The sequence below is a fragment of the Moraxella sp. CTOTU47618 genome, from assembly GCF_032017425.1.
Classification (GTDB): Bacteria; Pseudomonadota; Gammaproteobacteria; order Pseudomonadales; family Moraxellaceae; genus Faucicola; species Faucicola tetraodonis.
Window position 1 is genome coordinate 230686 of the sequence record NZ_DALZPW010000002.1, and the last position, 57671, is coordinate 288356.

The window sequence follows — 57671 nt, forward strand, 5'->3', positions numbered from 1 at the left end:
ACCAAGCCGCCAATAAAGTCTTGGACAAGCAGCGCCAGCACACGGCCATGCCCAAGTTTGCCGAGCAGTTTATTAAAGATATTTGGCTCATGCAGCCAAGACTTGCCCAGCCGCGCAAAAAAAATTTGCAAAAGCTGTTTGAAAATCCGCGTTTTCGGGCTGCCTATGACTTTTTGATGATGCGTGAGCAAGTGGAAGCCAAAAACCAAGCGCTTGCCAAACAACATGGCGCAGCGATTACGTTGGATGATGAAAGCACCAACGGCATGGGGCATTGGTGGGCGTGGTTTCAAACCCTAGGTGCCAAACAGCAGCAACAAGCGATTGATGAGTTCGACCTTGAATCGGTACGTTTGCGCTTTGCCAATATTGTCAATCAGACCAGTTTTGAGGATGACAACGTTGCTTATCAAACTAGCGATACGGTGCGTGATAATGAAGCAGGCATGGGTAGTGATTTGAGTCATGCACAGCGCCGCCGCGAACGACGTCGTTTGCCGTTTGCAGCAAATAGCCAAATCGAGCATGAACTGCTGCAAGATACCGTGCTATCTACCAAAGCGCACAAACTAACACAGCAGCAGCAACTTGAAAAAGCCCAACTGCAGCAGTTATCGCTTGCCAGTCACACCAACTCAGCACCCGCTAAGTCACTTATCGTAGCGCCAATCACAGCGCAAAAAGACGATGACCACCCTTATCAGCCGACAGTTTCTGCTTCAGTATCAGCTTCTACTGAGACAAGTGCACGCCCAAATGATTCGCACCCAAATAATTCACAACTAAGTCGCTCACGCAAACGCGACAAAGCCTATTTATCGGCAGCCAGTGTACCTGCCAAACGTGCGCGACGTACCCCCAGCTCAAACTGGTCGATTTTGGAGCAACGTCAGCAAGCGGATATCGCAACATCCGCTAGTGATTTGCGTGGCGAACCTGTCAGCCCAACGCCCGTCAGACAAAGCACCGACAATCAGGCGGTGACTCGTACCGATACTGATATTGTCTCTAGCACTGACATTCGCACTGGCACGGTCAAGCATTCGGCACCCAATGAATCAATGATTGACAATGGCGTGGTACAGCCAAAGCCAAAGCGTGCGCCACGGACGCGTAAAAAAGCGGTTACTGATAGCAAAGTCTCAGCAGAAGCGGTGACTAAGGACGAGGCACCGGCACCGGCAAAACGCACTCGCAAACGCGCGGTCAAAATCGACGGTCATCAGCCATGATTACGTGCTATATCGGCTTGGGTGGCAATATCGCAAACGCACTTGGTACGCCAAGGCAGCATATTGCCAATGCTATTGCGGCGTTTTACGCATCGCCGCACTTTGCCAATGTTACAGCATCATCACTGTATCAATCCAAAGCCTTTGGGGTCACCGACCAGCCCGATTTTTTTAATGCAGTCGTAAAAGTTGATACCGATTTGGCGCCCTTAGCCCTACTGGATTTTTGCCAAAGTTTGGAGAGCGCTGCCAAGCGCACGCGTTTGCGCCACTGGGGTGAGCGTAGTTTGGATGTCGATGTACTGTTGTATGGTAATGACACAATCAACAATGCGCGTTTAACCGTGCCACATGAGGGCTTATTTGCGCGTAATTTTGTGCTAATTCCGATGCTAGAGCTTGACCCGACCCTTATGGTAAATGGGCAAAAATTGGCAGATTTACCGACCAGTCAACAGTGGCAGGGCTTGGAAAAATTAACCCATATCAGTTAACATTGATTTTTGTAAAAATTAACAAATTATTGGCGCTATGGATTTGAAATCGCAAAAAATTAAACCATTGTTAAAGTAACGTTTTTTGTTTTCCCTATTTCTTGTTTTTGCCTGTTTCTTTTGCCCTTGCTTCTTTTAGCTTTACTTCTTTTACCATTGATTCTTTTAACCTTGCTTTTTAAAGGAAACCGCATGAGCTACGTTAGCAACCTAGAATCTAACCCTGATTCAACAACTGAGTCAACATCTGCCGCAGCGACGACCAAGCCTAAATTACCTGTGACTTTGTCCACCTTAAACAAACTCAAAGCCAATGGCGAGACGTTCTCGTGCTTGACCTGTTATGACGCAAGTTTTGCAGCAGCCATGCAAGTTGCCGCGATTGATGCGATTTTGATTGGCGATAGCCTTGGAATGGTAGTGCAAGGACAAACCTCAACCTTGCCGGTGACAATCGCAGACATGGTATATCATACCCAAAACGTGGCTCGTGCCAACAGTCATGCACTGATTTTATGTGATTTACCTTTTATGAGTGTCGCCACGCTTGAGCGCGCACTCGATGCCAGCCAAGCGGTGATGCAAGCAGGCGCGCATGTGGTCAAAATCGAAGGCGGTGCCGAGCTTGCCAAAATCGTGTCAGTGCTTGCCAACAACGGCGTGCCGACCTGCGTGCATTTAGGTTTGACGCCGCAATCAGTGAATGTGTTTGGTGGCTACAAAGTACAAGGCAAAACCGATGCCCAAGCGGAAAAACTCATATCTGACTGTCAAGCCGTGGTAGAAGCGGGCGCAGCCATTTTACTGCTCGAATGTGTCCCCGCTGAGCTTGCCAAAAAAGTGCGTGACACTTTCCCCGTGCCAGTGATTGGCATTGGTGCGGGCGTGGAGTGTGATGGTCAAGTGCTGGTCATGCACGATATGCTTGGGGTATATACCCGTAAACCTGCCAAGTTTGTCAAAGACTTTTTGACCGACGAGCATAACGAAACCAAGGATATCACCGGGGCGTTTAAAGCCTATCATAAAGCGGTCAAAGACCGTACGTTCCCAACGCCAGCCCATAGTTTTTAGTAATCATAAAGGCAAAACAATGCAAGTATTTCATACCATCAGCGCATTACGTGACACCTTAAAACCTTTACGCCATCAAGCGGCTGCGCCAAAGATAGCGCTGGTCCCCACGATGGGTAATTTGCACAGCGGTCACGTGACCCTCGTCAAAAAAGCCAAAGAACTGGCCGATATCGTGGTGGTCAGTGTGTTTGTTAACCCAACCCAATTTGGCGTGGGGGAAGACTTTGATACCTACCCACGCACGCTAGAGGCTGATGTGGCAAAACTTACCGAAGCAGGGGCAAATTTTGTATTTGCCCCAAGCGTGGAAGAAATGTACCCAACCTACCCTAACAACGTGCAAGTGCTGTCAGGCGATATTAGCAAAATCTTGTGTGCCAACACTCGCCCCACCCACTTTGATGGTGTCGGCTTGGTGGTGAGTAAACTGTTTAATATCGTCCAACCTGACATCGCTGTTTTTGGCAAAAAAGACTATCAACAACTTGCGATTATCCGCCAGTTGGTCGCTGAGCTAAATTTCCCGATTGAGATTGTCGGGGTGGATATCGTGCGGGCTTGTGACGGGTTGGCATTATCGTCTCGCAATCAATACCTAAGCGAAGCAGAACGTCAACTTGCCCCCACCTTGCAAAAAAGCTTGCAACAGCTTGCCCATGAGCTAAAAACTGCCAATTTTGCCGATTTTGACAAGATTATTGCCGGCGCAATCGATAAGTTAAATCGCGTGACGGTGGCTGATTCAGGCTTTAAAGTGGATTATTTGGAAGTTAAAAATCGCTTATTACAACCGCCGAAACCCACTGATAAAGACTTGGTAATTTTGACCGCTGCTTTTTTGGGCAAGAAAACACGGCTTTTAGATAACCTAGAGTTTAGTCGGGAAATGAATCAGGAACTGAATCAAGAATTGGGTAGCGATTTTAATCAACAACTTACCACCGCATCTGTAAAGGATTAACTATGTCAACGCTACAAGTTATCATTGTTTCAGGACGTTCAGGCTCGGGTAAGACATCGGTTCTCAATATTATGGAAGACTTTGGCTATTATCCCATTGATAATTTGCCACTCTCGCTAGTCCCTAGTGCCATTGATAAACTTGTACATGACAGCCAAATTTACAAAATCGCCATTGGTATCGATGTACGCTCGCCACAAGCGGACTTATCGCGGTTTGCCGAGGTCTATCATAAGCTTATAGAAACTTATAGCAAACCGGCGATTAAAATACTGTATGTGACTGCCCAAGAAAGCGTCCTGGTGGCACGGTTTGACGCCACGCGCCGTGTCCATCCGTTAATGGCGGTGTCGGGTAATCTACCCAATGCCATCAAAAAAGAAATCGATATCTTAGAGCCGATTGCCATCCGCGCTGATATCAAAATAGACACCAGCCTTCTTAATATCCACCAACTCAAAGAAGTCATCCGCGATCATTTGGGTGTGGATAATGCAGTAACCGTCAATATTTTATCCTTTGGGTTTAAATATGGGGCACCGATTGATGCTGATTTTATTTTTGATGTGCGCACCCTGCCAAACCCGCATTGGAAGATTGAACTGCGCAACCAGACAGGGCTAGATGATGGGGTCAAAGCATTTTTTGCTGACTACAGCGAAGTAGATGACATGGCGAATGATATTATCGCTTTTTTTAAAAAATGGTTACCGCCTTTTTTGCACAACAATCGCCATACCGTGACCATCGCTATCGGTTGTACTGGGGGCAAACACCGCTCTGTGTATATCGCAGAAAAGTTGGGTGAGTCACTGACCCAATCGCTACCCAAAGAGATGGTGGTACGTCTCAAGCACCGTGAAAAAAACCGCTGGTAGCACGTTCTGAATCAACTTTATACTTATGATTGATAACTTTGAGATTGATAAATGATTAATTTTGACCAAATGGATATGGCGGTTAGCCGTACCGAACTAAAAAAAGCCCATGAACGCCTACAGCGACTGGCTGAGCCGCTTGCCAATTTGTCAAAAAAACAAATGAAGGCACTGCCTGCCAGTGAGTTTTTTTTGGATGACTTGCTGCAGCTTGCCGATATCACCAGCCATGAAGCACGTAAACGTCACATCAAGCGTTTAGGTAAATTGCTGGCTGAAGAAGAACCGCATGCGATTGTCGAATTTTTATTTCGCCATACCTTTAGCCCTGAGCAACAAGCCAAAATTGAAAGTTGGCAAACGCGGCTAAATTTGCAAGATGACAATACCTTAAAACAATTTACCAAAACTTTTTTTGACAGTGAATTCAACACCATCAAGCAGCTACTGATTTGGATTGCCTACGCCGAATACACCCAAGATGATGAATTGATGAATGAGAGTGTGGCTGATTTACACACTTATATTCGCCAAGTGGCGATTTTGTCCAAAGGTAAATAGTCGGACTGACTGCCAGTTTTCTGACCCCTTATCCCTATGTGGCTTGGCTAGTGAGTATTGCTTTTTTGGTGGGTTGGGGTTGGCGCGCTAGCCTATGAGTCGCTTTTTTACTACCAAAGCTATTTTCATCATAAAATAACGTAAAATTGCTTTTATTTTATAGAGTGAGCCGCTAAGGTATGCCGTCAGCCTTAGCCATCCTGTCCGCAATGAGTCATTTTCACCAGTTACGTCAACACACCCAGTCCAATCCCAATTATCCCAACCAAATTCGCCAATGGCGCGTGATTGTCATGGCGATTTCGGCATTTATTTTTAATACCACCGAATTTGTGCCGATTGCGCTGCTCTCTGACATTGGTTATAGCTTTGCCATGCCGGTAGAAACGGTGGGGCATATGATTACTATCTATGCTTGGATTGTGGCTATTTTGTCGCTCCCTGCCATGCTTGTCACTGCCCGTATCGAACGACGTAAGCTATTGATAGCATTATTTGTTATCTTTATCGGGGGGCATGCGGTGTCGGTGATGGCGCAAAGTTTTGCCATGCTGTTAATTGGGCGGGCATTGATTGCGCTAGCACATGCGGTGTTTTGGTCAATTACCGCAAGCCTTGTGGTGCGTGTGGCGCCCAAAGATCGTCAAACCAAGGCCTTGGGGCTACTATCAATGGGTAGCGCGCTGGCGACGGTGCTTGGGCTGCCGTTAGGTCGGATGGTTGGGCAGTGGCTTGGGTGGCGGATGACGTTTGGTACGATTGGCGCGGCTGCGCTGTTGGCAATGATTATGGTGTGGTGGATTTTACCAAAACTGCCGAGCAAAGATGTCGGCTCAGCGGCAAGTTTACCCAGTATTTTTAATAATATCCCCTTGCTCACTGTCTATACACTCACTGTGCTATGTGTGACGGCACACTTTACGGCATATAGTTATATTGAGCCTTATATGCTGACGATTAGTCAGTTTAGTCAGCAATTTGCCACGGTGATTTTGCTGAGTTTTGGGGTGGCAGGGTTGCTAGCGAGCTGGCTATTTGGGCACTTTTATGACCGTTTTCCACGGGCGTTTTTGATTAGCGCGATGGCAACGCTGCTGTTTTCGTTGTTGGCATCCGCTTGGCTGCCCCATGTGCCAATCTTATGGCTTGTCCTAGCGATGCTATGGGGCTTGGCAATTACGGCGATTAGCCTTGCTTTTCAGCTACGCGTATTGCAGCTTGCGCCCAATGCCACTGATGTAGCAATGTCAATTTTTTCAGGAATTTATAACATCGGTATCGGCGGCGGCGCGTTCGTCGGTGGACTGGTGATTGCAAGCCTAGGACTGGCGATGGTGGGTTATGTAGGGGCAGGTATCGCGCTCATTGCCATGGTTTGCCTAATGGTGTATTTGGCGCGCACCCAAAAGTAATCAGACCCTGTAGCTTACTTGTAATTGCCCTTAGACTTACGATTGGGCTTGCTTGCCACCGAATTTTTCCACTGACAAGTTAACTGACATTCAGCGTTTCTACCAATGCCTGTTTGAGTTTTTCTAGGCGCTCATCCGATAGCGGTTTGTCTTCATGGTCAGTGATAAAGAACATATCTTCGGCGCGCTCACCCAATGTGGTAATGCGGGCAAAATGCACTTCAATATCATGCGCCAAAAAAACCTGCCCCACACGCGCGAGCAAGGCTGGCTGGTCAAGGGTTTCTAAAATCATCATATGCTGATTGGATTGCGGGTTAAAACTAAAAGACACTTTGGTGGGCACATGAAAATGCTTGAGCTGTCTAGGCATGCGTCGCTGCGCCACCTCAGGTAACGTTGGACTAGTAAAGGCTTGTTTTAGATGCTCAACGAGCTCAGTTTGGCGCTCGGTATCGGTGAGTAGCGTGCCATGTCGGTCAAGCAGTACGTAAGAATCTAGGGCAAAATCTCGCGAGGCGGTGATGACGCGCGCATCGAGTACGTCCAAATCCATTTGGTCAAACACCGTCATGGTCACCGCAAATAAATTGGATTGGTCATGGGTGTAGATAAACACTTGCACGGCATCGAGTGCCAACTCGCGATGTTCACGCAAAATAATCAGCGGCTCAGGTTGCTGGCTCTCTGTGCGTTTTTTTTGTGCCTCATCATGCGCCATGATGGCTTTGGAATGCCAAACAATATCGCTTGGGACTTCACGCAAAAAATACTCTTCCCCTAGCCCATCCCACAGGCTTTCAATGTCAGCCAAGCCATTATCACCTGCTAGCAAGTCACGGGCACTTTGCTTATTACTGGCAATCATGTCTTGGCGGTTCATCGGCGCATCGATATCGGCTCGCAGGATACGGCGGGTTTGGGTATATAGTTGACGCATCAAGGTTGCGCGCCAACTGTTCCAAAGCTGTGGGTTGGTGGCATTCATATCGGCAACGGTGAGCACATACAAATAATTCAAATAAGTCACATTCCCGACTTTATCAGCAAATTCTGCCACAACTTCGGGGTCAGAGATGTCTTTTTTCTGCGCGGTCATCGACATTAATAAATGCTGAGACACCAACCAGCCGACAAGCTCAGCATCGGCTTGGCTTAAACCATGTGACAAGCAAAACTTGATGGCATCTTGCTCGCCAAGTTCACTGTGGTCACCACCCCGACCTTTGGCAATATCATGGAAAATCGCCGCTAATACCAGCATCTCTTTACGGTCAATACGGCGGTAGATACCACTGACAAGCGGATAAGTATCAACATAAGTGTCATCGGTAAAGCGGTGCAACATACGTATTAACATCAAAATATGGGCATCCACCGTATAACGGTGGAACAAGTCATATTGCATCAACCCAGTAATTTGCCCAAAAGCAGGCAGATAGCTACCTAGCACGCCATAACGCTTCATGACTCGCAGTCGCCAAAATAGCAGATTTTGCTCTTTGATATTGTCCATAAACATGGCTTTATTGACGGGATCATTGCGAAAATGCTCATCAATGCCGCGCGCGGCGATTTTCAAAATCCGTAGCGTGCGGGTACGAATATGGCGAATATTTTGCTGACCCATCAACAAAAACATTTCTAAAATCGCGGTCGGATGCTGGGCAAACACCCGCGTATGCGTCACCGCGATGCGATCACCCACCAGTTTGAAGCGCTCATTAATCACCTTTCGCACCGGGCGCTGTTCATCGGGTAGACGCGCCTCAATCAACGTTTCATAGTAGTGCTGGGTGAGCATTTCAGACAATGTTGAGTTTGACATGGCATAACGGTAATAATCGCGCATAAAATGCTCAACTGCGGCATTGGGATGCGAATTGTCACGGTAACCGATGCGCTCAGCAATCAGGCGCTGATAGTCAAATAAAACACGGTTTTCATTGCGTTTGGCAATTTTGTGTAGATGATGGCGAATCAACCACAAAAAATCTTCCGCTTCTTGCAGCTCATCAAATTCTTTTTCAGTAATAAATTCTTGCTGCACCAGTCCATACAAGTTTGTCACGCGAAAATAGCGCTTACTAATCCAGCCGACAGTATGAATATCTCGCAAGCCCCCAGGCGCGTTTTTCAGGTCAGGCTCTAGGTTATACTCCGTCGAATTATGTTTAACATAGCGCTCTTTAGCTTCTGCCATTTTGGCCTCATAAAACTTGGTTTGTGACCAGTTTTTATTGAGTAACTGCATCGGCAACCCAGCTTGGGCAACATTGCCTGCCAAAATTCGTGCTTCTAACAGACTTGTTGCGACCGTGATATCATCGTGACAAGCCTTATCACATTCTTCAACGGAGCGCACCACCAAAGCAGGATCAATCCCAATATCCCAGAGCTTAGCGACGAACGGGGAAATTTTTTGGTTCAAGGCCTCATCAATCGGGTTTGGACTTAACAGCAATAAATCCACATCCGAAAACGGGTGCAACTCCCCACGCCCATACCCTCCTGTGGCAAACAGCGTCAAATCAGTTTGATCGAGCTCATACAACTCAAATAAGGCTGCCATCATGCTATCAATCGCACAGCAGCGCCCCATGACGACTTGGCGAATCGGTATGCCAGATGCCAGCGCCTTATCCAAGTCCGCTTCCACTGCGGCTAACCAAGCGGGTATGCCAAGATTGGCTTCGCCTTGCAGGCTAAGCGCAGGCAGTGGGGTAAAATACGGTAGTATCGGTGGGCAAGTAAACATAGCAAATCCTAATCGACGCCATTGTTATCAGAGTTAGCAGAGCAATTTTAAGTATTACAAATTTGATGCAAAAAAGCTAGCCGCCGCTTGTAGCGAAAACTTAGGCTTAAAAACTTGGGCTTAAAAGCTCAGCGATAGGAAAATTATTGATTGTCAAAAGACGGTGACGCTGGCTCGTCATCAAGCAAGGTGTTGTTATGGGTAAGATAGGGGCATTTATCTTTGCGAAAGGCATGGGTCAGCTGTTGTGCCACAAAATTGACAGTTTCTACAGGCTGTTCGCTAGCCGTTTCCCGCAATAGTTTGGACGGTGCATGGGTTAACGTTTGGGTGAGTTTACGGGTCAGTTCGGTCAACACGGCTTCGGCTGCATGACCATCGGCAAGCTGCTGTAAAGATTGGCTTAAAATCATATCCGCATGGTGTTTGGCTTGCTCACGGTACTGCTGAATATCCTGACCCACTTGGCGCACCAAGTATTTGCGCTCAATCGCCACCACGATTTGGCTCACCAATAATTCTGCTTCTACGGCAGCTTGGCGACGCTGTTCAAGGTTGCCTGCAATCACATGTTGTAAGTCATCGATTGAGTATAAATACACGTCATCTAGCTCACTGACGGTAGGGTCAATATCGCGAGGCACTGCTAAATCAATCATTAACATGGGCTGATGACGGCGCTGTTTTAACGCCTGTTTCACCATGGGTTTATCAATCAAAGTATATAAGCTACCGCTACAGCTGGTTACAATATCCGCTTGCGGCAACACGTTGGCTAATTGATCAAGCGGGGTAATCTCAATCTGTGGCACAATCGTTTCAAGCTCAGAGGCAAGCAGCGCGGCACGCTCAGGACTACGATTACAGATGATGACTTTGCCGACACCTAAACCTGCGATATTGGTCGCAACCAACCGATTCATCTCACCTGCCGCGACCACCAGCAAAGTGTTGTTGCTAGGTTTTTGAAAAATTTGGGTCACCAATTTGGCGGCAGCAAAGCCTAACGACACCGCTTGTGAGCCTACCCGCGTTTCGTTACGCACTTGTTTGGCGGCGGCAAATACTTGCTGAATCACCCAGCTAAGCTTACTCGAGATAGCTTCTTTGGCACGCGATTGGCGCACCGCCTGTTTAATTTGTCCCAAAATCTGCGGCTCGCCCAAAATCATCGAGTCTAGCCCAGACGCTACCCGCACCCAATGTAGCAGTGCATGGTTATTTTGATATTGATACAGATGTGGCGCGATTTTTTGCATGGGCGTGTTTTTAAAAGCCGCTAGCCATTCAATCACTTGTGACATCGTGCTAGTGAGGGTCTGTCCTTCGGGGGCTAGGGCATAGATTTCAGTGCGGTTGCAGGTCGATAAAATCACCGCGCCTTGGGTGATCGCTTTGAGCGAATCTAAGGCAATCGGCAAATCTTCAGCAGCAAATGCCAATTGCTCACGCATGGCAACTGGCGCTGTTTTATGATTTAACCCAATAACCAGAAGCTGCATATAACGTAATGACCTTAAAAATGACCGCTTTTATCAAAGCTGATTTTTGTGAACCCAAGTTTGCTAGCTAAGTGTGCTAGCTAAGCGACATCCAGCCCATATCAGCCTATCGACATTTGTCATGCTTGATAACACAGGGGGAAAAGTGGCAATATAAACAAACCTAAAGCAACTTAATAATAACCACTTAATAAAAGTAAAGTAGAAAAGTGGATTATTATACCATTGCTGATAACAAATGAAAAACATCCTGCTTTTTTGATTCAGGGAGATTCTTTAGCCACACTTTAAGCATTACAATTTAAAGCATTAACATATCTAGCCTTTTGAACAGTGATTCGAGCTATCATGGTATTTTTTTAGTTAACTCTGCCCCATTCGCTCGTTTGGTTGCTATTTACCCATACGATTTAACCATAATTCTACATAGTTGAGCCCGTCGTAGCCGTATAATTCGATTTTATTTATGAACATTTTGTTACATCTTACTTGTCACTGATTGCAATACTGACTGTGATTTTTAGGTACGTTACTGTCCAAGCGGGCTAAATGCGAAAGTTGTCTCTAGCGGTTATTTCATCGGCTTGTTGCGCTGTGCGTGGTTGTCCCCTCAATCCACGCTTTTTTGCGTCGAAATATGTCAAGCCTTATTGTTTATCGATTTATTTACCGATGCATTTGTCAATACCGCAGCAATTTTTTGTCAATCTAAAGCCCAATCTGAAATCTAACTTAAAGCCGCTTGATGTATTTAAACCCTTTACCGCTTTAGGCAAAAATGTAGTCGCGACTACGCTCACGTTGGCAAGTTTATTGTTTAGCCCAGCGGTTTTTAGTGCCGGGGCAAATTTTGCATCCGCTAGTCAGTCTGTTAATCAGTCTCTTAGCCAGCCAAGCCTGTATGCGATTTTAATGGCAGAGTTTGCCGCAGATCGCGGTCGTATCGACCAGGCGTTAGCGACCTATAAGCAGCAGTCTTTTTTGGCGGATGCTGCCCCCGTCTTTGAACGCGCACTGGGTTTATCTTTACAAAATGAACCACCACAGTTGTCGCTCGCTTTTGCCAATGCGTGGCAACAGCAAAACCCTGACCATGTGCCGGCGATTTTTTATGTGACCCATTTGGCACTCAAAGCGCACGAGTATGAATTAGCCGGCGAAAAGCTCAATCAAATTTTGCAGTACGATCCTGACGCTGATTTAAGTCAGATTTTGCTTGGGATTTATCCCACCGAAACCCGTGACCAAGCTGAACTGCTTGCTACGCTCAATCGATTAGATATCAAAAATAACCCTTCACTACTGGTGATGAAAGCAGGCCTGCTGCTACAGTTTCAACAACCCAAAGCCGCGTTAGTGGCGATTAATCGGGCGCTTAAAACCAACCCAAAAAGCCCGGCTTTTTTGACGTTAAAAGCAGATATCCTGCAAGCGTTATCGCCCGGTAATCAAGTGATTGCGTTTATTGCGCAGGCGCGTAAAACCGTGCCTGACAATAAAGCGCTATTTGTCTATCAAATTCGCTATATGCTAAAGCAAGGCAAAAGCGCGCAGGTCTGGCAACAGCTCAATGCCACGGCTAATCGGCAGTTTTTAGCAGATGAAGAAATCAAACTACTGGCGGCTTTGGTGGGTATTGATTTGAAAAAATACGCCGCAGCAGATCGCTTGCTCAAAGCATTGATTGCCAGCCCCAACTTTAAGGACCAAGCCAATTATTATTTGGCTGTCAGTGCCGAACGCCAGAACCTACTCAATGATGCGATTGGCTACTATGGCAAAGTGATGCAACCTGATTTGGTGCTCAAAGCCAGACAGCAACAGATTGATTTATTAATCTCGCAAAGTCGTTTTGAGGAAGCAATTGCCAGTAGCGTCAAATTACGGGAACAATTTGACAGTTTTGCGCCGCAAAGCTACATCATGCAAGCCAACATTTTGCAAAAAAATAACCAAACCGCGCAAGCGTTAGCCTTGCTTAATAGCGCACAAACCAGTTTACCCAATAATACCGATATTTTATTTGCCAAGGTATTGTTACTGCCCGATGATGATTACACCAGTAAACTGCAACTTTTAAAAGAGTTGATTCGACTTGCACCGGCAAACGTGGATTATCAACTCGAATATGCGCAAACCTTGGTCAATTTAAAACAAAATAATGAAGAAGTGACCGCCCTACTGACGGCATTAATCAATGACAAAGAAGTCGGTTTAAAGGCGCGGCAAATACTGTCGCAACAAGCGCTGCATCAGGCTAATAACGCCACCGTCATTAGTCTGTTATCAGATAATTTTGATATCGTACCCGATGTGATTAGCGGTCTGCTGCTACAACAAGCCTACTTAAATTTGGGCAACCAAAAAGAAGCGGCTCGCATCAACCAAATCTTAGTTAATGAACTCGGTTATCAACCCGAAAATCTACAATAGCATTGCCTAACATCGTCTCTGAGCATGACGACTAGCGAGCAATGACGGTTTGTAAAGCAGATAAGTGGTAGGTAAATGGCAGGAAAACGAGAGATAAATAACAACCGCTTTTTCACCAATTTGAGCAGTTAAGCAAAACAGGCTTAACAATGGCTATTTATAGTTTACCCATCAGTTTTTTAAACCATCATACTTGAGCAAAACCAGTTAACATTTGATGAAAACTTGATTAACAAATTTGATTAACATTTGAGGATATTATGCATTTATTACCAGCGGTCACCAGCCAAATCACCGGCAAAGTCACGGGATTAAGTATTGCCTGTTTGGGCATCAGTAGCATGCTGCTAACAGGCTGTCAGTCAGTACAGGCAACAACTAAGCCCATCACAGCCAAACCTGTCGCCACAGGGATGACAACCCCTGTGGTCAATACCCAAACAGCCACGGTGCCATCAACTACCACTACTGAGCAAGTGGCTGCAAGTACGCTACCAAGCGCGCAATTTACCATCAATGGTAAAATTGGCATGACCACGCCGCAGCAGGCAGGCAGCGCGTTTTACATTTGGACACAGCAAGGTCAAAACTTTGCCATTGAGATTGCAGGTGCGATGAATGCGGGTCAAACCAAAATCAGCTACAATGGTCAATCTGCGACGTTAACCAACGAAAAAGGCACCATCAATGCCGCTACCCCTGAAGAATTGCTATTACGTGCAACCGGTTGGCAAGCGCCCATCTCCCAGCTGCCTTACTGGATTCAAGGGCAGCCAGCACCCAGTGATGCCAATGATAAAAAAGACAGCACTAATCGTCTAGTCAGTGCCCAAAATGGCGATTGGACAGCCACCTTTAGCTATAGCAACAGTAACGATAAACTGCCTTCTCGCTTAACTGCCAGTCATCCGGGTGGCTATAAAGTGGTGATGACCATCAATCGGTTAAGCTAGCCATGCAACCGAAAAAAAGCGTGGGGTGTTCCTCAACGCTTTTTTATACCATCAACTATTAGCGCTTTGAATTTTTTGCGGACGCAGCTTTGGCATAAAACCGACACCACGCCCATGCCACCGCCGCGCAAATCCCCCATGCCAAGCTCATAGATACTAGGGTATGACTGAAAAAATGGTCACCTATCAACATTTTATACCCACCCATTAGCCAAGCTATCACCGTCACCATCGCTGTGATTTGCCAGCGCTTGTGCCAAAGACTTGGGATAAACGCCCAAGCATACAGCGCAAACCCAGCACTAGCATGCGCCGCAGGGAAGCATTTTGAGCGGGTTCCGGCTTGGATGTCTTCTAGTATCGTTAGATAGGGATACTCACCGCCAAAAATTTGCAAGTGATTGGGACACACCACATGAGTCACCCCTTTAAGCGATGCGATAATCAAAGGTACCAACACCATCACGATGAATAGATAGCCTATTTCAGTCAGTGATAGCCGCTTAAAAGGTTTAAACCATGCCTGTTGCTTGGCAAGCCAGTGACTTGATGGATGGCGTTGTAATAAATAGCGTTGTAGCCATGCGATTGCCATATAGACTTCAAACGCAATTAATAATCTTTTGGGAATAGTATAAAAAATTAAGTTAGGGAGTAGTGATTCTTTGGCAAGCAGCCAGCCATCTGTGGGGGAATAAAAATACTGGCTGATGGCTACATCAATGGCGCTGTGCTCAAGCGTTAGCGTAAAGATAATCGCCAGCACCAGTCCGAGCACGGTCTGCCTACTGGCAAAATTTTTTAATTTAGCGATCTGTATACTCATCTATTTTGAACCATATATCTTGCCGTCACTGTCGCTGGAGTTAGACGCAATTTTTATGTCGCTAACATTACTTAAATGGCTCTAATTACCCAAATAGCTTTACTGGATAACTTTACTTGATAAATAATGGTTTGCCTTGTACGGTTTGCGCACGCACATCAAACAGTTTTAACAAAGTTGGGGTAATAGCATCATGGGTGAGCTCAGTATTAGATGGCACTGCTTGAATGCCTGAGTGCTTACCTGCCCAAAACATCGATGCGACGTGTTTTTGCGCTTTAGGCGCGATTTTATAAGGCATACCATGTAAATAGATGCCGTTTTCGCCCAAACTTTCACCGTGGTCACTGACATACAGCATCGCCACTTGGTGGGTACTGTCATATTTGTCTAACCAGTTCACCGTTTTTGCCAAAAAGTCATCGGTGGCAAGTAGCGCATTGTCAAAGGCATTAATCACGCTTTGTGGGTCGCATTTGGCAAGTTCATTGCTTTGGCAGACTGGGGTGAATTTTTCAAATTGCTTATCATATCGTTTAAAATACGCAGGTCCGTGATTACCCATTTGGTGCAGCACAATTAGGGTGTCCTGGTTAAGCGTATTCTGGTTAGCTAGTTGTTTGACGTAGTCATCTAAGCCTACTAGCATACCCACATCGCGGCACTCGCCATAGGGGTTGGTATTACACATCGTATTGTTGCGCGCGGTTTTATAATCGACAAAATTCTCCGCGGGCAAACGATTAGTGACGCCTTTTGAGCTTGAGTTGTTATCACGCCACAAGATATTGACCTTTAGGCGATTTAAAGTATCAAGTACGTTTTCTTGGTAGTTGGCGGTATCCACATCGTAGTCTTTCATACCGACATAACTAAACATACAAGGCACCGAATAAGCGGTTGAGGTACCGCAGGCGATGACTTGGTTAAAATTAGTTACCCCAGCCGTCGCTGCCATCTGCGGGAAGGTAGTTCGGTTATACCCATTTAGCTGCACATGGTCGGCGCGCGCGGTTTCCCCAACCACCAATACCACCAGTTTTGGCTTACGGGTGGTGGGATTGCTCACCTGCACCGCATCGGTGGCATGCATGATTTGGGTTTTGGGTGCCTGTGCTTGTTTCAGCTGTATACTGGCAAGTTTACCCAGTGCATATACAGGGGTGGCAGGATTGGTATAGCTTCGTAGCTGTTTATGTTCACGGAAAAAACTGGCGTAATTTTTACTCATCGCCAAAATCGGTAACACCACCAAGCCAAGGCTGACCAAATACGTCAAGCCGCGCTGCAATATGCTGCGCTTGATGGGGGGAAATGTGACCTTTTGCCACGCCACCCACACACTAGGCAATACCCCAAGCAATAAAATGCGTAAGATAAAATTGACGTTAAACAAATCAGCGCTTTCTGCTTTATCGGTTTGTAGCGCGTTTTGTAGCATATTGACATCATAGACAGTGCCATAAGTATCAGTAAAATATGCCGTGACTGCCGCGGTCAATAGCAAAAAAATCAATACCGCTTTAAGGGTGTAACGATAGCTGAGCAGCACAATAACCAGTAGCATGACACCGAATAGCACCAATGGCAATGAGCCTATAAACCCAATATGCTGGGCAAACGGATAGACTTCAGTGGCTTTATCAAAGAAAGTAACATTGGCGGTCAAGGTCAAAAATAGCGCGACAATACCCATCATCACATAAGCATTGATACCTTGAGTACTAATACCTTGAGCACTAATACCTTGAGCATTGCCACCTTGCTGACGCCATGCTACCCATCGAGCGTTATTCACTGACATACGATTACTTACCTTATCCAAATGCACCAAAAAATAGCCATTATATAACAACCAAACTTAGGATGAGGCTATCATACAGATTTAGCTTAACTGAACCTTAAGACACCTATCTATCAAGCAATTATGCTAAAAAAACCACCGCCATCGCTACAAACATGAGGTAGTGACAGCGACACAGAGAGTTGATAACGCTAAGCGGTGGCAGGCTGTAAACTGGCAAACGGAATAAAGGCGAGTAATGGCTCATAATCCTGTTTGAGCTCACGTTTTCGATAATAATCTTCCACCATATGTGCTTGCTGCTCTATGCCATAACGACCAAATGGCTTATTGGCTTGCAGCTCGTAGCTATAGCGCCGATTGAGCAGGGCGCGGCGAAACACCTTAATGCCTTGTTGGATTTGCCAAACATGGGTCAATTCATGCACAAGCCACGCGCGCAGATAGACATTTTGCTGACTAAAATCATCACAAAAATCTGCTGGATGAAAATACACATGACCATTGGGACTGACCGCATAGCCTTTGAGCACCCACCATGCAGTTTTTAGGCGTATACTATCAAGCTGTAACGTATCACCAAATACGCTACCCGCGATGACTTTTTCGCCCGCCGTTAGTGGACGGCATCGAGCAGGTTGTTTTGAAAAACACATCATCATTTCACAGAGTCTATCCAAGATTTGGTTAAGCTAAAAAAGCCATCACGGCTTGCCAACGCCTTGCCAGCTTTTATTTTTAGCAAAAAATACTGGATAACAAATACAAGTTTGTTGGTATCCTAGTTACTATTTTATACTAAATCAACATGCGCTAATTAAAACGTAAGCTAATTAACAAGGAGGGCTTTATGCCATTAGAATCCGTCACTATCAATAACTTTGAAAACAACAGCATTGACGATCCCGAACTCAAATTGCGGGTGGAAAAATTGTACGACAGCTCACCTGAGTTTGCGACAGGTCGTGATGCTGTGGCGTTTTTTGAAAAGGCCTTTGCCAAGGGTGATATCCTGTATTTGGGGATGTTCAATGAAAAACCGATTGCCGCGATGGGCTGCTTTAATGAAGGCATCGAGTCTAGCCGATTGTTACAGTATATTGTGCTGCATCCCGCCAATCGCGGGCGCGGTCTTGCCCCAAAATTCGTCAAACAAGTCACCGACATTGAGCGCAAAAAAGGCAATACCAAGTTTGTACCCGGCTGCGGCGCCATTCATCGTATTTTAGCCATGTACGAATTGATATGAATGGGTATTTTGCCAGTTACTAGCAACTTTTTGCAAAAAGTTTAAAATAGTGCTTGACACCTTTGGCGATTTTTAGTTTAATAGCCGCTCAAATACTGATGCTGACAAACATGGCGCGGTAGCTCAGTCGGTAGAGCAACGGATTGAAAATCCGTGTGTCGGCAGTTCGATCCTGCCCCACGCCACCATCATTTGTCTTAGGTATACATCGATTAACCCCAAGCTTATTAGTTTGGGGTTTTTTGTTGTCGGTTATTTTTATATCATTGACCCCTATCAATTACCGCCAAACTTAACTGTCTAGCGGTTTTATCAGCTTAAATCTTGGCACAGCTTCGCCATTGACTTCCACCGTTTCGGCAAACATCGCAAGCGGCCGCACCCAAACCCCATACGCTTGGTAGAGCGCACGGTAGACGACCAATTCCTCTTCAGTCTCGCTATGTTTGGCGATGTGCAGCACTTGATACAGATTGCCTTTGTAGTGCTGATAAATACCCAATTTAATCTCAATCACGAGTTTTCACATCCAATAATTCAATTTCAAAGGTTAAGTCTGAATTTGGCGGGACTTTACCGACTTGGCGCTCACCATACGCCAAGTGACTTGGCACGATGAGTTTACGCTTACCACCGACTTGCATGGCTATGAGATTGGCAGGGTCTTCAACTTGGGCTTGATAGCCGATTTTTTGGGCATATTCGCCACCCAAAACGCCTATGTCCCAACCTTTAATCACCCGCCCTGTGCCAATCACGGCTTCAAAGGGTTGCCCGCGGTGATGCGATGAGTCAAACACCGTGCCCTCTGGTAGATAGCCCGTGTAATGCGCGGTAATCAGTGCCCCACGCTCGGCAGTTTTACCTGTGCCGATAATTAGGTCTTGGAATTGCAGTTTACTTGTCATAGTTATTGTCCGTTATTTTCGTTATTTCTCTTATGGGATAGTTGGATAAACTCTTGTACTTGCTGACACAGTATGTCCCATAGGTTAAGCTGGGCATTGACGCTGCCCCACGCATTATGCGGAGTGAAAATCACTCTTGGGTGGTCTTTAAGTGTGAGTAATGGGTCGTTGTCTTTAATCGGCTCATCTTCAAACACATCTGCCCCATAGCCCAATAATTTACCTTGTGTAACGGCTTCAGCCACCGCCTGACTATCGACCACGCCACCGCGCGCGACATTGATAATCAACGGTTTTTTTGTCATCTTGGCAATGCTATCGGCATTCACTAAATGCTGCGTTTGCTCCGTCAATGGACAATGTAGGGTAATGACATCGGACTGAGCAAGCACATCATCAAACGCCCTATAATCACTATTTCTTGGCGGTTTGTTTTGGTGTTCGGCTATCAATACTGTCATACCAAAGACTTTGGCAATTTCCCCAACCCGTTTGCCAATCGTACCATAGCCAATAATGCCCAGCGTTTTGCCTTCAAGGTCAATGAGTGGCGTGTCGAGCAGACAAAAGCGACCATCTTTTTGCCAGTCACCCTTGACCACTTCATGATGATAGTGGCGAGCCGCTCGCATGGCTGAGAGTATCAGCATAAAGGTATGTTCGGGGACGCTTTTGACCGCATAGCCTGCGACGTTTTTAACAGTAATGCCGTGTTTGTCACAAGCGTCTTTATCGACGTTGTTCATGCCTGTGGCGGTCAGTTGGATGAGTTTAAGTTTTGGGAGCTGCGCGATAATTTCGGCGGTAAGTTCAACTTTATTGGTGATGATAATATCGGCGTCTTGGCAACGCTCAATGATGATTTTGGGGTCATTGGGCGTTTGCGCGTAGACTTGATAGTCGCTAAGTCCATGTGGGGGTGTTAATGCCAAATCAGCGGAAAAGGTGGCTCGGTCGAGGAAGATGGCTTTCATTTTTAAATCCCTTTTTATTCAAATAGTTCGCTATGTGTTCCTACACGAGTAAAATAAACTGTCTCAAATTTTGTGATGGTTTGAATTTTGTAGATTAATAAAAAATCACCACCCACATGTAACTCTCGAAATCCTGCCCAATTTCCTTTTAGTTCATGGTCTTTCCACTCTGCTCCTAACGGCTCATTATTGGCAATTAATAACAGCATGACTTCTTTGAGCCTAATCATGTCATAACGCCCTGTTTTCACTAGCCTTTGCCAATCATTCAAAAAATCTTTGGTAAAATCTGAGGCTCTTGGTAAATTCGTGCGTTTTGAATTAATCGGCTTTTTCGAGGGCATCAAACAATTCCTTGTTACTGCTAAATCGGGCTTGCTTGTCTGCAATCATGGCGTCAACATCTTGCATCGCTCGTTGCGTGGTGGCGTTAGGAATTGCGACGTCAAACGGAATAGACTTTGTTGCGGTAACTTGACGTAAAAATAGACGAATCGCTTGCGCAGGCTTAATACCCAGTTCTTCAAACACTTCAAAGGCTTGGCGCTTTTCATTGGCATCAAGTCGAAATTGATACATAGTTGATTGTGTCATAGCTACTGACCTCTATAAAAAGCAAAAATGTAGTGATATTGTCACTACATTTTAAAATAAAACCATTGGTTAAGCAATAGACTTTAGGAAATCGTCACTTTGGCATACGCTTTTTTGCCTGCTTGAATCACCACCGTTTGTCCTGCAGTGAGGGCAAATCCTGCATCCACGACCTGACCATCCACTTTCACCGATTGGTTTTTCAAAAAGTCTTTGGCTTGCGCTGAGTTTTTTACCAAATTGGCTTGGTTTAACACTTGGGTGATAAAAAGTTGTGCTTGCCCATCAAGGCTAATCGTCACTTCTGGCAAATCCACTGGCAACTCACCATCTACCAAGCGATTGCCCGCTGATTTGTGAGCGTTTTCGGCGGCTTCTTTGTCATGGAAACGCTCAATCAGCTCTAGTGCTAAAATACGTTTGACTTCTTGCGGATTGCGCCCGTTTTCGATGTCCTTTAGCAAGGCTTCGACTTCATCCATGGGTTTAAAGCTAAGTAGCTCAAAATAACGCGCAATCAAAGTGTCTGGCATAGACAAGATTTTTTGGTACATTGAGCCTGCGCTGTCGTAAATACCGATGTAATTGCCAAGCGATTTACTCATTTTTTGTACGCCATCTAAGCCTTCCAAAATCGGCACGGTGATACACACTTGTGGCACTTGACCGTAGCGAGATTGCAGGGTACGACCCATGAGTAGATTAAAGGTTTGGTCAGTACCACCTAGCTCAACATCGGCTTGCATGGCGACTGAGTCATAACCTTGCACCAGTGGGTACAAAAATTCATGAATCGAAATCGGCGTTTGACTGTGATAGCGTTTTGAGAAGTCATCGCGCTCGAGCATACGAGACACGGTTTGCTGGCTTGCCAAACCAATCATGTCGCCTGCCGACATTTTGCTAAACCAGTCGGAGTTAAACATCACTTGGGTTTTGGCGGGGTCAAGGATTTTAAATACTTGCTCTTTATAAGTTTGGGCATTCTCCAGAATTTTTTCTTCAGACAACGGCGGACGAGTGGTATTTTTACCCGTTGGGTCGCCAATGCGAGCGGTGTAATCCCCAATCAAAAACAACACTTGGTGTCCCAAATCCTGAAAATGCTTGAGTTTATTGATTAAAACCGTATGACCCAAGTGTAAATCGGGTGCAGTCGGGTCAAACCCTGCTTTGACTCGCAGTGGGCGGTTTTCTTTAAGTTTTTTAATTAAATCGTCTTGCGAAATAATTTCGTGCGTACCACGTTGGATGAGTTTGAGTTGTTCTTCTGCTGCTAAAAATCTATGAGTAGAATCGGTCATGCTTACCTCGAAAAAAGCGCGGGTTAAAACGGCTGAAAAAAAAGTGAAGTTTAGCCATTATAGCAAATTTGCAGATAAAATAAGGCAGGCTTTTAGTATGCTATAATCAAGGCACTCTCTACTTTGACAGCACTAACGAGAATAATTATGAGCCAAACGTTGCCGACTGGACTACCTGCCAACCTGTCTTTTGATGAAGGATTTTTTAGCCATTTTACCGACATCATGGATGATATGATGACCACCAAAGAAAACCCGCTTGCCGACTCGCCGTATGTGATTGGCATGATGGGTGGCACCAGCCTTGATGGACTCGATGCGGTGCTGTGCCAGTTTTATGAGATTGACGAAGATAATGATGAGCCTGTCGAGATTTTGGCGACGGTAAGCGAGCCGTTTCCCGCTGATTTACGCGCCGTGTTGTTAGCGCTCACCCAACCAAACGGAGTGGCACAACTCATCGCTGATGAGAATTTGGCGTTCCAGAGCGAACTTGATGTATTTGGTTGGGCGAGCGTGTTTTATGCTGAGTTTGCCGCAAATTTGGTCAATCAATTGCTCGAGAAAGCGCAGGTCACCCCTGATGAAGTAACCGCGATTGGCTGTCATGGGCAAACCGTACGTCATCGCCCACAGTGGTCATTTAGCTTGCAACTGCTTGACCCGAATGTACTCGCTGAGCGCACTGCTATTGCGGTGGTGAGTGATTTTCGGCGCCGTGATATGGCAGTGGGTGGGCAAGGCGCGCCACTCGTGCCTGCGTTTCACCAAGCCATGTTTGCCACACCGCCTTATCATGCCGATAAAGTTATGCCAAAAGTGATTTTAAATTTAGGCGGTATCGCCAATATCACCGTACTTGATGGCAGCGATGAGGTGATTGGATTTGATACAGGGGTGGCAAATTTGCTCATTGATGGTTGGTGCCAGCGTCATACCCAACAAGCTTATGATCACAATGGCGATTGGGGGAAATCGGGGCAAGTGCTTGAACCGTTATTAAATTTGCTTTTGACCCACCCATTTTTTGCCAAGCCGTTTCCAAAAAGCACTGGGCGAGAGGAGTTTAATTTGGCTTGGCTTGACGCTATGCTAGAACAATTGGGTCAGCAATTCCCTAATTTGGCGTATTCACCTGCCGATGTGCAAGCGACGTTGGTGGCGCTTACCGCTAAATCCGTCAGCGATGCCATTGTGTCCGTCACTGATGGTGCGCAAGGCGAGTTGTTTGTCTGTGGTGGTGGGGCGTTAAATGCCTATTTAATGAGCCGTTTACAAGATAATTTAGCCACTTGGAACATACAAACTACCGACAAAATTGGGCTATCGCCGTTGTGGGTCGAAGCCGTGGCGTTTGCATGGCTGGCTCAGCAGACGATTTTGAACGTACCGAGTAACTTGCCGAGTGTCACCGGGGCAAGTAAAAAAGTGGTGCTTGGGCAGGTGTGTTTCTAGAACAATTGGTTTTAATTTGAAAGTTAAATCAATTGTTTTAAAGCGATAATTATGTTATAGTTTTAGCTATAAATGGATTGGGGGTGCCCAGTCGGCGTTATAGTCTCGGTGGATTCATCGGGACTTTTCGCTTTTTAGGAGTATGGGTTTTTAGTTTACTATCTCTCTACTTATGGAAAATGCTTTAACCCCACTTGGTCAAATTCTCTGCCAACTTGGTTTCGCCCACCTTTACAATAAAATTTTGCTTTCAAAATTTCAAATGCACGATTAGCTTGATCTGGTTGATACACATAACGACCAATCGGGCGAGCTACCAAATCCACCAATTGTAAACCCACAGAGTTAGTCATTTTTGAAACGACTTTGACCTTGAAAGGCAAAGGGATTTTAAAACGATTTTCACCATTGCAAATTCGCAAAAATTCCAACTCTAATTCGTTATCTTCTTTTGCACCACGACTCTCTACTGCCACAAACGTGATTTTATCCTGTTGAGATTTTTCAATCATCAATTCATAAAGTGTTTCGATACAATGCTTTAGGGAATAGTGATAAGCGTGTAATTCTTTGATTTGCTCAGCTTTAATTTTATGCTTTTCAATTACATGAGCGATTAAAATAAAGTTACTTTCACTCATGATTTGATTCAACTTTTCTAAAAATTGACGCTTTTCTTCAGCTGATTTAAAAATATTGAAATCGCCTTTTTCTTTTCGAATTTCATGCTCATGTAAAACCACGAAATCATGTCCAAAAGTATCAAACTTTAAACGTTGGACTTTGGGTACAACTTTATTTAAGTAATGCGATTTATAAAACACACAGAAAGCGAGAGCGAAAATTGGATAACTCTTATCAATAGACGTTAAGCTATGGTCGCCACTTTCGTCCACATACACCATAAAATCGCTAAATTGTGGCATTTATAACCCTTAAAAACATTGTTTAATTTATCAGATATTATATACAATCAACCTAAAGACGTTAAAGTTATTGTGTTTACACTCGTACACTATTTTTGCTAAACTTTCATAAAATGTTATTCAAAAAATATTATTCAAAAATTCGAGCATAAAATGACCACAAAAATTAGCCCAAAAAAGCCCCGCTACGACGAACGCCCCGACCATGAGCGTATTGTCATCACAGGCATGGGAGCCATTACCCCGCTAGGACTGGATGTAGAGAGCACTTGGCAACGGCTCATTAATGGCGAAAGCGGTATCAAAGCGATTAGCCATTTTGACGCCACTGACTACCGCGCGCAAATCGCCGGCACAGTGGATGGGTTTGATATCGGCTTGTACATGAATGCCAAAGACGCACGTCGGTATGACACCTTTGTACAATATGGTGTTGCCGCAGCAGCACAAGCATTGAAGCAAGCAGGCTTTATCAGTGAGTTGCAAGCCGCGCCTGTACAGCAGGTTGACCCCGACCGTATCGGAGTGATTATCGGCTCAGGGATTGGCGGTATCACCACCATTGAAGATACAGCGGTAAAACTTCATAGCGAAGGTCCGCGTAAAATCTCGCCGTTTTTTGTGCCCTCAGCCATTGTGAATATGGCAGCTGGACAAGTGGCGATTCGTCATGGGATTAAAGGGTTAAATCTTGCTACTTCTACCGCTTGTACCACAGCGACCCATGCGATTGGCTTGGCGGCACGATTGATTGCGTATGGCGATGCCGATGTGATTGTAGCGGGTGGCTGTGAAAAAGCCTCAAGCCAGCTGGGTATCGGTGGCTTCTCAGCAATGCAAGCATTATCAACGCGCAACGATGCACCCACCAAAGCCAGTCGTCCATTTGACAAAGACCGTGATGGTTTTGTGCTGGGTGATGGTGCAGGCGTGCTAGTAATGGAAAGCCTTGCCCACGCCAAAGCGCGCGGTGCGACGATTCTGGCAGAGTTTGTCGGCTTTGGCATGAGTGATGATGCCAGTCATATCACCGCGCCACCGGAAAATGGTGAAGGTGCCGCTATGGCAATGCGCCACGCCTTGAGTGATGCTGGCATTGCCCCCAGTGACGTTGGCTACATCAATACCCATGGCACCAGTACCCCAGCGGGTGATGTGGCAGAGAGCCGTGCGATTGCGGGTATCTTTGGTGAGAACATGGTAGTAAGTTCCACCAAATCGATGACCGGTCATCTATTGGGTGCTGCAGGCGGTATCGAAGCGATTTTCACCGTTAAGGCGCTGCAACAACAAATATTGCCACCGACCATCAATTTGGATCATCAAGACCCTGAGTGCAAGCTTGACTATGTACCGCATACTGCCCGTAAAGTCGACCACTTAACCCATGCGATTTCTAACAGTTTTGGGTTTGGTGGTACCAATGGCTCGCTGCTGTTTGCCAAATGGCAGTCACGATAAATAGCAATCACTGCGATGATAACATTAATCTTTTAACGGTGTGAATTTTGAAAACGGCTATTGAAATTGTAGCCGTTTTTTCGTTAAATGAAGCTATCCTATTTCATCCTTAACGCTGGACACCATTCATGTCAGGATTTGCCTTCTCCCACCAATTTTCAAAGCGCTGGCTTGCCACCCCTACCCCTGTCAAACACGCCATTATTCAAGAACTTGATGATATCGTTACCTTGCTTTATCCCGATACCGACCTTGATGAGTATCAATTTAGCGTGCCCAATCTGCATGATAAAGTCGAGGAATTGCTGGCTATCGAGCGTGACCACCAAGAAAAATTACAAGCGCAACTACGTGAGCGCGAGCTTGAAGAACAACGCCTAGAACAAGAAAGATTGGAAAAACACAGGCTAGAACAAGAACGCTTAGAAAACAAACGCCTAGAAACCGAGCGCTTGGAAAAAGAGCGCCTTGAGCAACAACGACTTGAACAACAGCCTCTTGAACAAATACAGTTAACACAAGAAAACGAGCAAGAACGTCAAGCGCAAGAAGAACGTCTACAACGCGAACGTCAAGCACAAGATGACGCAGCCATTGCGCTACTCGAGCAAGAACGCGCCATTGCCAAACAAGCGCATCTGGCAAAACAAAGCAATCCTCCCCAACCAGCGACGCAACTATCAACTGGCTCAATCGAGGGTGCAAATCACCAGCTAGATGAACAAGCGCAGTCCACGGATACCGCAACCAGCGATGTCACGATTGAACGCCATCGCAGTGAGATGGTCTATGCCATTGATCACACTGAGACCGCTGATAACACTGATAACTTTGCTGAGCCGTTAGCTGATGACCCAACAGCGGCCTTGATGACCCATGAAACGCGCGTTACTGACCCACTTGTTGATATTGCCAACCCATCTATCGCCACCACGCCCGCTATTGAACAAATCAAACAAGATATCGTCAAACAGCTGCAAGGCTATATCGACAACTATTTGCTCGAATCAATGACGCTGATGAATGAGGATTTGAATCAATGGCTCAAAACCGAAGTGGAAAAACAGCTGACTGTTCGTTTATCACAAAGCCATTAAGCCTGCAATTGACTAAAGATATCGTTAGATAACCCATAGTGATGACGGGCTTTGATACATTGCTCGTCACCGACTTGTACCGATTGGCAGGTGCTTGAGCGTTTATCATAGATTTGGCAGGCCACCGAGTTACCAACTTCGCCCGCTAATGCAATACATCTGACCGGCTTTGTTTCGGTACCTTTCATACAGGTATAAAAATCATTGACTTTGACCGTCATCTGCTCGGGGATACCCAGTGTCTCGCCTTCTGCCCAATAAAAAGACACCCGATAGTTAGCGCAACATGCGCCACAGTGCATGCAGATATCGCTATCCGCCGCTGCGCTTGATTTAAAAAAAATTTCTGCCATTGTTACAATGCCATGTCATTATCATTGTTAACTACCCGTTTCAGCCAAAACGGCTAAAAATTTAATATTAGCCATGCAACACTTTATAAATGGTATTGGCCATCACCTTGCCAATGCCATTTACTTGCCCAATTTCATCTTGTGACGCACCAAGCAGCTGCTGCAAGCCGCCAAAATGATTGAGTAACTCTCGGCGCCTTTTTTCCCCCAACCCAGGGATGGCTTCTAGCACTGAGCTTGAGCGGCGTTTATCGCGTTTTTTGCGGTGTGCGGTAATGGCAAAGCGGTGCGCTTCATCACGGATATGCATAATCAAATGCAGTGCTTTGCTATCAGCCGGCAAATCGAGTGGCTCACGGTCAATAAAATGCAGTACCTCAAGCCCAGCCTTGCGACCTTCGCCTTTTGCCACCCCGACGAGCAAGGTTTGGGTTAAAATCCCCAGCTCGCTCAGTACGTCTTTTGCCATATTAAGCTGCCCTTTACCGCCATCAATCAGCAATAAATCTGGCAGCGGCTGTTTACTATAGCGGCGGTTTAATACTTGCTTCATGGCGGCATAGTCGTCACCGCCCGTGATGCCGTGAATGGCATATTGGCGATAGTCGCGTTTACGTAGCCCGCCTTGGTCAGCGACCACACAGCTGGCAATGGTGGCTTCACCCATGGTGTGGGAGATATCAAAACATTCGATACGGTCGAGCGATTTGCCTTGCAGCGCCTCTTTTAATACCTCATTGAGCGCGTTAAAGCGAGATTTGACTTCCAAATAATCGCCCAATTTGGTTTGCAGGGCGTTGTTGGCATTCATTTGGGCAAGGGTGAGCCATTCGCTCCGCTGCTCACGAACTTTGGTTTTTATCGTCACCTTTTTGCCAAAGGTCTCAGTTAAGGCTTCTGTCATCGCGGTTTGGTCGGGCAACTCATGACTTATAATCAGCTCTTCGGGTAAATCATCACTGACTTGAAAATAAAACGAGCTGACAAACTCAGACAAGTTATCCGCTATATCGTTTTCACTATCCACATCAGGAAAATAATTGTTGCCACCCAAAACCTGCCCATTACGCACATTCATGACATGCACACAGGTAATACCCGCTTGACTGGCGATGGCGATGATATCGGCTTCACCTTTGACCGTATATACTGCTTGTTTGGCTTGTACTTCGCGTAGCATCGAGAGTTGGTCGCGATACAAGGCGGCTTGCTCAAAGTTCATATCTTCAGCCGCTTGCTCCATTTTACCCACCAATTTGACTTGCAAATCCGTGCCTTCACCTTTTAAAAATCGAATGGTGTTATTGACGTCATCGGCATAGTCTTCGGGCGATACCAGTCCGACACACGGCGCTTTACAGCGTTTGATTTGGTACTCTAGGCAAGGGCGCTGACGCTGGGCGAAAAATGCATTGGTACATTGGCGCACCATAAACATTTTTTGCATCATTAATAAGGTCTGTTTGGCGGCGTGCGCCGAAGGAAAAGGTCCAAAAAATCTGCCTTTTTGGTGTTGCCCTTTACCGCGCCCATAGGCAAGTCTTGGATAAGGTTTATCGGCTGAGATAAACACGTATAGATAGGATTTATCATCACGCAGTAGCACATTGTATGGCGGACGATGTAGCTTGATGAGGTTTTGCTCAAGCAGCAGCGCTTCGGTCTCAGAGCGGGTTATGATGGTTTCTATGTTGTCGATACGTTGCACTAGCGCCCGCGTTTTGGGGTGGTCGATGGTTTTGGCAAAGTAGCTATTGACGCGACTTTTGAGCGATTTGGCTTTGCCCACATAGATGATGTCGCCATTTTTGCCCAGCATTTTGTACACGCCTGGCAAGTTGGGCAGGCGCTTAATCAAGTGATCCAATCGTGCTTTGCGGTCGGCAGTCGCTGCAGCAATTTCAATGGTTGCAGGGTCGATACTGGGCGTTTTGTTTTTTGGCATTGCTTGTTTACTATTTCACGATTTTTATACTATATTTAGTTAATTCAATCACTTTTCAATGCAAGTAAGCGTAAACTTTAACAGCGACAGCCAGATATAAAACCCTCTTTTTTATTGACTACACGCCTAACAAGTCATTATGCGATATCCTTGCTTATGTCCTAGCTTATGTCCTAGTTGCAGGCAAGGTATAATGGTCACCATAAAAAGACTTGCACAATTAGCTGCTATCTGCTAAAAATCCATTCACTAAAAATCTTTGCCACTTTTGACCCGAATGGTTTGTCCTGCAGGGCGTTTTTTGATCCAGTTAATGAATTTTTGCATCTCGGTATGTTCTTTTAGCCGCTCAACCGTATGGTAGTAGCTGGATAATTCTTGGTTGCTAAACACTTCATGCACCTGCGCATGACAAGCAGTACACAGCATGGCGATGTCGTTTTTCATTTCATCACGGCTAAATTCGCGTTTGGTACGGGCTTTGTCGTGGCGGGATTTGGGAATCAGATGATGCTGGGTTAGTTCAACTTCATCACGTCCACACAATTCACACGGTGGCGATGGCGCTTTTTCAGCCAAAATCGCCTCCCAGAATGCTGCATCTTCGTTATTTTTTGCTTTACCTTTTGCCATTAGTTTGTCACGCTTTGCTATCAGTTGTATCCATCATACAATAGCATTGTTGCCTTGCCAATGGCGTGTTGTACCATATCTTTTTTCATGTTAAAAACGAGTCTGCCATGTTATCCAATTTACCCAATTTATCCAAGCTATCTAAGCTAAGCCAAACCTTTCAATCTCAAGCCAAAGACTACCTTAATCCGTTTCATAACCCGAAGCTGTTAAAGCAGTTTTTTAACTTTTATCCGCCATATTTTGGGGCAGGTATCCGTGTTGACAGCCTGGATTTCGCCAACCATCATATTCGCGTGCGTTTACCCTTAAACAAACTCAATCAAAACATCGTCGGCACCCAGTTTGGGGGCAGTTTGTATTCGATGACTGACCCATTTTTGATGATTTTGTTGATGCAAGCGTTGGGCAATGCGTACGTGGTATGGGATAAGGCGGCAAGCATTGATTTTGTTAAAGCGGGCAAAAGCGATGTGTTTGCCGATTTTCACCTTGATGACGCCGAAATCGATACCATAAAAGCCTTAGCAAAGGATGGTAAAGCGGTGTTTCGCAACTATGAGGTACAAGTGGTTGACGACCAAAATGAGGTGGTCGCCACTGTCACCAAGACCCTGTACATTCGGTTACGAGCCTATAGTAAATCAAAAAACCAAACGGTGAGAATTTAGCTGAAGGACGTTAGTCTTTGACTGCCAGAGTGATGGTATAGGTTTTGCCTTGTTTGATTTTATCTGAGTTACCAAACACTTCGGTAAATGAGCGTTTCATAAAGTCCCGCAAGCCGTTGATGGTTACCACATAGAACCGTGCGCCACTTTCCATCGCATTGTAGGCATCGAGCAAATACAGATAATGCTGCTCTTTACTGGCTTTGGCAGGTAAGTTACTCATCACTAGGCTAAATTTTTTGTCTTTTTCAACATCCCGAAAGCCATTGGATAGCTGAACTTGGGCATTATTTAAATGATTTTTTTGGCAGTTTATTTTGGCATATTCTACCGCCACAAAGTCTTTGTCGATGAGCAAATGCTGTCCGTTTGGGCATTCACGGGCGGCCGTCATACCCAGTACGCCATAGCCACAGCCTAGGTCGATTGAGTGGTCATCGTCTTTGAACTCGATATAGTCAAGCAGCATCAGGCTACCCTCATCGAGTTTTTCGGGCGAGAAAATACCCCAAGTGCTGGTAAAGTGAAACGGCTTGCCAAGCACGTCTTGGGTGAACTGGATGTCTTCGCGCCAGTGGGCAGATTTTTTGAGTAAGTCGGTGGGGATTTGGTGCATAGGGTTTCCTTTAAAGGTTATATTTTAGGCTTTTGAGCAATAAGTGTGGTAACGGTTTGATGACTAGCAACCCAGTTGGCTGTTTCTTGACAACGATAACCAATAATTTTGATAATTTTGTTATAAATGCTTAATAGTTTTTCATCAAAAATCGGCTCATGATGGGCATTACGAATCGTGACTTCACAAATATGTAATGGAAACAAAAATGCCCCCGAAATTTGAGCATTCCAAAGGTACAATTCAACGGCTTGCTCTCTTGTTTTGGTCTTATTTTCATAAGTTTGCATTCTTTCAAATGAAAGCGTCTGGAAAATTTGATTAAGCTGTGTTGAATTCATTCAATAAAATCCGTATAATACGTATTATGTGAGCTAGAGGATACGTGAGCGAAAGCTTCCACCTTTAGTATAGTAAAACACCTGTCATTTTGGCAGGTGTTTTGCTTTTTATGCTATATCACCTTACTGAAGCGATTTTGATGTTTATCCTTTAAATAAGTATCAAACACCATCGCCACATTACGTCCAAGCAGTCGCCCTTTTGGTAGCACCCGAATCCCTTTAGCATCCATATCAACGAGTTTATCCGCCTGCATCTCGCCCAGTTGGCGGATTTCATCAATAAAATAGGTCATCGGGTCAATACTAAAGCGCGCATTCACATCTTTAAAATCAATATAATCATGGCATAGCAGATTCATAATCACATAACGGCGCAGCAAGTCAGGTAAGCGTGCAGAAATCACCTTCACCGCAGGCAATTTTCCCACATTGATGAGATTTTGGTAATCGTTCAAATCCGTTGGATTTTGCAAAATATGCAGACCGATTTGGCTAATCGACGACACCCCAAACCCCAGTAAATCACAATTGCCATGCGTGGTATACCCTTGAAAATTGCGGTGCAATTTGCCCTCACGTTGCGCAATCGCAAGCTCATCATCAGGCTTGGCAAAGTGGTCAATGCCGATATATTGATAGCCTGCGTCAGTCAGCGCATGGATGGTATTACCGAGCATGGTCAATTTGTCGGCAGGGCTTGGCAAATCCGCTTCATTAATCTGACGCTGACCTTTAAATCGCTCTGGCAAATGCGCATAGTTAAAAACAGACAGACGGTCTGGCGATATATCGATGATGCGCTCAACCGTATTGCGCATGCTATCCACCGTTTGGTGCGGTAACCCATAAATCAAGTCAATATTGATAGAATGAAACCCAAGGCGGCGAGCTTCCGTCATCACGCCTTGAATCATTTCTTCTGACTGCACGCGATTGACGGCAATTTGCACTTTTTCTTGCAAATCCTGCACACCAAAACTCACCCGATTAAACCCAAGTCCACGCAATATCTCAAGCGTGGTCGGGCGCAATTCTCGCGGGTCAATTTCAATCGAATAATCAGCGGTAGGTTTATCGCTAAAAGTAAATTGGGTTTGCAAAAAGTTCCACAATTTGACCAGCTCATCATCGGTCAAAAAGGTCGGTGTGCCGCCGCCAAAATGCACTTGCTCGACAATAGGGTCGCCTTGCATCAAGCTGCGTTTATGCCGAATTTCGGCAAAAAGATACGCTAAATAGTCGCCTGAATCACTGTTTTTCTTGGTGATGATTTTATTGCAGCCGCAGTAATAGCACAGATGGCGACAAAACGGGATGTGAAAATATAAGGACACTGGCACCCGTGGGTCTTTTTCTGCTAAAACGCGGGCTTCCATACCGTCAGCAATCGGGGTAAATTCTAGCGCGGTTGGGTACGAGGTATAACGGGGACCTGAGCGGTTGTATTTATTGATGATAGCTTCATTAAACAAATGGGTTTGGGTCGTGTAGCTACGATTGGCATTGGCATACGGATTTTCGATGATTTCGACAGGACGATCAAAGGTGGGCAGTTCGCTGTCAGATAAAGGGCGAGTTTGGTCTGTCATAATAGTCTCGTATAGCGTGTAGCGTAAAATTCTCGGAATATTGGTTGTGATTATAACATAGTCATCCTAGATAGCCGATGATGAGAAAGCAGATGAATTATGCTATGATTTAGCCGTTTTTTATCAAAAATTGTCTAGTTGCTGCCATAAAAAAACGGCCTGTCTTGTGTCAAGGTAGCCGCCAATTGGTTGGAAAAGGATATTAAAAATGTCGTTTGCTCAAGTATATACACGCTCGGTGGTGGGTTTAAACGCGCCAAGCGTGATGGTTGAAGTACATTTATCGCAAGGATTGCCCGCAGTCACCATGGTCGGCTTACCCGAGGCAGCGGTACGGGAGAGTAAAGATAGGGTGCGCTCTGCCATTATCAACTCGGGTTTTCAATTTCCCAATCGCAGATTAACTATCAACCTTGCGCCCGCCGATTTACCCAAAGATGGCGCACGGCTTGATTTACCCATTGCTATAGGCATCTTGGCAGCGAGTGGTCAAATTGATGAAACCGTGCTTGCGCAGTACGAGTTTATTGGCGAATTGGCGCTCAATGGCGATTTACGAGCCATTGCTGGGGCGTTGGCAGTATCACGCGCGCTCAAAGCAGACCAGCGCACCTTGATTGTTCCCAAAGACAATGCCGATGAAGCGGTCAAAGTCGATGGCGTGAAGGTGTTGCAAGCCGATACCCTCAAAGCTGTGTGCCAACACTTGATGAATGAGCAACAACTCAGCCAAGCCGAGCATAAGACATCTTACCAATCAGCTAATTATCAGCTAGATTTAGCCGATGTCAAAGGACAACACCAAGCCAGACGTGCGTTAGAGATTGCGGCAGCAGGCGGACATTCGCTACTATTTTGTGGCTCACCTGGGACAGGCAAAACCTTGATGGCATCTCGCCTACCCACCATTTTGCCACCGCTCAACGACCATGAAGCGCTTGAGGTTGCCAGTATTTACTCGATTGCCAACAGTGATTATGACTACGGCACACGCCCTTTTCGCCAAGTCCATCATACTACCTCAGCGGTGGCGCTAGTGGGCGGCGGCTCATCGCCCAAACCCGGTGAAATCACGCTCGCCAATCGGGGGGTGTTATTTTTGGATGAGATTCCAGAGTTTGATCGCAAGGTGCTTGAGGTACTCAGACAGCCCATCGAGAACAAAGAAATTGTCATCAGCCGTGCCAACTCTCAAGTACGCTTTCCCGCCAATTTTCAGCTGGTAGCAGCGATGAATCCCTGCCCCTGTGGCTACTATGGGGATAAATCAGGTCGCTGCCAGTGCCGACCCGAGCAAATCAAACGCTATCAAGAAAAGCTATCAGGACCTTTGCTGGACCGTATTGATTTGCATATTACCGTGCCTGCCCTACCTGCCAGTGATTTGCAGTCAGCACAGAAAGGTGAATCTTCTGCGGTAGTGCGTGAGCGGGTGATACAAGCCTATCAGCGCCAGCAAGCCAGACAGGGCAAAGCCAATAATGAACTATCCCCCAGTGAACTTGACCGATTTGCGCCGCTTGGCGATGCAGAAAGTCGTATTTTGGCAATGGCACAAAGTCGGCTGAATCTGTCCGCTCGCGGCTATCATCGCGTCCTTCGCGTCGCCCGCACGATTGCAGACTTGGCAGGTAGTGAAGCTATCCAAACCCCGCATTTAACTGAGGCATTAAGTTATCGTAGTCAATTAACGAATGCCTAATTTTCGTGCTACCTCATCATACAACTAGCCTATAAAAACGGATGCTCGCGAAAAAACGTGGGCGGCAGGTTATCGTATTGGGTGTCGTTGACGTATTTGGCTTCAAACTGTTTTTTTAGCGCTTTGTAGTCCGCATTAGCGCGGCATTGATCCCATTTTTGCTTAAAAATTTGCGCGGATTGGGCTTTGATTTGTGCGGATTCAAGCTGCTGTGATTGCTGTGGCAATTGCTCACGCCCATGCGCGCCACTTTGTCCTTTTTTAGCGTCAGGGACAGCGCCGTCATATTTTTTGCCCCCTTTGTGATTGGCATACCGACGCGAGCGCGTATAACCCATTTGGATAAATTTACGCGCCATATCAGCACCGACAAAATCCCCTTGAGCAAGGTAGTCCAAAAACATCGCATAGATGTTATCGCTGCTCTCACGCGCAAGTTCCGGCGTAGCAAATCGCCAATGCGGCAAAATCTCGGATTTATACGGCTCTACCAATAACACCCCTTGCTCACCTCGCCCCACCCGATACAACCCTGGATGCTCGCGAAAATTCAGCGTGTCAAAGTTGAGATGATAATTAAACTCGTGCATGACTCAAAAACTCAGTCAGCGTGGCAAAGTCATCAAAGGTTTGGGTCGGGTGATAGTCACGAATATCCTGCCCATAGTTATAGCCGTATGACAATCCTAATGTATCCATGCCCGCGTTTTGCCCTGCCAAAATATCGTTTTTGGAATCACCAATCATATAGCTTTGAGCGATGCTAAAGCCCAGTTTGTCACAGACGTGCAGTAGCGGCATCGGGTCAGGTTTTTTGGCAGGCAAGCTATCGCCACCCAAAATATAAGCAAAAAGGGCTTGCCAACCCAATTTTTCAACAATCGCAGGAACAAAATCAATGGGTTTATTGGTGGCGATAGCGAGGGTATAGCCTTGCTCTTTTAGCTCACGCAACCCTTCGCTCACCCCTGCATAGGGCTGGGTTCTGACACAGGTGTTTTGATGGTAGTAGTCAAAGAATAAAGCAAGCGCCTGATTGCTATCGTTTTCAGTGAGATTGGGGTCAATGGTTTGTGAGCCTGATAAGGCACGTTGCACCAGTACTTTGCCACCATTGCCCACCCAGTTGCGGATGACATCTTCGCTGAAGTTGGCTTTGCCAAGCGTGGTTAGCATCGCATTGACGGCGTCAGCCAAATCTGGCACGCTATCAATCAACGTACCGTCCAAGTCAAAAATAAGTAATGATTTTTGGGTGATATTTTCCCCAGTGGGTGTGGGGATTGGGGTGTTAAGTGATTCGCTAGACATGGTGTTTCCTATCGTTTTTTCACCAAAAATTGATAGGCTACAGTGTAGCAGAATCACCTAAAAATACCATGCAACCGTCCATTAAAATAACCTAACCCTGACAACCAATTCCGGCTAAGAGCAAGTTTGACTAAAAAACGTTAGTTTTCGCCATTGCTCGGTTGATAATCTAGTGAGGCATCGGCGATTTCATGGCTAGCTGCGGGGTTAAATGCACTGTCTTTGTTGGCACCCAGTTTTTGATAACGCACATCTTCACCGGTGATACAAAAAATCAATTGCTCAGCGATATTACGCGCATGCGCACCAATACGCTCTATCGAACGTAGCACCCATAAAATATCAATGACTTTTGCTACATAGCGACCATCTTCCATGATGTAGGTCATCATCGCGCGTGACGCAGATTTGTACATCGCATCAATTTCACTATCTTGCTCTATTACTCGGTAAGCACCTGTTGCATCAAACTTGGCAAAAGCTTCTAGCGCATTTTTTAGCATCATCTGCACAAAATTACCCATTTGATGCGCTTCATGATATCCAATCGGTGATTGACCTTCACGGGTGGCACGGCGCGCCATCTTGGCGATTTTTTTGGCTTCATCACCAATACGCTCAATGTCAGCACTGCATTTGCTCACTGCCATGATTAGGCGTAAGTCGGTAGCAGCAGGTTGACGACGTGCCAATACTTTGACCACCGAATCATCAAGCTGCTGCTCAGTAAAGTTGATTTCTTTGTCACCATCAATGACATCTTCGGCAAGCGCCACATCACTTTTTACCAAAGATTCAATTGCTTTGGTGAGATTGGCTTCTGCCATGCCACCCATTTTTAAAAATAAATTGACCAAGTTTTGTAAATCTTGGTCATAACTTTTTGATAAATGCTCACCAATTAAATTCATATTTCCCTTCCTAACTCATGGATTGTGACTCATGGACTGTGCAAAATTGTGATTAAAAAAGCCGTTAAAGAAAAGCTAACTATAACTAAAAATTACGACAAAATGATGAAAAATAGCGCGCCTATTCGCTGATATTGCATCATATAAACCGAGCAAAAAACCTAACAAACATTTCAATGTCATCAAACTTTAACATAACCGTAATAGATTTGACATTTTGTTACATTAACATGGCAACAATTTTTCAGCGTTGGGTGATTTAAAACGCGACACATTAGTTGGCGACGCCCTAAGCTAAGTTACCATCTTCCCTGACAATCATCTCATTTGTCCATCAAGGAATTATTATGAAACTATCACATTTAATCGTCAGTGTGGCATTCGCTGCTGTAGGCGTACAAGCCAATGCTGTCAACATCACAGGTGCTGGTGCAACCTTCCCACAACCTGTTTACTCAAAATGGGCGAGCGACTACCAAAAAGCAACGGGTAACCAAGTAAACTATCAAGGTATCGGATCTTCAGGCGGTATCAAACAAATCCAAGCAAAAACGGTTGATTTTGGTGCCACTGATGCGCCCATGAGCCCAGCAGAGCTAAATGCCAGCGGCTTAATCCAATTCCCCGCAGTCATTGGTGGTATCGTACCTGTGGTCAACATCGCTGGCGTCAAACCCGGTCAATTAAAACTATCGGGCACCGTCCTTGCTGACATCTATATGGGCAAAATCACTACTTGGAACGATGCACGTATCCAAGCATTAAACCCAGGTGTTGCCCTACCTGCCGCTAAGATTACCACCGTTAACCGCTCAGACGGTTCAGGTACTACTTTCGTATTTACTAACTACCTAAGCCAAGTATCAAGCGATTGGAAAGCAAAAGTAGGCGCGGACAAAACCGTTAAATGGCCCAATGCTTCAGCAAGCGTAGGCGGTAAAGGTAACGAAGGCGTATCAAGCAACGTACAACGTGTTGCAAACTCCATCGGTTATGTTGAGTATGCTTACGCAAAACAAAACCGTTTAGCTTATACCCAACTTCAAAACCGCGCCGGTAAATTTGTACTACCAGACGATTCAACGTTTGCAGCCGCATCAAACATTAACTGGGCACAATACCCTGGTTTTGCGGTGACGATTACTAACATGCCAGCAGCCAACGCTTGGCCAATCTCTGCAGCGACGTTCATCCTCGTACCTCGTACGGGCGGTGCAAAAGCCAAAGAAGCGCTTAAATTCTTTGACTGGGCATTTACTAACGGCAATGCACAAGCAACCGCTCTTGACTACGTTCCGCTACCTGCCGACACCAAAGCTGCGGTTCGTAAAGAGTGGACTAAAGTTAAATAGAGCGTTGCATAATCGCATAAACATAAAAACCCTGCCGATAGGTAGGGTTTTTTATTTTAACATACCTTATCAAAAACCCGCTTTAAATCAGCTGATTATCTAGCACTTTGACCGTCTCATCGGTCAGATTGCCCGCAGCTTTTTGTAGGTCAATGTAGGCATTTAGATAATCAAAATACGCATTAATCAAATCGCGTTTGGCAGCGTGATATTGGCGCTCTGCCAGTAGTGTATCTACCATCGAGCGCACCCCCAAATCATAGCCTGTTTTTGACGCTTGGGCGACGCGGCGATTAGCCTCCACGGCAACTTGCTGGGCTTTAATCGTGGCACGCTGTGCGATCAAATTTAGATAGGCTTGGCTAGTCTGAGTCATCGCGGCTTGGTACACATAGGCGAGGCGACTTTTTGCCGCTTGCGCCTGCAAATTGCCTTGCTCAACGCCTGCGCGTGTCCGCCCACCGGTATAAAACGGGAAATCCACTTCCACCCCAAAGCTATAATTGGTGCCATCAATAGCTCTTTGGTTATTATAGGTATAATCTTGCCACCCCACATTGCCTACCAAATCGACACGGGGGTAGATATTGGCTTTGAGATAATCGACTTGTTTGTTGGCAATCGCCACTTGGGTTTGTGCTAGCTGAATATCGAGATTATTATTTTGTGACTGCTGCATCCAGTTGTCGATACTTTGACTTGCTACGAGATTTAAATCAGGCGGTAATTTGATACTGTCAAGCTGATTGATTGGTTGAGCTGTGAGCAGTGATAACTGCTGTTTGGCATTTACGATTGCCACGTCATTGTTGGCGATAGAGGCGCTCACGCTTTCAAGCCTTGCACGGCTCTCTTCGGTATCTACCCGCGCCGCTACCCCTTGCGCGAGCCTCGCTTGCATCATGTCATTTTGTGCTTTGAGTGCGGTGAACTCGGCATTAAGGCTATCTGTCATCGCTTCGGCGCGCAATACATTGAGATAAGCTTTGCTGATTTGCTCGATGAGTTGTTGGTGCTGCTGTAATAGCTGGATGTCATTGGCTTGACTGGCGAGCACGGCTTTTTCATAGTTTGCCCATTTATCAGCACGAAACAAGGCTTGGCGCAGTCCGATACCAATTTGGCTTGCAGTATTGCCCGTGTCAGGGATGTTATCGTCTTTGGGATAAAACTGGTTATGTTTGACACTGCCTTGTAGTCCCACTTGCGGCAGCATATCGCCAAACGCTAGCTGCACATTTTTTTGCGTTGCCAAATAGTCATATTGTTGCCCTGCCCAATTGCCATTGGTGCGCTGGGCGGCACTATACAATTCCCACAAATCTTTTGCCATCACGGCTGGGCTGAGGGACATCGACCCTATCAATGACACTGCCATCGCCCCTAACCGCCATCTGGCGCCAGTCGCTTTACGATTCCACAAACAGATGCATTCCATATCAATAATTACAACATTTTCAACAACCAAGGAGCCTCTATCATACCGATAGTTGTCAAAAAAATCAGTAATTTAGTGCAGTAAATCATCGTCACAAAATGGCTAAAAATCTATTAGGTAAACCTGTGAGTTTTTGTTAATATGGATGTATTGACTCGGGGTGCAGTTGGGTGACATACCAACGGCTGAGACATACCCGTCGAACCTGACACGGTTAATACCGTCGTAGGGAAGTCGTCTATTAGGTTAGTTAGACCAGTGTTTTTCTAGAATCAGTTTTTTCTACAATCAGTCTTTTACTAGAAACAGTCACACTCACCTATCTTCGCCCGAGTCCAGCAAACCATAACTTCATAACATAACATGGACTCGCTATGAACCAACTTACCAACGTTACCCACAAGACCCCTGCCCACCGTGACCCTACCGACGACCGCTTTGAAGAAGAAGCGCGTGATTTGACGCGCGCCTTGCCGGCATCTCGCAAAGTCTACATCCAAGGCTCACGCCCTGACATCCAAGTGCCGATGCGGGAAATCACCTTGACCGATACTCCGGTGGGCGGTTTTGGCAAGGCAGAAGGCGAAAAAAATCCACCGTTTTATGTGTATGACACCTCAGGGGTGTATACCGACCCCAATGTCGAAATTGACCTGACTAAAGGCTTACCAAAACTGCGTCAAGCTTGGATAGAAGCGCGTGGCGACACCGAGCAGCTTGCCAAACTCTCAAGCCAATACGGCAACGAGCGTGCCAATGACATCGCCACGGCTAACCTACGCTTTGGGCATATCGATAAGCCAAGACGAGCGCTCAATGGCAAAAACGTCACCCAAATGCACTACGCCAAACAAGGCATCATCACCCCAGAGATGGAATACATCGCCATCCGTGAAACCCAAAAGCAGCATGACCTGACAGATTTGCGTCAGCACGCTGGTAACAACTTTGGTGCCAACACCCCCAAAATTATCACCCCAGAATTTGTGCGTGCCGAAGTCGCTGCGGGACGGGCGATTATTCCCAATAACATCAATCACCCCGAATCAGAACCGATGATTATTGGTCGTAATTTTTTGGTTAAAATCAATGCCAATATCGGTAATTCAGCCCTGGGCTCTAGCATTGACGAAGAAGTTGCCAAAATGACCTGGGCTACCCGTTGGGGCGCGGACACCATCATGGACTTATCAACCGGTAAGCATATCCATGAAACCCGTGAATGGATTATCCGTAACTCCCCCGTGCCCATCGGTACCGTACCGATTTATCAAGCCCTAGAAAAAGTGGATGGCGTTGCCGAAGATTTGACATGGGACATCTTTAAAGACACTTTGATTGAACAAGCCGAGCAAGGTGTTGATTATTTCACCATTCACGCGGGTGTACTGCTGCGCTACGTACCGGTGACCGCCAATCGTTTGACAGGCATCGTCAGCCGCGGCGGCTCGATTATGGCGCAGTGGTGTCTTGCCCATCATAAAGAGAATTTTCTTTATACCCACTTTGAAGAAATTTGCGAGATTATGAAAGCCTACGATGTGGCGTTTAGTCTCGGTGATGGTTTGCGCCCCGGTTGCCTACAAGACGCCAACGATGATGCGCAGTTTGGTGAGCTCAAAACCTTGGGCGAACTGACCCAAGTGGCATGGCAACATGACGTACAGGTCATGATTGAAGGTCCAGGGCATGTTGCCATGAATCGTATTAAAGAGAACATGGACTTACAGCTTGAAGTCTGTAAAGAAGCGCCTTTTTACACACTCGGACCTTTGACGACGGATATCGCGCCAGGCTATGACCACATCACATCCGCCATTGGTGCGGCGATGATTGGTTGGTATGGTACTGCCATGCTGTGCTATGTCACGCCAAAAGAGCATTTAGGTCTGCCGAACAAAAAGGATGTCAAAGACGGTATCATCACTTACAAAATCGCGGCGCACGCGGCAGATTTGGCAAAAGGACACCCAGGTGCCCAAGCACGGGATAACGCCTTATCAAAAGCGCGTTTTGAGTTTCGCTGGGACGACCAGTTTAATCTCAGCCTAGACCCAGACACGGCACGTGAATTCCATGATGAAACCTTGCCAAAAGAAGCGCATAAATCAGCGCATTTTTGCTCGATGTGCGGTCCAAAATTCTGCTCGATGAAAATCACCCAAAACGTGCGGGATTATGCAGCAGGGCTTGAGTTTAATAAACCACAGCTTGGGCAAGACATTACCCCAGATACAGGCGAGTTATCGGATGCCAGCCACGCTATCAAGCAGGTGGATACGGAATTGGTCGGGCAAGTGGGTGAAGCGTCTGCCGATGAAGTCCGCCTAGGCATGGAGCAGATGAAGCAAAAATTTATTGAGGAAGGTAAGCAGTTATATAAAGAAGTTTAAATTTTTTGGTAAAAAATAGGGTAGTTAATCTACCTTATTTTTTTAATACCGCTTAATTTTTTCAAAAAAATCATTGTCCAGTACAAGCTTTGGCTTAGAATCTACTTGCTTTAACCCCACTTCATGCTCCATCATCAGCTCAATTAGTGCCATTTGGTCAATCAAGATTAAACTATGCGACTCAAGGTTTTCGAAATAATCGAGCGCGGGTTTGGTAAAGCTAGTTGTGGTAATAAAAATACCATGATGGCTGTCTTTCTGCGGTGGATAGCCGCCCACAAAGTTTCTTAATTCGCGATTTGAAATATTATTACCTTGGGAGTAAAGTTTTGCTTGAATATAGTACGTATGCCGTTCTTCATTAGAAAATATTTGAGTAATCATACCGTCAATACCGCCGTCATTGGCTTTTCCTGTATGGTGCGAACTTAAGTTACTTTCTGGACTTTCATTCTCTAGTGAACGCTCTACCAATTTTAGGCAAAACCATTCAAATTGCAATGGTGTTAAATTATCAAGTTGGGTCAATATCATATCTGGGGTAACTTTTACATTGCCATCACTGACCATGGCATCTTGATAGTTATTCATAAATAATGACGTGCGGCGCGTTGTCTCATTGATAAAATAGTTAATCAATGGGTCACCACGTTTGCCATATGCCACTTGATTAACTTTTTTAAGATCTTGAAAAGACTTTTCATCAAAGCGTTTTAAGTTTGCGATATAATCATTATTTGGGATACCTTTCATAAGATATTGTGAAAAATTTTCATTGGCTAACCAAAAAAATATCTTGCCAAGTGGATCTATCCTAACGAGATTTTTTATGGTTACTTTTTCATCAAAGGTAATTAAGCTTGCAAACTCTTTACCAATATTTGGCTGCAAACTAAAACAGTTCTCTTTGATAACACCCATGGCAGATAAGCACATTAATATCAAATTAGTCAGTGGCTCGTAACAAGGTGTCCCTTCCTCATATTCATTTTGAATGTCAAATTGGCTTAAGTAGCTAATACTTTTTTGATCGTCACTTAATTGGGCAACCTTATCAAACTCACGAAAAAATAAGTTTTGACTAATACTGCTACGCCCACTAAGATTCTTTAGCGTTTGAATCCCTGAATTTAGTAAATCACCAAATGGGGGTAATTTGGTGATATTTGCTGTTTCGCCCATTATTGTTTCCTTCAATACATTAGCCTTATCTAGTAAGCATCGAACCCATATGCGTTAATTTAGTCTTTCAGCCCAAGCACATCTTGCATATCAAACTGTCCTGTTTGCTGCTCATTGACCCACACCGCAGCACGCACTGCACCTGCGGCAAAGGTCATGCGCTCACGGGCTTTATGGGTGATTTCAACTATCTCGCCATCGGCGATAAACATCACCGTATGGTCGCCGACAATCTCGCCACCGCGAATGGCATGGATACCAATCTCGCCTGCTTTGCGTGCCCCAGTTTGACCTTCGCGGCCATAAATCGCCACGTCTTTTAGGTTTTGACCGCGTCCTTTGGCAACCGCTTCAGCCATCATATAAGCAGTGCCCGATGGCGCATCAATTTTGTGTTTATGGTGCGCTTCGATGACTTCGACATCGGCGCTGTCGCCAAATGCTTTGGCAGCCATTTCAAGCAGCTTAAGGGTTAAATTCACCCCAGTTGAATAATTACCTGCATATACGATGGCGATTTTTTCACTTGCCTGTTGTAAGATGGCGTTTTGCTCATCATTTAGGCCTGTTGTCCCAATGACCATATTGACGCCTTTGGCAGCACAAAGTTGTAAGTTTTTGGCAGTCGACTCAGGCAAGCTAAAATCTATGAGCACATCAATATCATGAATGACGCCTGCCAAGTCATCGACCAAAGCGACATTAGTTTTGTCGAGATTAACTAGCTCGCCCGCATCCACGCCCAACAAGCTTGAGCCTTGACGCTCTATCGCCCCTGCAAGGGTAGTTTGTGGATTTTGTTCCACCGCTTGAATCAGCATACGTCCCATGCGCCCACCTGCGCCTATGACCCCGATTTTTACCATTTGCTTATCCTTTATCTCGCCCAATTACCTAGTATAACTTTCTAATTTGATTTTCTAGCCTGATTTTCTAGTATAACTTTCTAAGTTCAAATCATAACAGCTTGTCTCGCTGAATCCTAGCTTAGCTCAATATTGCCTTATACAAAAAAACCCTTGCAATCATTACAAGGGTTCGATGTTTCACGTGAAACTTCTATAAAACACTATAAACCAATAAAACCTAGTCAAACAAATCTTTGACATCTTCTTTGAGTTTATCAAAGAAAGATTTTTTCTGTGGTGATTGTTGATGCTCACCCATGGATGATTGCAGCTGACGAAGTAGCTCTTTTTGTTCATTGTTGAGATTGGTCGGTGTCTCCACCACCACACGGCATAACAAGTCACCTTTCATCGTCGTGCGCACGGGGGTAACGCCTTTGCCTTTGATACGGAATACTTTATGGCTTTGGGTGCCTTCGGGAATGCGTAAATTGATACGTCCTTCAAGCGTTGGTACTTCCACCTCACGACCTAAGGCTGCATCCGCAAAGCTAATTGGCACATCCATGTATAAGTCAGCGCCTTCACGGGTAAAAATAGGATGCTGTGCCACACGGATTTCAACATACAAGTCGCCGCTTTCGCCGCCGGTAATCGCTTCACCTTCCCCCGTTAAACGTACCCGATCGCCATTGTCGATACCGGCAGGAATGGTAACTTCAAGGGTGCGTGATTTTTCTTTAACACCCGAGCCATGACAGTCATTGCAAGGATTTTTGATTTGTTTACCTGAGCCGCCACAGTTGGGGCAGGTTTGTTGCACAGCAAAAAAGCCTTGCTGCATACGTACCACACCCGCACCACCACAAGTTGCACAGGTCACGATATCGCTGCTGTCTTTGGCGCCCTTACCATCACAAGTTTCACAAGGGGCAGGTGCGGTAAAGGTAATTTCTTTTTTTGTCCCTTGCACCGCTTCTTCAAGCGTCAAATCAAGCATATAGCGTAAATCTGAGCCGCGTCTGCTACGTCCACCCCCTGTGCGACCCCCAAAAATGTCGCCAAAAATGTCTTGGAAGCCGCCGGCGCTGCCACCACGGCCGCCGCCCATGCCGCCAAAAATATCGCCAAAAATGTCTTGGAAGTTTCCACCGCCAAAGCCGCCACCGCCCATGCCATTCTCAAACGCTGCATGACCCATACGGTCATACGCTGAACGTTTGCTGTCATCGCTTAGCACTTCGTATGCCATCGAGGCTTCTTTGAATTTTTCTTCGGCGGCAGGGTCATCAGGGTTACGGTCTGGATGATATTTCATCGCAAGTTTGCGGTAGGCTTTTTTGATTTCTTGTTCATTAGCGGTTTTATCTACCCCTAATACTTCATAAAAATCGCGTTTTGACATAGTAACTCCTTTGGCAGCATAGTTTTGACAGTACGGAAGAGTGGATTCGACCAGTAGCAACGTTTAGCAGCTGCCAAACCTTTGAAAGACTAAAATTTAAAAATATGCAATATAGTGGCGATTTTTGTTAAATAATCAAGCAAATAATCGGCAATCAGCGCAAAAATATTTTCCTTTTTTTGCAAGAAAAATACGCAATAGCCTAGCCCGTTGTTTTAAACTAATTAGCAAACTCTAACTCTGATAGTGATTTATGAAAAAAGTATTATCTCTGCTAATCATCCTTGCACTGATTGTCGTCGCATGGGTATTTGCCTCCCCTTATTGGGCAGTGTACCAACTGAAAAAAGCCTATGATGCACAACAAGCGGACACTATCAGTACAGCGATTGAATTTACGCAACTACAGCAAAGTATCAAATCACAGCTAACCCCTGTATTAATAGAAAAAGCCAATCATGTGGCAAAATCCCCTATTTTGCAGATGCTCAATATCGAGCTAAACTCTGATGACTTAGTGAATAAAATGGTCGATCAAGCCGTGGATAATACCGTCACACCAGAGGGCGTACAGTATGCGCTGACAGGACAAGCGACCACCGAGCTGCTCAAAACAAATGTCAAACTACTGGGGGGCTTGGTGGCAGTAGCAATGGATAAGATTGATATCAAAGACTTGATTTTGGCGCGCAATTCAGCTGAGCTTAATCAAAAAATTAAACAACAACTGCAATCACCTAATCCCAATGCCACCACAGCAACGTCGCAGACCCAACCGACCACACACTATTGTGGTTTTAACTGTTTTGAAGTCAGCGGACAGCTGCGTGGCTATCCCTTAACGCTCCGCTTGCAGCGCCAAGGGCTTATTCATTGGAAAATCGTGGGTGTGACACTGCCGCTAAATGCTTAAAACTGGTCAATTTCTTCAGCAGTCAAAAATCGGCTTTCGCCTTTTTCTAATCCTGCTAAGGTAATGTTACCGATGCTGGCACGGTGTAGCTCAATGACTTTATTGCCAAAGTAGCCCATCATGCGTTTGACTTGGTGGTATTTGCCTTCCGTGAGTACCAACTTGGCATGGGTAGCATCAGAAAAACTTAACTCAGCGGGTTTGGTTTTATCATACTCGTCCTCAAGCATGATGCCTTTTGCCAATTCTTGGATAGCAAATGCCTGTTGTGCTTCAGTCATTGGGTCGGCAAGGGTCAACTCATACACCTTTGCCACATGATGTTTTGGGCTGGTGACGCGGTGCAAAAAGCCACCATCATCGCTAAGCAGCAGCGCACCTGTGGTGTCGACATCGAGTCGCCCTGCAATCCGCAAGCTACCTAGCTGGGGTACATCAATCAAGTCTGTGACAATCGGCCACTCTTTTGGCTTTAGGGTGCACTCAAAGCCTTCTGGCTTATATAACAGTAAGTAGCGATTGCCCATCGCGACCGATAATGGCTCACCCGCCCATTCGATATCGTCACCCACTTCATCGATATGTAGACTTGCATCTTTGACCACCTCGCCATTGACAGTGACTTCGCCTGCGTGCAAGATTTTTTTGCAGTCTTTACGCGATAGCTCAGTGGCTTTGCTTAAAAATTTGTCTAAACGCATTTTTTTGTTATCCTAGTGCTTGTTTTGTTTATTGTAACATAGATTAACCATGACCTATTACACGCTTAGCGACCCATGTACTGCCACACTTGAGATTAAAAAAAGCCAATTTTTGGGCTTTGGCTTTGCCATTGATAGCCGCGAGCAATTTATGTTTCACGTGGAACAATTACGCAATCAGTATCCTGATGCGCGCCATGTCTGCTATGGCTATATTATTGGCGACCCGCACAACACTACCTCGGCAGGTTTTGATGACGATGGTGAGCCCAGTGGTACGGCAGGCAAGCCGATTTTAAACGTGTTACAACACAAGGGCATTGGTAACTGCGTGGTCATTGTGGTGCGTTACTTTGGCGGTATCAAACTTGGTGCAGGCGGACTAACACGTGCCTATAGTAGCACCGCACAAGCCGTGGTTGATAATATGAATTTGCACGAGTTTGTGCCGTTAAGCGTGATAATAATTGAAACCGATTTTGCCAATGAGTCCTTTGTCAGACATACATTAGATGGCTTTAATGCCACGATTTTAAAGGTTGATTATGGTAAAAATGTCGTTTTGACCGTAGAGGCTGCGCAAAAGTCGGTTCAAGTCCTCAGCGAAAAAATCGGCTTTTATGGAACTGTGAAAGCCAGTGAATAACCAAAAGCCAATAACCACAGCAGCAGCATAGAAGTGATAGCATAGCAAAATTTTTCTCAAAAAACCTACACAACGTCCCAAACTTAGCTCACAAGTCGCCATGAAAAAACTGTCAAAAAGCCGTAAAATAGTCAAAAATCATAACAATCACTAGGCATATTATGAATATTCACCAACTACCCCTAACGCCATTTCGTACCCCGTTTTTCTTAGCCAACCCCCACGTTCAAACCATTTTACCCAAGTTTATCAAACTGCCAAAACCTAACTATCAGCGTCGGCTTCACCCTGACCGCACCGGCACCACCCAAGTGGCTTATGACTTTGTGTTTGCCAATACCGACAATCAGCCAAACCTTGATAAGCCATTGGCGGTGATGTTTCATGGGCTTGAAGGCAGCAGTGATAGCCATTATGCCATTGCCTTTACCCACCAAGCGCACCGATTGGGGTATGATGCGGTTATCGTCCATTTTCGCGGCTGTGGCGGGGTGGATAATACCTCAGAATTGGACTATAACGCGGGTGATACCGCCGAAGCGGTGCATATGTTTGACCTGCTAAAAACTCAGTACGGTTATAGCCGAATTGTAGCCAGTGGCGTGTCGCTCGGCGCCAATATGCTGGCGCGTTATATGGGTGAACAAGGCGATGCAGCTACCTGTGAAGCAGCGGTGGTGATTTCTGCACCTGTCGATTTGACGACTTCGGCAAAAGCCATGCATCGTTTTGTCGCCAAACGGGTGTATACGCCTTATTTGCTCAATCCTTTATTGCAAAAAGCCTTAAAAAAGGTGGACGAGCCAGCATTAGTTAACGCATTAAAAAATATCAAGATGATTGATGAGTTTGATGAGTTATATACCGCGCCGCGCCATGGTTTTGGTACAGGGGCGAATTATTATATCCAAGCCTCTGCCCTACCTGTACTCAAAAACATCACTAAACCCACGCTGATTATCACTGCCAAAGACGACCCATTTTTGGGCATTCTTGCCACCCAAGCCGATGTGTCACCTTGTGTGCGCTTACTGTATAGCCAGCATGGTGGGCATGTGGGCTTTGTACAATTACAAAACAAAAAACTCAATGTGAATTGGCTGCCTAGCACCAGCTTTAAATTTTTTCAGGCTTGTACTGACTGATTGCTATTGCTTCAATAAAAAACTCCATCACAATGACGGCGCTTTTTATTTATTAAAGTTAATGAGGGGTTTTTTAACATTATAAAATGCCGTAGTTCACCATGGCTTTAGCAATCTTGTTAAAGCCTGCTAGATTGGCGCCTTTTTTATAATCAATGCTCCCATCCGCTTGTTTACCATGGTTAAAACAATCGTCATGGATATTTGTCATGATGGTTTTTAATTGCTCATCAAGCACCGCAAAGGTTGCGTATTGACGTACCGAGTTTTGTGACATCTCAAGACCTGATACCGCAACCCCACCGGCATTCGAGGCTTTTCCCGGCGCATAGATGACGCCATTACTTTGGAAGATGGCGATGGCATCGGCATCACTGGGCATGTTGGCACCTTCTGCCACGTATTTAACGCCATGATTGACCAGATTTTGCGCATCTTGCCCGTTGATTTCGTTTTGGGTGGCGCAAGGTAGGGCAATATCGGCTTTGATATGCCATGGACGGCTACCGTCGATCCATTCTGCGTCATCACTGGTGCCGACGAAGTCTTTTAAACGTTTGTCTTGCGCTTTATAAGTTTTGAGCGCTTCAATTTGCTCTAAGGTAAAGCCATGCTTGAGATATAAGGTACCTTTTGAGTCTGATAATGTCAGTACCTGTGCGCCAAGCTCAATACATTTTTGTGCCGCATGTAGCGATACATTGCCCGCACCTGAGACCAAGACAGTCTTAGCCATCAAATCGTCATGATGGGCTTCTAGCATGTTTTGTAAAAAATACACAAGACCAAACCCCGTTGCCTCGGTACGAATCAAGCTACCACCTTGTCCCACCGTCTTACCGGTTAATACCCCGGTAAACTCCCGATTAAGCGCCTTATACATGGCGAACATATAATTAATTTCGCGGCCGCCGACACCGATATCACCCGCAGGTACGTCTATATCTGCACCAATATAAGGCGCTAATTCGCGCATAAAGGCATAGCAAAATCGACGGATTTCGGCGTCTGATTTACCTTTTGGGTCAAAGTCTGAACCGCCTTTACCCCCACCCATAGGCAAACCGGTCAATGCGTTTTTAAAGATTTGTTCAAACCCTAAAAATTTTAGTACCGAAAGATTCACACTGGGATGAAAACGGATACCGCCTTTGTAAGGACCTAATGCATTGTTAAATTGCACACGCCAACCGCGGTTGACTTGAACATTGCCTTGGTCATCTTCCCAATTTATACGAAATTGAATAACACGGTCGGGGTTGGTTAAGCGGTCAAATAGATTAAGGTGTTGATAAACAGTGGATTGGTCATAAACCGCTGCGATATCTTCCCAGAATTCTTCGACCGCTTGTATAAACTCTGGCTCATTGCTATGACACTGCTTTAAAATGCTTAATAACTCACTGCTTTTCATACCACTCCTCAATTCTTTAACTTCATAAAAATAGTGCAAAAACACTATTTTGGTGAATTTATAGTAACTTATCACTGTCATAGTAATTTGTAAAACTATTTTTCTGTACCTCTTTGCCACGGTTTTGGCACGGTGGGTTGCCGAAAACTAGACATGGGTGTTTGCGAGCAAGTTAACCTGCAACTGGATTTAATAGCTGACAAAGCCTGATTTGTCCTTTAAAATTGTTAATTTTTAGCAAGGTTTAGCGGCTTTGGTTAGCCGCTAATGCGTATTTGACCTAAGGCAAACTTATGCACATTCATATTCTTGGTATTTGTGGTACCTTCATGGGTTCGTTGGCGCTGCTTGCGCGTGACCTTGGACATACCGTGACAGGCTCGGACGCCAATGTCTATCCACCAATGTCCACCCAGCTTAAAAATGCGGGTGTTGAGATTATGCAAGGGTACGCCGCCAGTCATTTACAACCTGCACCTGATTTGGTGATTGTCGGCAATGCCATGAAGCGCGGCATAGAGGCGGTTGAATATATGCTCAATGAGCGTATTCCTTATACCTCAGGTCCGCAGTTTTTGGCAGAGCAAGTATTGCAATACCGTCATGTATTAGCCGTCGCAGGCACGCATGGCAAAACTACCACTACCACGATGCTGGCGTGGATTTTACATTATGCAGGCATTGATGCCGGCTTTTTGATTGGTGGCGTGCCACTTGTTGATACCCAAGATGAACGCCTACAACAAGCGTTTGCCCACAGTAGTTATTTGGGTAGTGATAAAACTGCGGATCATGAAGGTTACTTTGTCATCGAAGCGGATGAATATGACAGTGCTTTTTTTGATAAACGCTCTAAGTTTGTCCACTATCGCCCAACCACCGCAATTTTAAACAACCTTGAATACGACCACGCCGATATCTTCCCAAACCTTGCCGCCATCCAAACCCAGTTCCATCACATGGTACGTATGATACCGTCAAATGGCAAAATCATCATGCCAGCAGATACCGAAAGCTTGGAAGAAACCCTGAAAAAAGGCTGTTGGACACCGATTTGGCGGACAGCGCTTGCTAGCACTAATCCCCACGCGGATTGGCAAGCCAAGCTAGTGAAACAAGACGGAAGCCAATATGAAGTCATGTTTGATGGTCATAAAGGACAAGTCAATTGGCAGATGAGCGGGCTACATAGCGTCAATAATGGTTTAGTGGCAATTGCAGCAGCCTACAATGTTGGCGTATCAGTTGCACAAGCCTGTGAAGCCTTATCTAATTTTGCTGGCATCAAACGCCGTATGGAGCTGGTCGGTACAATTGATGACAACGGCAAGCATATAGAAGTTTATGACGACTTTGCCCACCACCCAACCGCCATTGAAACCACGCTCGATGGTGCCAAAAAACGTTTTGCGGATAACCCAAACCGTAAAATCTGGGCAGTGATTGAACCACGTTCAAACACCATGAAACTCGGTACCCACCAAGGTTTGCTTGCGCCGTCAGCGAGTATCGCCGACCAAGTCATTTGGTATCAACCTGCCAATCTAGATTGGTCAGTTGCCGATGCGATTGGCAATGCTGCCAACCAACAAGTGATGACATCGACCGATGCGATTATTGAGCATATTGCAGCGCACATTGGCGATGACGATGCGGTGATTGTGATGTCAAATGGCGGCTTTGAAGGTATTCATGGTCGACTGGTGAAGGCACTGCAGCAAGCCTAACTGTTCTAACCTTGTAAATTTGCTAGCAAAAGTCGTGATTTTTTAGCATACTCATGATTATTTGTACAATTATTAGGTTACACAATGCTTACCCGAGTCATTTTTAATCAAAAAGGCGGTGTTGGTAAATCCAGCATTGCTGTCAATCTTGCCGCGATGAGCGCCCATCAAGGTTTGCGTACTTTACTCATCGACCTTGATCCACAGTGCAACGCTACCCAATATATCATCGGCGATGCGGCCACAGACATTCATCCCGCGCATATCACAGAACCCAATATTGAAAATTTCTTTTCGCAAACCCTGCAAGCGACGTCTAGCCCCATGCCGATGATGTTTGCATTTCCATTTGGCGGTATGACGGGTAGTCGCAATCAAGGGTTGGAGCACTGCACTCACACCACCCGATTTGATAATTTATCACTGATTCCAGCCAGCCCCATGCTTGCCGATATTTTGCAGCCCCTTGAAAGCAAACATAAAATTTATAAATTAAAAGACGGCTTAAAACTTTTAAGTCAGCAGTTTGATCGGGTGTACATTGATACACCACCGGCGTTTAACTTTTTTACTTTATCGGCATTGATCGCAGCTGATCGTGTTATCGTCCCGTTTGATTGTGATATTTTCTCCAAACGCGCGCTGCAAACCTTGGTGCAAAATATCTTAGAGACGCGCCAAGACCATAATAGTGACTTGTTAATTGAAGGTATCATCGTCAATCAGTTTGACCCACGTGCCAATTTACCCAAAGAAGTGGTACAAACGTTGGTCAATGAAGGCTATCCTGTCTATGATACCAAACTTAGCCCTTCCATTATCATGAAACAATCCCATCATCAAAGCTTACCGCTGATTTATTTGGACGCTATACATAAACTCACCCAACAATATGCTGCGCTTTATCAAGAAATCGAATCTAGATAACGGAACTTACATTTAATCGTCTCTACTGACATAGCATTACATTAAATAAAAAATCCTCTTAATACTTCAAAGAGAACTTACATAATTAACAAACCAACATTTTAACTGCTGGAAGCTTGTCTATAAAATGACAGTCATCAGAGAGGCAGTTATTAGTTAAAACTATAAATATAACAATTTAGCCCTGTAACGCCTGCCAATCGATTAGGTAAAAAAATAAGTTAAAAATTAGACAAGTTAAAAAATTAGGAGTGTTAAAATGAGCTTTATTTATATGATTATCATGGGTCTTATCGTTGGTGTTATCGCACGTGCTATCAAGCCAGGTGCCGACGCAATGGGTTGGATTCTTACCATTGTACTGGGTATTATTGGTGCATTAGTGGGCGGCTTCTTAGCAGGTATGCTAGGCATGAATGCCAATGGTGGCTTTACCGGTTTAATCTTTTCAGTGATTGGTGCCATTATTGTGCTATTCGTTTATGAACTAGCGACGGGTAAACGCCGTATTGGTTAATGCTGTATGAGTTAATTAAGCAATCAATTTAAAATATCAATTTAAAAAAGGCATTTAATTTAAATGCCTTTTTTATTGGCTAAAATTTTCTGAACGTATGGTAGCTAACGCTTGGCATTTTGGCTTTAAATTTTTTCAGTTTGATTTTCTTGCGGTCATTGTCTCACTAAGTTTGGAATCTCAGCTTAGAATGATGCTATATTGTTGACTTGGTTTTTAGCACCAGATATCTACTAGACCCCAACTAGACACTGATGAGATATTGATTATATATTAAGGTAAACACTTTCATGGAACAACTTGTCAAGTTTCACACGCAAAATGGCGTTTTAGAAATCCAACTTAATCGAGCTGATAAAAAAAATGCCCTAACCAATGCCATGTACCAAGCCGTACAAACCGCGATGGAACAGGCAAAAAGTGACGATAATATTCGAGTGATTTTATTTACGTCAACGGGGGATTTTTTTACCGCAGGTAATGATCTTGTCGATTTTTTAAACAAAGCAGAAAACGATGATGCTGAGCTTAACGCGTTAGATTTCGTGCAGTTTTTGGGCGATTATCCCAAACCCATCGTGGCAGCGGTGACAGGCTCAGGCGTTGGCATTGGCTTGACGCTGCTACTTCATTGTGATTTGGTGTATATCGTAGAAAACGCTAAATTATTAGCCCCATTTGTGGATTTATCGTTGGTGCCAGAAGCAGGTTCGACCCTTTTGCTGACGCAAAGAATTGGTTATCAGCGTGCCTTTGAGGTGTTTGTGATGGGTGAAAAAATTACAGGTAAACAGGCGGTTGAATTGGGCTTAGCCAACCAAGCTTTTGCTAATAGTGATGAGGTACTAAGCACGGCGCGCCAAAAAGCAGAAATACTTGCCACAAAATCGGTGCCATCGGTACGACAAACCAAAGACTTGATGCGTAATGCCACAGAAATCCTAGCGCGTATCCAACAAGAAAATATTCACTTTAGTAACCGTCTACAGACGGATGAAGTCAAAGCGATACTGCGCAAATTTGTCCATAAACAATAAGGCAAAAGAGAACACTAATGCAAAAAAGCCTTTTAACTAGCAAATTAAAAGGCTTTTGTTTAACCCAACTTATTAGCCAATTTATTAGATAGCCATTATTTGGCTACCACAAACTGTTCAATTTGCGCACGCACCAAATTTGCATCATTATCAAGCACAGTCACATACTGCGCCAAGCTTTCGATATTATCGGTATGTTTGGGACGGGGAATGTCAAGTTGACCGACAGCTTCGGTGATGGTCTCGGCAAATTTGGCTGGCAAGGCGGTTTCGGCGCAGACAATGACTTCACCCTGTTTGCGTACTTCACGAGCCACTTTTATCCCATCAGCGGTATGCGGGTCAATTAGCTGGTTGTCTTCGGCATACACTTGTTTTATCGTGGCGATACGGTCGGCATGGGTTGATTTACCTGATGCAAAGCCATATTTGCCATTGATATTTGCCATCAAATCCGACATATCAAAGCCTTTGCCTGCGTTGACATCCTGCCAAAGCGTATGGATTTTTTCGCCATTTTTCTCAGCGAGCAGGTACACAAAACGCTCAAAATTCGATGCTTTTGAAATATCCATCGATGGGCTTGATGTCACATAGGTCTTGTCAGCGGTACGCGGGCTATATTTGCCAGTAGTAAAAAAGTCGTGCAGAACGTCGTTTTCGTTGGTGGCAACGATTAACCGCTCGATGGGTAATCCCATTTCACGGGCAATATGTCCCGCGCAGATATTACCAAAGTTACCCGATGGCACGCAGAAACTCACCTTTTGGCTGTTGTCGGTGGTGCTGGCAAAGTAACCTTTAAAATAGTAGACGATTTGCGCGAGGATACGACCCCAGTTAATGGAGTTGACAGTCCCAAGGCTGTATTTGGCTTTAAATTCGGCATCTTGCTGCAGGGCTTTTACGATGTCTTGGCAGTCATCGAACATACCTTTGATGGCGATGTTATGGATATTTTTGTCATCAAGGCTATACATTTGTGCGCGCTGGAATTCACTCATTTTGCCATGGGGTGACATCATGAACACTTCGATATTGTCTTTGCCACGCAGCGCATATTCAGCAGCTGAGCCTGTATCGCCTGATGTGGCACCGATGATGGTCAGACGCTCATTTTTTTTCTTTAACACATATTCAAAAGCATTGCCCAAAAACTGCATGGCAATATCTTTAAATGCCAGTGTTGGGCCGTTTGATAACTCGATGATTTTGATGCCATCTTTGAGTGTACGAACAGGGGTGATATCGGGATTGCCAAATGCCTGCACGGTGTAAGTTTTATCAATCAATGTTTTTAAATCATCTTTTGGGATATCGGTGGCGAATAATTGCATGATTTCAAAGGCAAGCTCAGGGTAGCTTAAAGTGCGCCATTGGGTGAGGGTTGCTTCATCAATTTGTGGATATTCTTCAGGTAGCATTAAGCCACCGTCTGGGGCAAGTCCCATCAGTAACACATCACTAAATTGCATAGGGGCTGTTTTGCCACGCGTGCTGATATAGTTCATCTTTCCATCCATTTAATCAATTTGATGCAGTTTAGCATAAACCTAGCATTGCAATGAATGCCAATTTTTTACCCAAGTTTTTGCAGTAAGGCATAATAAAAGCCATCGCCATCGTTTTGATGAAGCGGCAAGCATTGATAACCGATGTCCCGTTTGATTTGGTTGGATAAATTAAGGCTAAAATCCACGATTTGCGCCGCTTTGTGTGTGGCTAAAAACGCTTGTAATTGATTTTCATTCTCTGCTTTTAACATCGAGCAAGTGATATAGAGTAGATAACCATTATCGGCTAAATTATGCCAACAGTTTGCTAAAATATTGGCTTGTAACGCGGCAGTTTGCCCTACATCTTCTTCAGTACGTAGCAATGCAATATCAGGATGGCGGCGAATCACACCCGTTGCGGTACAAGGTGCATCAAGCACTATCACATCAAATTGGGTATCTGCTTGAAACGTTGTGGCATCCTCACATACCAATTGTACATTTTCTTGCTTTAACTGCAAACGCTCAAGGTTTTGGCTTACCCGTTGTAAACGTTTTTCATCGCTGTCCAAAGCGATTACATGCGCGATATTTTGATGTTTCACGTGAAACGTTTTTGACTCATCAAGCTCCAATAAATGCGCCAGTTTACCCCCGGGCGCAGTACAAGCATCTAGTACCGTCAAAGATTTATCCAAGGCGAGGCTTGCCAAAATATGTGCTGATAACTGGGCATGTTTATCTTGCACACTGACCCATCCTTCGGCAAATTTAGGCAAATCGGTGATTCTTATAGCGTCAGTGAGTTGAATGGTTTGCACCTTCTCAACGCCAATGGACACTAGGTCAAAACCGATGCCTTGTTGGGTTAATATATCGGCATAATCCTCTACACTACAAAATTTGCGATTGACGCGTAAGAATATGGGCGCAGGTTGGCGAAGCGCTTGTCCAAGCTCGGCATAGTATTCACCCCAATCCTGTTTGAGCTGTTTGGCAAGCCAATTGGGTAGACTGTGATTTTTCTCAATTTTTTTGGCAAATTTGGCAGGGTTTTTTTGCACCTTTCGCAGTATGGCATTGATGAGTCCAGCACCGTAACCTTTATCCAGTTGTTTGACTGCTTCGACCGTTTCACCAATTGCCGCGTAATCTGGCGTGTCCATATACAGCAGTTGGTACAGTCCGATATTGAGGGCTGCCCATACGCCTTTGTCAGTGACTTCATGCTCAATCAAGCTTTCACCAATACGAGCGAGTGCCCACCATTGACGCAGCGTGCCAAGCAATAATTCATGGGCAAAGCCTTTGTCTTTGTCGCTCACTTGGTTGAGTAGTGGCTCAAGCAAGCTAGCTAAGGACTCACCTTGTTGGATACGCTCGAGGGTGGCGACAACTTTGGCGCGAGTGTTAAGCTGAGAATGTAATTGGGTCATGATGTGCCTAATTGATTATGAGTGAAAAATATCACCATCGTTGAGTTTATCTCCATTGGCAATTTGCTCAGCGGTTAACGGCTTACCACCTGGCCACTGCATTTGGGTGATATTAATCAAATGTTGTGCACCCTGATGTTGGTGGTTGGTCGCGTTTTTA

The 57671-nt window shown here is 45.3% G+C and carries 54 protein-coding genes, 1 tRNA gene and 1 riboswitch (2 of these 56 only partly in view); of the genes, 25 read left to right on the forward strand and 30 right to left on the reverse strand.

The genetic code is table 11. The annotated features are described in order from the left end of the window. The 7 genes from pcnB to RTS09_RS03270 all read left to right on the forward strand — a co-directional run. Nucleotides 1-1232: the 3' portion of a polynucleotide adenylyltransferase PcnB gene (gene pcnB, locus RTS09_RS03240; RefSeq protein ID WP_312534261.1), read on the forward strand. 991 nt of this gene lie to the left of the window's left edge; the window shows 1232 of its 2223 coding nt (coding positions 992-2223); its start codon lies off the left edge, out of view; it ends in the stop codon at nucleotides 1230-1232. Beyond that, on the forward strand, nucleotides 1229-1726 hold the full coding sequence (gene folK / locus RTS09_RS03245; protein ID WP_312534262.1) for a 2-amino-4-hydroxy-6-hydroxymethyldihydropteridine diphosphokinase: 498 nt from the start codon (nucleotides 1229-1231) through the stop codon (nucleotides 1724-1726). Before pcnB ends, folK begins: the two co-directional genes overlap by 4 nt. Before the next feature lie 192 nt (nucleotides 1727-1918). Continuing rightward, a complete protein-coding gene (gene panB, locus RTS09_RS03250) occupies nucleotides 1919-2800 on the forward strand; it encodes a 3-methyl-2-oxobutanoate hydroxymethyltransferase (RefSeq protein ID WP_312534263.1) in 882 nt (293 codons plus the stop codon). Between the two features lie 19 nt (nucleotides 2801-2819). Next, nucleotides 2820-3764: a pantoate--beta-alanine ligase gene (gene panC / locus RTS09_RS03255; protein WP_312534264.1), complete on the forward strand. Its 945-nt coding sequence runs from the start codon at nucleotides 2820-2822 to the stop codon at nucleotides 3762-3764. A gap of 2 nt (nucleotides 3765-3766) precedes the next feature. Beyond that, the gene (gene rapZ / locus RTS09_RS03260) at nucleotides 3767-4642 is read left to right on the forward strand and encodes an RNase adapter RapZ (protein WP_062333200.1); all 876 of its coding nucleotides are present in this window, start codon (nucleotides 3767-3769) and stop codon (nucleotides 4640-4642) included. A 51-nt stretch (nucleotides 4643-4693) separates the two neighbouring features. Then, nucleotides 4694-5203 carry a ribosome biogenesis factor YjgA gene (gene yjgA, locus RTS09_RS03265; protein WP_050325287.1) on the forward strand — a complete coding sequence of 170 codons (510 nt, stop codon included), beginning with the start codon at nucleotides 4694-4696 and terminating at the stop codon, nucleotides 5201-5203. A 179-nt stretch (nucleotides 5204-5382) separates the two neighbouring features. Beyond that, nucleotides 5383-6615: a sugar transporter gene (locus tag RTS09_RS03270; protein WP_312534266.1), complete on the forward strand. Its 1233-nt coding sequence runs from the start codon at nucleotides 5383-5385 to the stop codon at nucleotides 6613-6615. 79 nt (nucleotides 6616-6694) lie between these two features. Here RTS09_RS03270 and glnD read toward each other — a convergent pair whose 3' ends face one another. Both glnD and hemA read right to left on the reverse strand, forming a co-directional pair. Beyond that, the gene (gene glnD, locus RTS09_RS03275; protein ID WP_312534267.1) at nucleotides 6695-9373 is read right to left on the reverse strand and encodes a [protein-PII] uridylyltransferase; all 2679 of its coding nucleotides are present in this window, start codon (nucleotides 9371-9373) and stop codon (nucleotides 6695-6697) included. Between the two features lie 143 nt (nucleotides 9374-9516). Beyond that, entirely contained in the window at nucleotides 9517-10875 is a 1359-nt protein-coding gene (gene hemA, locus RTS09_RS03280; protein ID WP_312534268.1) for a glutamyl-tRNA reductase, read from the reverse strand. Nucleotides 10876-11424: 549 nt separating this feature from the next. On the opposite strand from hemA, the gene RTS09_RS03285 reads away from it, so the two are divergent. Both RTS09_RS03285 and lolB read left to right on the forward strand, forming a co-directional pair. Further along, nucleotides 11425-13308, forward strand: a complete 1884-nt coding sequence (locus tag RTS09_RS03285) for a tetratricopeptide repeat protein (protein ID WP_312534269.1) — start codon at nucleotides 11425-11427, stop codon at nucleotides 13306-13308. Nucleotides 13309-13568: 260 nt separating this feature from the next. After that, nucleotides 13569-14261: a lipoprotein insertase outer membrane protein LolB gene (gene lolB, locus RTS09_RS03290; protein ID WP_312534271.1), complete on the forward strand. Its 693-nt coding sequence runs from the start codon at nucleotides 13569-13571 to the stop codon at nucleotides 14259-14261. A gap of 58 nt (nucleotides 14262-14319) precedes the next feature. On the opposite strand, the gene RTS09_RS03295 is transcribed toward lolB, so the two are convergent. The 3 genes from RTS09_RS03295 to RTS09_RS03305 form a co-directional block, all read right to left on the reverse strand. Further along, entirely contained in the window at nucleotides 14320-15087 is a 768-nt protein-coding gene (locus RTS09_RS03295) for a PAP2 family lipid A phosphatase (RefSeq protein WP_312534272.1), read from the reverse strand. A gap of 112 nt (nucleotides 15088-15199) precedes the next feature. Beyond that, on the reverse strand, nucleotides 15200-16891 hold the full coding sequence (locus RTS09_RS03300) for a phosphoethanolamine transferase (RefSeq protein WP_312534274.1): 1692 nt from the start codon (nucleotides 16889-16891) through the stop codon (nucleotides 15200-15202). Nucleotides 16892-17082: 191 nt separating this feature from the next. After that, the gene (locus tag RTS09_RS03305; protein WP_312534276.1) at nucleotides 17083-17553 is read right to left on the reverse strand and encodes a type IV secretion protein Rhs; all 471 of its coding nucleotides are present in this window, start codon (nucleotides 17551-17553) and stop codon (nucleotides 17083-17085) included. Nucleotides 17554-17741: 188 nt separating this feature from the next. Between RTS09_RS03305 and RTS09_RS03310 the strand changes: the two genes are divergently transcribed. Beyond that, nucleotides 17742-18140 carry a hypothetical protein gene (locus RTS09_RS03310; protein WP_076775585.1) on the forward strand — a complete coding sequence of 133 codons (399 nt, stop codon included), beginning with the start codon at nucleotides 17742-17744 and terminating at the stop codon, nucleotides 18138-18140. 112 nt (nucleotides 18141-18252) lie between these two features. Then, a tRNA-Phe gene (locus RTS09_RS03315) sits at nucleotides 18253-18328 on the forward strand. A gap of 104 nt (nucleotides 18329-18432) precedes the next feature. Here the strand turns inward: RTS09_RS03315 and RTS09_RS03320 are convergent. The 6 genes from RTS09_RS03320 to tyrS form a co-directional block, all read right to left on the reverse strand. Continuing rightward, nucleotides 18433-18654, reverse strand: coding sequence for a DUF1653 domain-containing protein (locus RTS09_RS03320; RefSeq protein WP_138019422.1), 222 nt, complete (start codon nucleotides 18652-18654; stop codon nucleotides 18433-18435). Then, nucleotides 18650-19048 (reverse strand): FKBP-type peptidyl-prolyl cis-trans isomerase, encoded by a 399-nt coding sequence (locus RTS09_RS03325; RefSeq protein WP_138018216.1) that lies wholly within the window; start codon nucleotides 19046-19048, stop codon nucleotides 18650-18652. The genes RTS09_RS03320 and RTS09_RS03325 overlap by 5 nt, the downstream gene beginning before the upstream one ends. 2 nt (nucleotides 19049-19050) lie before the next feature. Then, nucleotides 19051-20022 carry a D-2-hydroxyacid dehydrogenase gene (locus RTS09_RS03330; RefSeq protein WP_312534277.1) on the reverse strand — a complete coding sequence of 324 codons (972 nt, stop codon included), beginning with the start codon at nucleotides 20020-20022 and terminating at the stop codon, nucleotides 19051-19053. A 14-nt stretch (nucleotides 20023-20036) separates the two neighbouring features. After that, nucleotides 20037-20366: a type II toxin-antitoxin system YafQ family toxin gene (locus tag RTS09_RS03335; protein ID WP_312534279.1), complete on the reverse strand. Its 330-nt coding sequence runs from the start codon at nucleotides 20364-20366 to the stop codon at nucleotides 20037-20039. Beyond that, entirely contained in the window at nucleotides 20344-20616 is a 273-nt protein-coding gene (locus tag RTS09_RS03340) for a type II toxin-antitoxin system RelB/DinJ family antitoxin (protein ID WP_312534280.1), read from the reverse strand. Before RTS09_RS03340 ends, RTS09_RS03335 begins: the two co-directional genes overlap by 23 nt. An 83-nt stretch (nucleotides 20617-20699) precedes the next feature. Continuing rightward, nucleotides 20700-21920 carry a tyrosine--tRNA ligase gene (tyrS, locus tag RTS09_RS03345; RefSeq protein ID WP_312534281.1) on the reverse strand — a complete coding sequence of 407 codons (1221 nt, stop codon included), beginning with the start codon at nucleotides 21918-21920 and terminating at the stop codon, nucleotides 20700-20702. Nucleotides 21921-22145: 225 nt separating this feature from the next. On the opposite strand from tyrS, the gene RTS09_RS03350 reads away from it, so the two are divergent. Next, nucleotides 22146-23375 (forward strand): anhydro-N-acetylmuramic acid kinase, encoded by a 1230-nt coding sequence (locus RTS09_RS03350; RefSeq protein WP_312534397.1) that lies wholly within the window; start codon nucleotides 22146-22148, stop codon nucleotides 23373-23375. 170 nt (nucleotides 23376-23545) lie between these two features. Here RTS09_RS03350 and RTS09_RS03355 read toward each other — a convergent pair whose 3' ends face one another. Then, nucleotides 23546-24301, reverse strand: a complete 756-nt coding sequence (locus RTS09_RS03355) for a DUF3800 domain-containing protein (protein ID WP_050325299.1) — start codon at nucleotides 24299-24301, stop codon at nucleotides 23546-23548. A gap of 153 nt (nucleotides 24302-24454) precedes the next feature. Here RTS09_RS03355 and fabF point away from each other — a divergent pair, with 153 nt between their 5' ends. Both fabF and RTS09_RS03365 read left to right on the forward strand, forming a co-directional pair. Beyond that, on the forward strand, nucleotides 24455-25762 hold the full coding sequence (gene fabF / locus RTS09_RS03360; RefSeq protein WP_312534282.1) for a beta-ketoacyl-ACP synthase II: 1308 nt from the start codon (nucleotides 24455-24457) through the stop codon (nucleotides 25760-25762). 128 nt (nucleotides 25763-25890) lie between these two features. Then, nucleotides 25891-26859, forward strand: a complete 969-nt coding sequence (locus tag RTS09_RS03365; protein ID WP_312534283.1) for a hypothetical protein — start codon at nucleotides 25891-25893, stop codon at nucleotides 26857-26859. On the opposite strand, the gene RTS09_RS03370 is transcribed toward RTS09_RS03365, so the two are convergent. The 3 genes from RTS09_RS03370 to RTS09_RS03380 form a co-directional block, all read right to left on the reverse strand. Continuing rightward, on the reverse strand, nucleotides 26856-27212 hold the full coding sequence (locus tag RTS09_RS03370; protein WP_050325302.1) for a YkgJ family cysteine cluster protein: 357 nt from the start codon (nucleotides 27210-27212) through the stop codon (nucleotides 26856-26858). The two genes, RTS09_RS03365 and RTS09_RS03370, sit on opposite strands and share 4 nt — an antisense overlap. A 67-nt stretch (nucleotides 27213-27279) precedes the next feature. Next, a complete protein-coding gene (gene uvrC, locus RTS09_RS03375) occupies nucleotides 27280-29157 on the reverse strand; it encodes an excinuclease ABC subunit UvrC (RefSeq protein ID WP_248146765.1) in 1878 nt (625 codons plus the stop codon). A gap of 249 nt (nucleotides 29158-29406) precedes the next feature. Beyond that, the gene (locus RTS09_RS03380; protein ID WP_143351089.1) at nucleotides 29407-29790 is read right to left on the reverse strand and encodes an HNH endonuclease; all 384 of its coding nucleotides are present in this window, start codon (nucleotides 29788-29790) and stop codon (nucleotides 29407-29409) included. A gap of 107 nt (nucleotides 29791-29897) precedes the next feature. Between RTS09_RS03380 and RTS09_RS03385 the strand changes: the two genes are divergently transcribed. Continuing rightward, a complete protein-coding gene (locus RTS09_RS03385) occupies nucleotides 29898-30461 on the forward strand; it encodes a DUF4442 domain-containing protein (RefSeq protein ID WP_083710794.1) in 564 nt (187 codons plus the stop codon). Between the two features lie 10 nt (nucleotides 30462-30471). Here RTS09_RS03385 and RTS09_RS03390 read toward each other — a convergent pair whose 3' ends face one another. The 3 genes from RTS09_RS03390 to hemN form a co-directional block, all read right to left on the reverse strand. Then, nucleotides 30472-31077 (reverse strand): class I SAM-dependent methyltransferase, encoded by a 606-nt coding sequence (locus RTS09_RS03390; RefSeq protein WP_076775602.1) that lies wholly within the window; start codon nucleotides 31075-31077, stop codon nucleotides 30472-30474. A 17-nt stretch (nucleotides 31078-31094) separates the two neighbouring features. Then, nucleotides 31095-31418, reverse strand: coding sequence for a hypothetical protein (locus RTS09_RS03395; RefSeq protein ID WP_036597283.1), 324 nt, complete (start codon nucleotides 31416-31418; stop codon nucleotides 31095-31097). 113 nt (nucleotides 31419-31531) lie between these two features. After that, nucleotides 31532-33010, reverse strand: a complete 1479-nt coding sequence (gene hemN, locus RTS09_RS03400; RefSeq protein WP_312534287.1) for an oxygen-independent coproporphyrinogen III oxidase — start codon at nucleotides 33008-33010, stop codon at nucleotides 31532-31534. Between the two features lie 208 nt (nucleotides 33011-33218). On the opposite strand from hemN, the gene RTS09_RS03405 reads away from it, so the two are divergent. Further along, a complete protein-coding gene (locus RTS09_RS03405) occupies nucleotides 33219-34712 on the forward strand; it encodes a YifB family Mg chelatase-like AAA ATPase (RefSeq protein ID WP_312534288.1) in 1494 nt (497 codons plus the stop codon). 29 nt (nucleotides 34713-34741) lie between these two features. On the opposite strand, the gene RTS09_RS03410 is transcribed toward RTS09_RS03405, so the two are convergent. From RTS09_RS03410 to phoU, 3 genes are all read right to left on the reverse strand, one after another. Continuing rightward, nucleotides 34742-35302, reverse strand: coding sequence for a DUF4385 domain-containing protein (locus RTS09_RS03410; RefSeq protein WP_312534290.1), 561 nt, complete (start codon nucleotides 35300-35302; stop codon nucleotides 34742-34744). Beyond that, complete coding sequence (locus tag RTS09_RS03415; RefSeq protein WP_312534292.1) at nucleotides 35289-36023, reverse strand: phosphoglycolate phosphatase; 735 nt, start codon at nucleotides 36021-36023, stop codon at nucleotides 35289-35291. The genes RTS09_RS03410 and RTS09_RS03415 overlap by 14 nt, the downstream gene beginning before the upstream one ends. A 140-nt stretch (nucleotides 36024-36163) precedes the next feature. After that, the gene (gene phoU, locus RTS09_RS03420) at nucleotides 36164-36934 is read right to left on the reverse strand and encodes a phosphate signaling complex protein PhoU (protein ID WP_060995892.1); all 771 of its coding nucleotides are present in this window, start codon (nucleotides 36932-36934) and stop codon (nucleotides 36164-36166) included. Nucleotides 36935-37281: 347 nt separating this feature from the next. Between phoU and pstS the strand changes: the two genes are divergently transcribed. Next, nucleotides 37282-38286: a phosphate ABC transporter substrate-binding protein PstS gene (gene pstS, locus RTS09_RS03425; protein ID WP_065253924.1), complete on the forward strand. Its 1005-nt coding sequence runs from the start codon at nucleotides 37282-37284 to the stop codon at nucleotides 38284-38286. A gap of 82 nt (nucleotides 38287-38368) precedes the next feature. On the opposite strand, the gene RTS09_RS03430 is transcribed toward pstS, so the two are convergent. Beyond that, nucleotides 38369-39709, reverse strand: a complete 1341-nt coding sequence (locus RTS09_RS03430; protein ID WP_312534296.1) for a TolC family protein — start codon at nucleotides 39707-39709, stop codon at nucleotides 38369-38371. A 161-nt stretch (nucleotides 39710-39870) separates the two neighbouring features. Then, nucleotides 39871-39973: riboswitch (TPP riboswitch) on the forward strand. Nucleotides 39974-40098: 125 nt separating this feature from the next. Here RTS09_RS03430 and thiC point away from each other — a divergent pair. Further along, complete coding sequence (thiC, locus tag RTS09_RS03435) at nucleotides 40099-42117, forward strand: phosphomethylpyrimidine synthase ThiC (protein WP_248107345.1); 2019 nt, start codon at nucleotides 40099-40101, stop codon at nucleotides 42115-42117. Between the two features lie 42 nt (nucleotides 42118-42159). Here thiC and RTS09_RS03440 read toward each other — a convergent pair whose 3' ends face one another. The 3 genes from RTS09_RS03440 to dnaJ all read right to left on the reverse strand — a co-directional run bounded on the left by RTS09_RS03440 (nucleotide 42160) and on the right by dnaJ (nucleotide 45552). Next, nucleotides 42160-43299 (reverse strand): restriction endonuclease, encoded by a 1140-nt coding sequence (locus RTS09_RS03440; protein ID WP_138019369.1) that lies wholly within the window; start codon nucleotides 43297-43299, stop codon nucleotides 42160-42162. 59 nt (nucleotides 43300-43358) lie between these two features. Then, nucleotides 43359-44165, reverse strand: coding sequence for a 4-hydroxy-tetrahydrodipicolinate reductase (gene dapB, locus RTS09_RS03445; protein WP_175405726.1), 807 nt, complete (start codon nucleotides 44163-44165; stop codon nucleotides 43359-43361). Nucleotides 44166-44385: 220 nt separating this feature from the next. Continuing rightward, nucleotides 44386-45552 carry a molecular chaperone DnaJ gene (dnaJ, locus tag RTS09_RS03450; protein WP_050325319.1) on the reverse strand — a complete coding sequence of 389 codons (1167 nt, stop codon included), beginning with the start codon at nucleotides 45550-45552 and terminating at the stop codon, nucleotides 44386-44388. A gap of 253 nt (nucleotides 45553-45805) precedes the next feature. Between dnaJ and RTS09_RS03455 the strand changes: the two genes are divergently transcribed. Next, a complete protein-coding gene (locus RTS09_RS03455; RefSeq protein ID WP_312534308.1) occupies nucleotides 45806-46465 on the forward strand; it encodes a DUF2939 domain-containing protein in 660 nt (219 codons plus the stop codon). Here the strand turns inward: RTS09_RS03455 and RTS09_RS03460 are convergent. Then, the gene (locus tag RTS09_RS03460) at nucleotides 46462-47166 is read right to left on the reverse strand and encodes a pseudouridine synthase (protein ID WP_312534310.1); all 705 of its coding nucleotides are present in this window, start codon (nucleotides 47164-47166) and stop codon (nucleotides 46462-46464) included. The genes RTS09_RS03455 and RTS09_RS03460 overlap by 4 nt on opposite strands. A gap of 49 nt (nucleotides 47167-47215) precedes the next feature. Here RTS09_RS03460 and RTS09_RS03465 point away from each other — a divergent pair, with 49 nt between their 5' ends. Then, nucleotides 47216-47812 (forward strand): YigZ family protein, encoded by a 597-nt coding sequence (locus RTS09_RS03465; protein ID WP_312534312.1) that lies wholly within the window; start codon nucleotides 47216-47218, stop codon nucleotides 47810-47812. Between the two features lie 161 nt (nucleotides 47813-47973). Then, a complete protein-coding gene (locus RTS09_RS03470) occupies nucleotides 47974-48957 on the forward strand; it encodes a YheT family hydrolase (protein WP_312534314.1) in 984 nt (327 codons plus the stop codon). A gap of 79 nt (nucleotides 48958-49036) precedes the next feature. Here the strand turns inward: RTS09_RS03470 and gdhA are convergent, their stop codons facing one another. After that, the gene (gene gdhA, locus RTS09_RS03475; protein WP_095356258.1) at nucleotides 49037-50371 is read right to left on the reverse strand and encodes an NADP-specific glutamate dehydrogenase; all 1335 of its coding nucleotides are present in this window, start codon (nucleotides 50369-50371) and stop codon (nucleotides 49037-49039) included. A gap of 293 nt (nucleotides 50372-50664) precedes the next feature. Here gdhA and mpl point away from each other — a divergent pair, with 293 nt between their 5' ends. From mpl to RTS09_RS03495, 4 genes are all read left to right on the forward strand, one after another. Then, entirely contained in the window at nucleotides 50665-52098 is a 1434-nt protein-coding gene (mpl, locus tag RTS09_RS03480) for a UDP-N-acetylmuramate:L-alanyl-gamma-D-glutamyl-meso-diaminopimelate ligase (RefSeq protein WP_312534317.1), read from the forward strand. 84 nt (nucleotides 52099-52182) lie between these two features. Further along, nucleotides 52183-53025, forward strand: a complete 843-nt coding sequence (locus tag RTS09_RS03485) for a ParA family protein (RefSeq protein WP_312534319.1) — start codon at nucleotides 52183-52185, stop codon at nucleotides 53023-53025. Nucleotides 53026-53284: 259 nt separating this feature from the next. After that, a complete protein-coding gene (locus tag RTS09_RS03490) occupies nucleotides 53285-53542 on the forward strand; it encodes a GlsB/YeaQ/YmgE family stress response membrane protein (protein WP_036601338.1) in 258 nt (85 codons plus the stop codon). Between the two features lie 290 nt (nucleotides 53543-53832). Further along, entirely contained in the window at nucleotides 53833-54579 is a 747-nt protein-coding gene (locus RTS09_RS03495) for an enoyl-CoA hydratase-related protein (protein WP_312534321.1), read from the forward strand. Nucleotides 54580-54674: 95 nt separating this feature from the next. On the opposite strand, the gene thrC is transcribed toward RTS09_RS03495, so the two are convergent. The 3 genes from thrC to fmt all read right to left on the reverse strand — a co-directional run. Next, complete coding sequence (gene thrC / locus RTS09_RS03500) at nucleotides 54675-56090, reverse strand: threonine synthase (RefSeq protein ID WP_282850260.1); 1416 nt, start codon at nucleotides 56088-56090, stop codon at nucleotides 54675-54677. Nucleotides 56091-56158: 68 nt separating this feature from the next. Continuing rightward, complete coding sequence (rsmB, locus tag RTS09_RS03505) at nucleotides 56159-57511, reverse strand: 16S rRNA (cytosine(967)-C(5))-methyltransferase RsmB (RefSeq protein ID WP_312534324.1); 1353 nt, start codon at nucleotides 57509-57511, stop codon at nucleotides 56159-56161. Between the two features lie 15 nt (nucleotides 57512-57526). Then, nucleotides 57527-57671, reverse strand: the 3' end of a protein-coding gene (fmt, locus tag RTS09_RS03510) for a methionyl-tRNA formyltransferase (protein WP_312534326.1). 872 nt of this gene lie beyond the right edge of the window; only the last 145 of its 1017 coding nucleotides appear in the window; the start codon falls outside the window, past its right edge; it ends in the stop codon at nucleotides 57527-57529.

Coding starts and splice junctions, on each gene's coding strand:
- folK (WP_312534262.1), top strand. CDS start 1,229: ATGATTACGTGCTATATCGGCTTGGGTGGCAATATCGCAAACGCACTT.
- panB (WP_312534263.1), top strand. CDS start 1,919: ATGAGCTACGTTAGCAACCTAGAATCTAACCCTGATTCAACAACTGAG.
- panC (WP_312534264.1), top strand. CDS start 2,820: ATGCAAGTATTTCATACCATCAGCGCATTACGTGACACCTTAAAACCT.
- rapZ (WP_062333200.1), top strand. CDS start 3,767: ATGTCAACGCTACAAGTTATCATTGTTTCAGGACGTTCAGGCTCGGGT.
- yjgA (WP_050325287.1), top strand. CDS start 4,694: ATGATTAATTTTGACCAAATGGATATGGCGGTTAGCCGTACCGAACTA.
- RTS09_RS03270 (WP_312534266.1), top strand. CDS start 5,383: ATGCCGTCAGCCTTAGCCATCCTGTCCGCAATGAGTCATTTTCACCAG.
- glnD (WP_312534267.1), bottom strand. CDS start 9,373: ATGTTTACTTGCCCACCGATACTACCGTATTTTACCCCACTGCCTGCG.
- hemA (WP_312534268.1), bottom strand. CDS start 10,875: ATGCAGCTTCTGGTTATTGGGTTAAATCATAAAACAGCGCCAGTTGCC.
- RTS09_RS03285 (WP_312534269.1), top strand. CDS start 11,425: ATGCGAAAGTTGTCTCTAGCGGTTATTTCATCGGCTTGTTGCGCTGTG.
- lolB (WP_312534271.1), top strand. CDS start 13,569: ATGCATTTATTACCAGCGGTCACCAGCCAAATCACCGGCAAAGTCACG.
- RTS09_RS03295 (WP_312534272.1), bottom strand. CDS start 15,087: ATGAGTATACAGATCGCTAAATTAAAAAATTTTGCCAGTAGGCAGACC.
- RTS09_RS03300 (WP_312534274.1), bottom strand. CDS start 16,891: ATGTCAGTGAATAACGCTCGATGGGTAGCATGGCGTCAGCAAGGTGGC.
- RTS09_RS03305 (WP_312534276.1), bottom strand. CDS start 17,553: ATGATGATGTGTTTTTCAAAACAACCTGCTCGATGCCGTCCACTAACG.
- RTS09_RS03310 (WP_076775585.1), top strand. CDS start 17,742: ATGCCATTAGAATCCGTCACTATCAATAACTTTGAAAACAACAGCATT.
- RTS09_RS03325 (WP_138018216.1), bottom strand. CDS start 19,048: ATGACAAGTAAACTGCAATTCCAAGACCTAATTATCGGCACAGGTAAA.
- RTS09_RS03330 (WP_312534277.1), bottom strand. CDS start 20,022: ATGAAAGCCATCTTCCTCGACCGAGCCACCTTTTCCGCTGATTTGGCA.
- RTS09_RS03335 (WP_312534279.1), bottom strand. CDS start 20,366: ATGCCCTCGAAAAAGCCGATTAATTCAAAACGCACGAATTTACCAAGA.
- RTS09_RS03340 (WP_312534280.1), bottom strand. CDS start 20,616: ATGACACAATCAACTATGTATCAATTTCGACTTGATGCCAATGAAAAG.
- tyrS (WP_312534281.1), bottom strand. CDS start 21,920: ATGACCGATTCTACTCATAGATTTTTAGCAGCAGAAGAACAACTCAAA.
- RTS09_RS03350 (WP_312534397.1), top strand. CDS start 22,146: ATGGATGATATGATGACCACCAAAGAAAACCCGCTTGCCGACTCGCCG.
- RTS09_RS03355 (WP_050325299.1), bottom strand. CDS start 24,301: ATGCCACAATTTAGCGATTTTATGGTGTATGTGGACGAAAGTGGCGAC.
- fabF (WP_312534282.1), top strand. CDS start 24,455: ATGACCACAAAAATTAGCCCAAAAAAGCCCCGCTACGACGAACGCCCC.
- RTS09_RS03365 (WP_312534283.1), top strand. CDS start 25,891: ATGTCAGGATTTGCCTTCTCCCACCAATTTTCAAAGCGCTGGCTTGCC.
- RTS09_RS03370 (WP_050325302.1), bottom strand. CDS start 27,212: ATGGCAGAAATTTTTTTTAAATCAAGCGCAGCGGCGGATAGCGATATC.
- uvrC (WP_248146765.1), bottom strand. CDS start 29,157: ATGCCAAAAAACAAAACGCCCAGTATCGACCCTGCAACCATTGAAATT.
- RTS09_RS03380 (WP_143351089.1), bottom strand. CDS start 29,790: ATGGCAAAAGGTAAAGCAAAAAATAACGAAGATGCAGCATTCTGGGAG.
- RTS09_RS03385 (WP_083710794.1), top strand. CDS start 29,898: ATGTTATCCAATTTACCCAATTTATCCAAGCTATCTAAGCTAAGCCAA.
- RTS09_RS03390 (WP_076775602.1), bottom strand. CDS start 31,077: ATGCACCAAATCCCCACCGACTTACTCAAAAAATCTGCCCACTGGCGC.
- RTS09_RS03395 (WP_036597283.1), bottom strand. CDS start 31,418: ATGAATTCAACACAGCTTAATCAAATTTTCCAGACGCTTTCATTTGAA.
- hemN (WP_312534287.1), bottom strand. CDS start 33,010: ATGACAGACCAAACTCGCCCTTTATCTGACAGCGAACTGCCCACCTTT.
- RTS09_RS03405 (WP_312534288.1), top strand. CDS start 33,219: ATGTCGTTTGCTCAAGTATATACACGCTCGGTGGTGGGTTTAAACGCG.
- RTS09_RS03410 (WP_312534290.1), bottom strand. CDS start 35,302: ATGCACGAGTTTAATTATCATCTCAACTTTGACACGCTGAATTTTCGC.
- RTS09_RS03415 (WP_312534292.1), bottom strand. CDS start 36,023: ATGTCTAGCGAATCACTTAACACCCCAATCCCCACACCCACTGGGGAA.
- phoU (WP_060995892.1), bottom strand. CDS start 36,934: ATGAATTTAATTGGTGAGCATTTATCAAAAAGTTATGACCAAGATTTA.
- pstS (WP_065253924.1), top strand. CDS start 37,282: ATGAAACTATCACATTTAATCGTCAGTGTGGCATTCGCTGCTGTAGGC.
- thiC (WP_248107345.1), top strand. CDS start 40,099: ATGAACCAACTTACCAACGTTACCCACAAGACCCCTGCCCACCGTGAC.
- RTS09_RS03440 (WP_138019369.1), bottom strand. CDS start 43,299: ATGGGCGAAACAGCAAATATCACCAAATTACCCCCATTTGGTGATTTA.
- dapB (WP_175405726.1), bottom strand. CDS start 44,165: ATGGTAAAAATCGGGGTCATAGGCGCAGGTGGGCGCATGGGACGTATG.
- dnaJ (WP_050325319.1), bottom strand. CDS start 45,552: ATGTCAAAACGCGATTTTTATGAAGTATTAGGGGTAGATAAAACCGCT.
- RTS09_RS03455 (WP_312534308.1), top strand. CDS start 45,806: ATGAAAAAAGTATTATCTCTGCTAATCATCCTTGCACTGATTGTCGTC.
- RTS09_RS03460 (WP_312534310.1), bottom strand. CDS start 47,166: ATGCGTTTAGACAAATTTTTAAGCAAAGCCACTGAGCTATCGCGTAAA.
- RTS09_RS03465 (WP_312534312.1), top strand. CDS start 47,216: ATGACCTATTACACGCTTAGCGACCCATGTACTGCCACACTTGAGATT.
- RTS09_RS03470 (WP_312534314.1), top strand. CDS start 47,974: ATGAATATTCACCAACTACCCCTAACGCCATTTCGTACCCCGTTTTTC.
- gdhA (WP_095356258.1), bottom strand. CDS start 50,371: ATGAAAAGCAGTGAGTTATTAAGCATTTTAAAGCAGTGTCATAGCAAT.
- mpl (WP_312534317.1), top strand. CDS start 50,665: ATGCACATTCATATTCTTGGTATTTGTGGTACCTTCATGGGTTCGTTG.
- RTS09_RS03485 (WP_312534319.1), top strand. CDS start 52,183: ATGCTTACCCGAGTCATTTTTAATCAAAAAGGCGGTGTTGGTAAATCC.
- RTS09_RS03490 (WP_036601338.1), top strand. CDS start 53,285: ATGAGCTTTATTTATATGATTATCATGGGTCTTATCGTTGGTGTTATC.
- RTS09_RS03495 (WP_312534321.1), top strand. CDS start 53,833: ATGGAACAACTTGTCAAGTTTCACACGCAAAATGGCGTTTTAGAAATC.
- thrC (WP_282850260.1), bottom strand. CDS start 56,090: ATGAACTATATCAGCACGCGTGGCAAAACAGCCCCTATGCAATTTAGT.
- rsmB (WP_312534324.1), bottom strand. CDS start 57,511: ATGACCCAATTACATTCTCAGCTTAACACTCGCGCCAAAGTTGTCGCC.